This is a genomic window from Paraburkholderia sp. BGA-UO-ETr-F12, from assembly GCF_059567945.1.
Genome location: NZ_JCAQOZ010000064.1, coordinates 172,039 through 228,982, shown reverse-complemented (window position 1 = coordinate 228,982; position 56,944 = coordinate 172,039). Strand labels below are relative to the sequence as shown.

The following is a 56,944-nucleotide window of genomic DNA, read 5'->3' as shown; positions in this document are numbered from 1 at the left end:
AGGCCGGCTGCGCCTTGTAGCTGTTGATCTCACCGATCTTGATGGTCTGCTGCGCGCTCGCGCCGACAGCCGCGAGCGATAGAACCGTTGAAACCGTGAGGCGAGAGATCCATCCTGCGCGCGTGGTCATGCGTTTCTCCGTTATCAAAAGGATTGCGGGAATGCGGTCTTTTTATCAAGCGTTGAAGCGTTTCGTGATTCGTTCAACGGTTCGCCCGGTAATTCCTTCAGCGAGCCGTGCTGCAAGTTCTGTTGCACACCGGCGGGGCAATGCGTTCGGCGACTTCACTCTGCCCGCGGCGCCGCGCGGATTCTGGCGACGCTTGCCGCGACGTCCTGCCATGCCGGTTTGCCGCCGGCGAATTGCTGACGCAGGTAGGACACGAGTTCGGCGACCTGCGCGTCGTTGAAACTATCACGGTAAGCCGGCATCGTACCGAGTTCGGGACGCGCAGGCGAGCCGATACCATCGAGAATCACGCGAATCAGATTATCAGGCGTCGCGCTGTGCAGATTCGTGTTAAGCGCCAGCGACGGATGCGCACCAAACAATTGCGGCCCGCTACCGGTGTGATGACAGGCTGCACACGCGCCATCGAACAGGCGTGCACCAGGACCGGTTGCGGTACCCGTTATCGTACTGGCCTGCTCATATTGACGCGCCATGGCTGCCGGATCCGCGTTGGCCTCGAGAGGATTCAACGAGGCCAGATACGTGGCCATCGCGCGAATATCGCTATCGGGCAAGGCCGCCAGATCGTTGACGACGGGCGCCATCGGCCCGGCCGCGACGCCATGCAAGGGCGCGTGACCGTAGCGCAGATAGCTGAACAGTTCGTCTTCGCTCCAGGGTACGGGCGCATTGGAAAGCGTCGACAGCGCGGGCGCTTCCCATCCGTCCGCCATGCCGCCGCCCATGAACGCGGCGCCGGTTTTCTCGGCGCCGAATGCGTTGCGCGGCGTATGGCATGCGCTGCAATGGCCGAGACCGTTCACCAGGTACGCTCCGCGATTCCATTGCGCGCTTCGAGTCGCATCGGCGGGCAAGGGGTTGCGTCCAAGAAAAAGCCCGTTCCATACGGCCATCAGCGGACGCACGCTGAACGGATACGCCAGCTTCGTTTCCGGCGGGCGCGAGCGCACCGGCGTCTGTGCCATCAGGTAAGCGTAAAGCGCCTTGAGGTCGTCGTCGGAAGTGTTTTTGAACGACGTGTAGGGGAACGCGGGATACAGACGATGCCCGTCGCGGCTGATACCTTGCCGCATCGCCCGCACGAACGCGTCGAGCGACCATGTACCGATGCCCGTTAGTCCGTCGGGCGTGATGTTGGTGCTATACACGGTGCCGAATGGCGTATCGAGCGGTTTGCCACCCGCGTTCGGCACGCCATTGTGGGCAGTATGGCAAACCGCGCAGTTACCCAGCGACGCGAGCAGCTTGCCGCGCGCCACCAGTTCGGGCGCGAACGCGCTCGCGAGCGGCGGCGCAATCGGCGCAATGGCTGCCGGCGACATGGCCAGTACGCCCAGCCAGCCGACCGCGCCCGCGGCGAGCGTGCCGAGAAAGCCGAATCGCCAGCGCTTCCTGCTGCGTGCAGTGGCTTCCTGCGCTTGCGCATCGGCGAGCGCGGCGCGAATCGTTTCAGGCGTGAACGGCGGCCTGCGAAAACGCACCCCTGTCGCGTCATATAACGCGTTGGCGATCGCTGCGGCACCGGGCAGCGAAGCCGATTCGCCGGTGCCCATCGGCGGCTCGCCGTGACGCGGCATCATCACCACGTCGATTACCGGCACTTCACGGAAAGTCAGAATCGGGTACGCGCCCCACTCCTGACTTGTCACCGCATTCTCGCCGAACGTCACGCGTTCTTTCAGCGCGCGGCTGGTTGCCTGGATCACGTTGCCGTGAATCTGATGGCGCACGCCATCCGGATTCACCATCGTGCCGGTGTCCTGCCCGACCACTACGCGCGTCACCGCAAGCTCGCCGCTCCTGCGGTTCACTTCGACGTCGGCAACCCACGCGGACCACGCCGCGCCGAAGCCGGGGAATTTGCTGTGCACGTAGCGGGCGTATGCAAAACCTCTGCCGCGTACAACGTCGCCCTGTTCCTGAGCCTCGTCCTTAAACGCGGCGGGACGAGGTTGCCAGCCGGCTTTCTCGGCCACCGCCTTGACGAGATCCATCGCACGCGGATCAGTGAGATGTTTCAGCCGAAACTCAACGGGGTCCGCGCCCGCTTGCGCCGCGAGTTCGTCGATGAAAGACTCATGCGCGAACGTGTTCGGCAACGCGGACACGCCTCTTAGCCAGGACGCGCGCACGATCGGCGGCGTGTCGTCGCAAACGATGCGCATGGTCCGGTAGTCGTATGGCGGCACGGCCGTACGGTCGCCCATTTCGAAGACCTGCGGCTGCGCGGAGAGGGTTCCGGTAAGCAACAGCGCCAACGTGGGGGCGTCGTTCGATGGATAGCGCGTTGCGAAATCGTAGCCGGCGAGTTCGCCTTGCGCGCCTAAAGCGCCGCGCACGTCCATCAATTGCGCTGCACCCTTGGGCTCCCAGGCATGCTCGTCTTCGCGCGAGAGTTGCACACGCACGGGACTGCCGGTTGCGCGCGAGAGCAGCGCAGCATCGGCGGCGACGTCGTCCGCGCAATTGCGGCCATAGCACCCGGCCGCTTCCATGCGCACGATTTCGATGTGCGCTTCGTCCAGCGCCATCAGCAGAGCGAGGTCGGCGCGCAACGAATGGGGATTCTGCGTACCCGACCAGACCTTCAGTGTCCCTTCCCGGTAGTCGGCCACCGCGCACGACGGTCCAATCGACGCGTGCATCTGAAACGGCCATACGTAAGTGCGTTCCAGCGTCCGGGCCGGGTCTTGCGCAAGCGCTGCGTCGATGTCGCCTTCGATCACCAGATCGCGCCGGCTGGCCGGATTGGCTCTTAGCGCGGCCTCCACTTCCTCGCTGGTTTCGAGCGGCGGCAAACCTTCTACTGTTTTCCACCGTACATCCAACCGCTTCACCGCCTGCTGCGCGATCTCTTCGCGCTCAGCGACAATACCCACGAAATCGCGGATCACCACTACCTTGACGATGCCGGGCAAGTCACGAAGGGAATGTTCATCGACATGCAACAGGCTATTGCCGATGAACTCGCCCTGCGCGATTCCCGCGTAAGGCGGTCGTACGACACGGCCGTGCAGCATGCCCGGCACGCGCACGTCATGCACGAAGCTCAGTTCTCCCGTGGCCTTCGCGGGAATATCGACACGCGGCGAGCTCTTGCCTACGATCCTGTACGTGTCGGGTGATTTCAAAGGCGCGTCGGTGGCGAGTGTCAGTTCAATACGCCGGCCGGCGATCAGTTCGCCGTAGCTCAGACCTTTGATGGTGTCGTCGTCACATTGAAAGATCACGCCGTCGCGCACATCGAGTTGCGTCGCATCGACCTTCAAACGCGCGGCCGCTTCCGCCAGCAGGAATTGCCGGGCTTGCGCGGCTGCATGCCGTAACGGCACGGCCGATATCTGGATCGTCGCGCTCGCGATCGTCGGACCCTGATTCGGCGCCTCGTTCGTATGACCCAGCACGATCGATACGCGCGTCAACGGCACATCCAGTTCTTCCGCGACGATCTGCGCGAGCGCTGTGCCGATGCCGGTGCCGAGATCGACGTGACCGTTGAACGCAACCACACTGCCGTCGTCGCGCACGACAAGAAACATGTCGGCTTGCGTCGGTACGAACGTGGAGCGCGACCCCGGCTGCCCAATCGCCGCGCGCACCGGCGGTTGCGGCGGCCGCGTGACGAGCAGCACACTCTGCGCGTCGTAGAGGTGCTGCCGCGACGGCGGCGCGGCCCGCCGATCGACGCTGAAATCCGGCCCGGTCATGCCTGCGCTCCCTGATCCGGCACCGCTTGCACGGCAAGCAATTCCGCTGCGCGCTGAACCGCGCGCACGATCTCGACATGCGTGCCGCAGCGGCAGAGATTGCGCGACAATTCCCGCCGAATCGTTTCGACACCCGGATGCGGATCGCGATCGAGCAACGCTTTGGCGGTCATGATCATGCCGTTCAGGCAATAGCCGCACTGTGCGGCCTGTTCCTCGATAAATGCCTGCTGCACCGGATGCAGCGCGGTACGCGTACCCAATCCTTCGAGCGTGGTGATCTCGCGCCCCAGCGCAACCTTCGCGGTCGTCACGCACGAGCGCGTCGGCATGCCATCGAGCAATACCGTGCACGCGCCGCATTCGCCGAGACCACATCCGAATTTCGGACCGTTCAATGCGAGGTCGTTGCGCAGCAGATAAAGCAGCGGCGTATCGGCAGCGGCGCTGACCAGATGGGTCGCGCCGTTGACGTGCAGCGCAAGAGACGCCGGACGGTTCATGGGAGTACCGGCCACGCCGTGCGGAAGGCGCTCAAAGCACCACCGGCACTTCGGTTGCCGGTGGCGTATTGCGGCTGCGCCTGCAGCGGATCAGCCCGTCGATCATCACCATGCCGACGCCGGGAATATCGCCCAGTTGCACGCTTTCCAGCAGCGTATCGGCCGCCGTGTGCTGTGCGCGATCCATGAAGACCAGATCGGCGGGACGCCCCACTTCGATCAATCCCTGACGCAGATTGCGTTGCCGCGCGGTGTTGCCGGTCGCAAAACAGAAAGCGATTTCAGCCGGGACATCCGCGAGACTCGAGATCAGCGCGATCATCCGCAGAATGCCGAGCGGTTGCACGCCGGAACCCGCCGGGCTATCCGTGCCGAGAATAATCCGGTGCGGACACTTCAATTCGATCGCATGGCGCGCGGTGAGCAGGGCGATCCGTTCATTACCATTGTGAACGATCTCCAGCGCGCGGCTCGATTGCTCGCACAGATCGCATACGTGCCGATAGGACAGCGAGGTATGGCCGCCGTTGATGTGGCCGATCACGTCCGCGTCGGCAGCGAGCACCACGTCCCGGTCGATCAGGCCCGAGCCGGGAATCGACGGGCCGCCCGTGTGAATCGTGCTTTGAATGCCGTACTTGCGGGCCCACGCCACCATCTGTGCGGCTTCCTCGCCGCCCTTCACACTGCCGAGACCGACTTCACCGAGCAGCTTCACGCCCGCTTCCGAAAGCTCCTTGAAGTCCTCTTCGACCATCCCCTTCTCGATCACCGGCGCGCCCGCCATGACCTTCACGCCGCCACCGACACCCGCGCCGCGCATCCCTTCGAACGAACGCTGCGCGGTAATCGCGAGCGCCTTGACGCCGAGTACGTCTTTCGGACGCCCAGGCAAGTGCACTTCGCCGGCGGAGATCATGGTCGTCACGCCACCGTTCAGATTCGACTCGATCCAGCCCATCTGATTCTGCCGCGGCGTCCAGTCGCCGAACACCGGATGCACGTGCGAGTCGATCAGGCCAGGCGCGACCGCGGTGCCTTTGCAGTCGACCGTGGTTCGCGCGCCCTCGAGGTCACAATCTTTCTCCCGACCGATCGCGACGATCACGCCGTCGTCGATCACCAGCGTGTTCGCATCGAGAATCGGTTTGTCGATGTCGCCGGATAACAGCAGACCGATGTTCGTTACGGCGACCTTGCCCGACAAGCCTGTCAACGTCTCTGCTGCCATCTGCCTCTCCTTTCGCAACGACTGCCCGGCGCCGCATGCGCGCATACCCTCTGCACGCCGCCTTGCGCCGATGGAATCACACGCTCAGATAAGCGCGCCTCACTGTTTCGTTCTTTGCGAGTTCGCCGATCGTGCCGCTAAAGCGGATCTGCCCTTTTTCGAGGACGTACGCGCGGTCGCTGACCAGCTCGGCGAAGTGCAGATTCTGTTCGGACAACAGAATCGATAGCCCTTCGCGCTTGAGTTCGAGAATCATGTTTGCCATCTGCTCGACGATCACGGGAGCAACGCCCTCGGACGGTTCGTCGAGCAGCACAAGGTACGGGTTGCCCATCAGCGTGCGCGAGACGGTCAGCATCTGCTGCTCGCCGCCGCTCATCTGGCCGCCGGGGCGTCTGGGCATTTCGCCCAGATTGGGGAACAGGCGGAACAGTTTTTCCGGCGTCCATTGCGGCGCGCCTTCGCGCGGCGGTTGACGGCCCGTATCGAGATTTTCCATCACAGTCAGATCGGCGAACACGCGCCGGTCTTCGGGCACGAATCCCATGCCCATGCGAGCGATCCGGTAAGGCGGCAACGCCGTGATGTTCTGTCCGCGAAAACGCACTTCGCCCTGGCGGCGCGGCAATAGTCCCATCACCGCTTTCATCGTGGTCGATTTGCCGGCGCCGTTGCGGCCCATCAGCGCGACCACTTCGCCACGGCCCACTTCGAGACCGACGTCGAACAGAATATGCGCACGGCCATAGAACGCATTGAGGCCGGAGACCTTCAGCATCGGCTCGCTCATTGCAGCGCTCCTTGTCCCGGATGGCCGCCTGCCGCTTCATGCAGCGGCGCGCGTGGCTGGAAGGTCTTGCCGGTGCCGAAATAGACTTCCTGAACGCGTGCGTCGTTGCGGATCGTTTCGCCGTCACCCTCGGCAATCAGCTTGCCGCGCGCGAGCACGATCATGCGATCGGCGTAAGCGAATACAACGTCCATGCTATGTTCGGTAAAGAGCACGCCGATCTTGTACTCCGTGACAAGACGCCTCGTCAGCGCCATCAGTTCGTTGCGCTCCCTGGGCGCCATGCCGGCGGTGGGCTCGTCCATCAGAAGCAACTTCGGCCGATTGGCCAGCGCGATCGCCAGTTCAACGCGTTTGACATCCCCGTAAGCGAGCACACCGCAGGCGCGGTTCGCGTCGGCGCCCATGCCGACCTGTTCGAGCAGCGTCATGGCTTCATCGGCATAGCGCGAGCCCACGGGTTTCCACAGGCCGAAGGTTTTGCGTTCGCGCGAGACGAGGGCCATCTGCACGTTTTCGAGCACGGTCATCGAATTGAAGGTCGCGGCAATCTGAAACGTGCGGCCGACGCCCAACCGCCAGATATCGCGTGGTCGCATGCCGGCCAGTTCGCGATCTTCAAGACGAATCGAACCGGACGACGGTTGCAGTTGCCCGTTGACCATGTTGAAGCAGGTCGACTTGCCCGCACCGTTCGGGCCCAGCAGCGCAAGCAACTGGCCGGCTTCAAGATCGAAGGACACGTCGTCGACCGCTTTCAGGCCGCCGAACGACTTGGAGAGGCCGGATACGCGCAGCAGGCTCATAGCCCCTCCTTGATCGCCGTACCTTGTGACGCCGCCGAAGCCCGCTCTTCCGCCTTATCCACCGTATCGTCGCCGAACCGCTCGCGAATGAAACCGACGATCCCCTGCGGAAACGCGATCACCAGCAGCAGGATCGCGAAACCCAGCAACGCCTGCCAATAGTCGGTCTGCCGCGCGACGGTGTCCTGTAGCCAGGTGAACACCGCCGCGCCGACGATGGGACCGGTCAAGGTCTGCAAGCCGCCGAGCAGCACCATCACGAGGCCATCCACGGAGCGGCTCACGCTGATCACCTCGGGCGAAATCGTCCCTTTGGAAAAGGCATACAACGATCCGGCAAGCCCGCAAAACAGCGACGCGACAACGAACGCCGCCCACTGCACACGTTTCACGTCGATGCCGATGGCTTCGGCGCGCAACACCGAATCGCGCGACGCCCGCATCGCGTAGCCGAGCGGCGAGAACAGCATCTTGCGCAGCAGCCACACCCCCACCACGGCGCAGGCGAGCGTCAGATAATAAAAAGCGACCGGGGACGACAACCAGTTCGACGGCCACAGGCCGAGAATGCCGTTGCTGCCGCCGGTTACATCGTCCCACTGGAACACCACGGACCAGACGATCTGCGCGAACGCGAGCGTCAGCATCGCGAGGTACACGCCGGAGAGCCGCACGCAAAACCAGCCGAATACCAGCGCGCCCGCCACGGCGAGCAAGGGGCCGAGCAGCAACGCGGCTTCCATCGGCAGATTCAGAACCTTGAGAAACAGCGCGGCGCCATAAGCACCCAGGCCGAAATACGCGGCGTGGCCAAACGAATGCATGCCGCCGGGACCCATGATGAAATGCAGACTCGTGGCGAACAGCACGGCGATCAGGATTTCAACCAGCAGCACAGGCATATAGGGAAACGCGTTGGCCGCAAGCGGTGCGAGCACCAGCACCAGCAAGGCGATGGCCGCCAGCCACTTCAGGCGCTTGCCGGCGGGCCTCAGGGGCGCTTCGGGCGCCGCCATGCCACGCACCGCCGCGCTCGCCTTCCCGAGTAAGCCCCAAGGCCGCACCACCAGCACCACCGCCATCACGACGAATTCCGCAACCAGCGTAAAACGGCTCAACGACAGATCGATACCGAACACCGATACATGGCCGATGCCGATGCAGAGCGCCTTGATCTCGGCGATCAGCAACGCCGCGATAAACGCGCCCGGAATTGACCCCATGCCGCCGACCACCACCACGACAAACGCATTGCCGATGGTCTCCAGATCGAGCGACAGATTCGCCGACATCCGCGGCCCTTGCAGCGCGCCGCCCAGGCCGGCGAGAAACGCGCCGACAAAAAACACGCCGGTAAACAACCATGCCTGATTGATGCCGAGCGCACCGAGCATCTCGCGATCCTGGGTCGCGGCGCGCACGAGCGTGCCCCAACGGGTGCGCGTCAACGCGTACCAGAGCAGCAGCAACACCACGGGTCCGATCGCGATCAGCGCGATATCGTAGGTCGGCAGCGGATGGCCGAGAAACTCGACCGCGCCGGCCAGATGCGGCGCACGCGGTCCAAACAGGTCTTCCGGGCCCCATAGCCACAACGCGGCGTCGCGAAAGATCAGCACCAGCGCGAAGGTCGCCAGCAGGTGAAACAACTCGGGCGCCTGGTAGATGCGCCGCAGCACGATCATTTCGACCAGCGCGCCGAGCACCGCCACCACCAGCGCGGCAGCCAGCACCGACAGCCAGAAGCCGCCCGTGGTATGGCCGAAACGGCTCGCGATGCTATACGCGACGTAAATGCCGAACATATAGAACGAGCCGTGCGCGAAGTTGACGATGCGCGTCACGCCGAAGATCAGCGACAAACCGGCGGCGACGAGAAACAGCGTCGACGCATCGGCGAGCCCGTTGACCATCTGTACCAGCAGATTCGAAAGCATCGCGACCCTTGAAATAGCTCAGCGCAAACCGTCTTCGCCCTTGATCTCACTCACCTGCAAGCCGCCGATGCGCGGCAGCGGCCGGCCCGAGGCGGTCACTGCAACGGCCACCACGATTTCATTCGCGCGCGGCGCATCCGACACACGTGCCTCGATCGCATCGAAATGGCTGCGTACGAAGGCGGCGTCCTTATGGCCCAGCGGCACGTCGATCGCGGTGCCGAGCGTACCCATTTTCTTCGCCGACGGCACCAGCGCCGCGCCTTTTTCAACCGCGACGCGCAGCGGGGCGCCAAGCTTGGGGTGCAGGATCGCCGCCGCGTGCTCGAGTTCACCCGCTTCGCCGACGATCGCGGCCTTGCCGTAGCTTTGCGCGTCGCCCGGTTTGATGCCGAGCGCTTCGACACACCTGTTGCCGAGCAAGGCTCCCAGTTCCTCGCCGGCTTCGATCAGCGCGTCCAGTTTCGCCTCGTAACGGCCCGCGTAAGGATTATCGATCACCGCGATCGCGACTGCACGGCGTGCCGGTGGTTCGACGGCCTGCCCCATTTCAATGCGTGTTTCATCGACCTGCACGATCAGCTTGCGAAGCTTGATTGCCATTTCATTCTCCCGGTTTCGATGCGTGTTACGCCGCTCAGCGCAAGCCGTCCTTGCCCACAATCGCCTCTTTCGCGAGGCCGCCGACACGCGCATGCACGCGCTGGCCCGTGCTCATCACGAGGATATACACCAGTTCGTCCGCAGCCGGGGCACCAGGCACACGCACTTCGATCGCGTCGAAATGGCTGCGTACGTAGCTCGCGTTGACGTGCGTGAGCGGCACATCGAGCGCGGTGGAAGGCGCACCGACTTTCTTGGTGGACGGCACGATGGCGTTGGTCGGCACGCCGTTTTTTTCCAGCAGTTCGCGCATCGCATAGCCGCCGGGCACATGCCACAGCGCGCCATGCTCGAGTTCGCCCCGCGAGCCGACGATTGCGCCTTTGCCGTAGCTTTCGATCGACGCATGCGGCACCGCCATCGCCGCCAGCAGCCGTTGCGCCATGTCGAAGCCGATTGGCTTGAGCGCTTCCATGGCGTGCTCGATTCTGGCCTCGTAGCGGCCGGCGAACGGATTCGTCATTACCGCGGCAATCGCGCCGCGCCGCAACGGCTGCGCGGGTGCGGGGCCGAACTCGTGAAAAATGTCTTCGACGTGCGTCAGCACGCGGCGTATTTCGAACACGGAGCCTCCGTTGCTCATTTCAGGTTGCCTGTTGCACGTTGCTGACCCAGGCTGGTCGTCCCGGCGCGATTCCTGACCAACGTTTCCTGGTCGTGCAATCCCGCCACACGCGCCCGTCCTTGCAGGAACAATGCGGCGCCTTCGATCAGACCTTGTTCCTGCAAACGCCGCGCCGCCTCGACACCACGCGCCAGCGCGAAGTCGATCAACGGTTGCGGCAAGGACGGCACGTCGACGGTCACGAGCATGTCGCCCAGATCGCTATCGTCTTTCAACGAGGACGCCGGCCTGCGCACCACTCCGGGATGGTCCAGATTGACGGCATTAGCGATTATCGTCGCGGCGGCATCGGCAGTGGCGGCGTTGCGAGCCAGCACTGTAACGCTGTCGGCAATGCCCAGACTGAAACTGCGCCCACGCCAGCCGCTGGTCGCGACGCCGCGAATCGGCGTCGCGGCATCGAGCGTCAGGTTGGCGTCCAAAGCTTGAGCGCCCGGCAATTTCGCGCCGGAGAACGCCGCCAGATCGGCGAACACGCCCACGCGATACTGTTGGCCTTCCGTCAGGTAGAGCGCGATATCGCCGCCGTTGTTGATGAAGGCGCGTGCTATACCCTCACGCGCGAACGCCGTGATCAATTCATCCGCGACGCTGCCCGCAACGGCCGCCATCGGCGTAATGTAACGCGCGCGGTGAGGATGGCAGGCGCTCCACATGCGGCGCGCAACGGGACCTTTCAAAATGCAGTCGCTGTGCGCTGAATGGCCTGGAACAGGTTGCCGAAGCAGCCTCAGCTCGCCGACCAGTTCAGGCAACACGTCGACAAAGCGTGCCCAGCAGACCTCATAGGCGGCCTGCACCGCCGAAGGTTCGCCGTCCGCACTGAGGATCAGATCGATCGGCCCGTGCTGCCAATGCCAGCGGGCCGCATCGAGCTGGGTGCGGGTTGCGCCCGTTGCGCTTGTTGCGCCCGTTGCATTCATTGTGTTCATCGGATTCGTCGTGCCGTTCATGTTCGCGGTCAGCCCGGCATCGGCGGCATAGCGGGCGGCCACGGATTGTCCGGATGACGCGCCAATGTTCTGCGGGCAAGCGGCGCCCCCTCCGTATGGTCCGGCCCATTCGCGAGCACGCTTGCCAGCGAGCGCACCGCGTCGAGATGGCCGCCAAGATCGCGATACGCGTCGTACGTCATGGTGAATTCGATCGGTGCGACGATCGCGGGCGTCGGCACGGTGCCGAATGATCGGTCGGGCATACGCGAAACATCCACCATGACGGTGATGCCACCACCCGGCCACACATAGGCGGGCGCGCCGCCACAGGTGACGTTGACGAGCTTCTGTTTGATCGCGCGCGTCAGCAGGACCGGATTCTCCGTCGCGCCCGCTCTCAGGCTGCCGCCTGCGCCGCCGAGAAACAGCACCGTAGTAAGCGAGGGTTCGCAGTTCTCGCCGATCCGTTCGACCGTGCGACGCACGGCGTCCGGCATGGCCGCGATACGCGGCACGAGGTCCTGATCGAGCTCATACCATTGCGCGTGTTCGCCGGTGGTCGACACCATCAGCAAGCGCATACCCGGTTTTGCCACGGCGGGATCGAAACCTTCGACAATCGCCAGCGGGTCCTGAATGTCGGTGCCGCCCCAGCCGGTGCCGGGGTTCGCGACCTGAAAATAGCGGCCGGGAGTCGATTTGCGGCCGCGAATCTTCAGACCTGAACGCGTCATGCCCAGGCAGCGGCCCGCCTGGTGTTCGGTCAGCACGCCGGTGATGTGATCGTCGACCACCACCACTTCGTCGACGTGGCCGAACCACTGCTTGGCGAAGATGCCAATGGTGGCCGACCCACAGCCCACCCGCATACGCCGCTCCTCCACGCCGTCGACAATCGGCGCCGCGCCCGCGCGAATCGTGAGACTCGCACCGCCGTCGATGGTCAGCTCCACCGCTTCCTTATTGCCGAGCGCGAGCATCATGTCGCAGGTGACGCGGCCTTCTTTCTTGCTGCCGCCGGTCAGATGATGGACGCCACCCAGGCTCAGCATCTGCGAGCCGTACTCGGCGGTCGTCACATGCCCGACGATTTCGCCGTGGCAACGCACGTTCGATTGCTCCGGCCCGAGAAAGCGGTCGGTATCGATCTTCACCTTGAAACTGCAATAGCTGAAAATGCCCTCGGTGACGACGGTGATCATGTCGACGTCGTCGAGCTTCGAGGCAACAATGAACGGCGCGGGCTTGTAGTCGGGGTACGTGGAGGATGCGCCGATGCCGGTAACGAACAGCGCCTGTTCCGCGGCAGGATCGTGCACTTCGGACGATGCACCAAATTCGACCGTAGACTCCACGCTATTCGCGATCGCTTCGGGCGAACGCGCGGCGCGCGACAGAAACACGACAGGGTCGACGCGAATCAGCCGCCCATCCGCATTCGCATAACGATCGCACGCGCCGGTGCGGCCTTCCGATATCTGGCACAACACCGGGCAGGCATTGCATTCAATCTTGTTCGACGCCATTCGCTCGCTGCGCGGCATCGCTTTCTCGAGCACGGTCGGGCCTGGTGTCGAGGCGGTTTCGCCGTCGACGCGCTCCGCACCGAAATCGACCTTCGTATGTTCTGTCATGGTGGGGTTCCCATACGACGACATTACAATCGGTCCTGCCCGGCTGACGAATCTCCCCTATTCAAAGGGACTTTCGCGTGATCCGCATTTTTCCATGTTGCGGCCACTCACCGTTCGTGTAGTATCCGCTACACCAAACTTGTTTGAAATCTACTCGATCAAAATAGACTGCGCAATGAGTTTCCCGGTGAGCATGTGAATGCTGCGGCGCGGCATTGGCGTAGGAATCGCGCTTCAGATCTACGCCGAGCATCTGATCGTGCCGACCATTTCTTCACGCGCAATATGGGCTGTATGATGAGGACGCGCCGCGCTCAAGCTTATCCGAGCTTGCCTTAGCGGCTGCGGCGCAGGCCGTTCAACCCGACGCTAACAAAGAGATCCGAGACCGCCATGAGTCCCACTGCCGCCCGTAAGCCGGGCGCCATCGGTATCCGAGCGAAGCAGGCGCAAGATACCCGCGCCAAGATTCTCAAAGCGGCCATCAAGGTCTTCGCCAAGCAAGGCTTTGCAAGCGGCCGAATCGAAAGTATTTCGAAGGCCGCGCGTTCGCACGACCGGATGATCTATTACTACTTCGGCAGCAAGGAACAGTTGTTTATCGAAGTGCTGGAGACGATCTACACGCAGTTCAACGAAGCCGAAAGCAGGCTCGATCTCGATCTGGGCGATCCTGTGCATGGCCTCGAGCAGATGGTCGAATTCGTCTGGCAGTACTACCTCGATCATCCCGAGTTCGTCACGCTGCTATCGAGCGAGAATCTGCACCAGGGCAAGCACGCGAAGAAATCGTCGAAGCTGAAGGAGATTTCCGGCTATGCCATTTCGGTCGTGCAGAAGTTACTCGATGCGGGCCAGGCGCAAAACGTCTTTCGTGCCGACGTCAAAGCGCGTGACGTGTACCTGATGATCGCGTCGCTCGGTTATTTCTATAACGCCAATCAGTACACGCTGGGTGCGTTTCTCGGCGAGCCGCTGATGGACAAGGCCGCACTCGCGCATTGGCGCGAGGTCATCAAGGATACGGTGTTGCGCGCGGTGCGCTTGCAGGTGCCGGCCGACATCGCCGTGCTGAATACCAGCAGGATTGCCTGAAGCGCGCATTATGTGACGCGCGCTTCAGGACTTTGTTAAGGCTTTGCCGCTGCAGCGTCGTCTTCGCGGAACAGTTTATCGGCGAGGTGAAACGCCGAGTTGGCCGCCGGCACGCCGCAATAGATCGCGGTTTGCAGCAGTACTTCCTTGATCTGCTCGCGCGTCACGCCGTTATTTTTTGCGGCGCGCAGATGCAATGCGAGTTCTTCGCTGCGATTGAGCGCGACCATCATCGCGATGGTCAGCAAACTGCGCGTGTGACGCGGCAAACCTTCACGCGTCCAGATTTCGCCCCACGCATAGCGGGTAATCAGATTCTGGAACTCGTCGGTCAACTCCGTGCGATTCGCAAGCGACCGGTCGACGTGCGCGCTGCCCAGCACCGCGCGGCGCACGCCGAGTCCGGCTTCGTAGCGGTCTTCGTCGTTCATTTCTGCTCCGTCAGGAAGTCGAGCACGGTCTTCGTGAAGGTCTCGGCTCTCTCGATGTTGGAAATATGTGCGGCGTCCAGTTCGACATAACGCGCGCCCGGGAGCGCTTGTGCCAGCTCGCGGCCTTGTGCCGGGGTGGCGGCCAGATCGTGCGTGCCGCTGATCACCAGCGCGGGCACCTTGATGCCGGGGACTTCGGGCCGCAAGTCGGCGGCGTCGATGGCGTCGCAATTGGATGCGTAGCCTTCCTTGTCGGTGTGCACGAACACGTCGCGGATCATCGCAAGCACCACGGGTTCGCGTTCGATGTAGTCGGCGGTGAACCAGCGCGGCAAGACCGCGTCGGCCAGTGCGAGCATGCCTTCGGTGCGGGCCCTTGCGGCGCGCGGCACCCACACCTCCGGCGAACCAATGCGCGCCGCCGTGTTGCACAGCACGACCCGTTCGAGACGATTCCCGTGACGCGCGGCCAGCGCGACGCCGGTCAGGCCGCCCATCGACAGACCGCAGAAATTCGCGCGGGCGATCTTCAGCGAGTCCATCAGACCGAGCACATCGCCGGTCAGCTGGTCGATCGTGTAGGGACCTTTGGGCGCTTCCGAGTGACCATGGCCGCGCGTGTCGTAGCGCAGCACGCGAAAGTGTTTGGACAGCGCCGCGACCTGCGGCGTCCACATCGACAGATCGCTGCCGAGCGAATTCGACAACACGATCCACGGCGCGTGGCCGTGACGGTCCCCGTCGATTCGATAGTGAAGCTCGGTACCGTTGACTGCGGCGTAGGGCATGCCGGTTACTCCTTGGAAAGGGCGCGTTTGGCGCGCGCGTGATGAAGTGCCAGCGCGGCGTCCACATAAGCGTGCGCCTGGCCGACGTATTGAGCGGGATCGAGCAGTTGCTTCAGGCGCTCGATCGAAAGATGTTCGGTCACGGCGGCGTCCGCCGCGAGCACGTCGAAGAGTGTCTTGTGTTCGGCGATGGCCGCTTTCGAGGCGCGCTCGACCAGATGATGCGCATCGAGCCGGCCGATGCTGTCGCCGAGCGCGAGCATGACCGCTTCGCCGAGGATCAGGCCGTGCGTGACGTCGAGATTGGCGGCCAGACGCGGCACATTCACGTTGAGCCCCGCCGCGATCTGTGCGATGTTGGCGAGCGCGCCGCCCGCGAGGCGCGCGAGATCCGGCAGCGCGTCCCATTCGGCTTGCCAGCCGCCGAGCGCGCGCTCGTGCTCCTGCACCATGCCGGCGAACACCGTGGCCACCAGCCCCGGCGCGCGCGTCGCGGCCGTCAGCACAGCGGCGCAGCCAACCGGATTGCGTTTGTGCGGCATGGTCGACGAACCGCCCTTGCCGGCCGCGGCAGGTTCACCCAGTTCGTCGATCTCGGTTTGCATCTGCAAGGAGATATCGCGCGCGATTTTGCCGAGCGTGCCGATCAGCATGCCGAACAGCGATGCGGTTTCGGCGATGCGATCGCGCTGCGTGTGCCACGGCAAGGTGGGCACAGCCAGCTTGAGCTCCTGCGCCAGCGATTGCGTGACTTGTGGCGCCGCGTCGCGCAGGCTCGCCAGCGTGCCGGCCGCGCCGCCGAATTGCAGCACCAGCACGCGCGCGCGCAACGCATCGAGCCGCTCGTGATGACGCAGCAGTGCATCGAGCCACTGCGCGAATTTCAGACCGAGCGTGATCGGCAGCGCCTGCTGCAGCCAGGTGCGGCCGATCATCGGCGTCGCGCGGTGGGTGGCCGCGAGTTTCGCCAGCGCGTCGCAGGTGGTTTGCAGGCCGCTGTCGAGCAGATCGAAGGTGTCGCGCAATTGCAGCACCGTCGCCGTATCGATGATGTCCTGGCTCGTCGCGCCCCAATGGACGTACTTCGATGCCTCCGCGTCCGCCGCTTTGACGCGCGCGGTAAGTTGTTTGACGAGCGGAATCGCGAGATTGCCGCCGAGCGCCGCGTCGCGCGCAAGCGCGTTGGCGTCGAGTTGATCCGCATGGCAGGCGCCCTCGATCGCGGCTACGGCGCGGTAGGGAATCACGTTATGCGCGGCCGTGGCGCGCGCGAGCGCGGCTTCGACATCGAGCATCCGTTGCAGCGTGGCACGCGGCGACCAGATATCGTTCATCGGCTGGGTGCCGCAAAGAAGGCCGGTCAGACGGGCGCTGGAGTCGAGCATGATGGCGTCGATGAGGGAGTCGAAAGTAAGAGTTTCGCCGAAGCTGCATGGGCACGCCGCGAAGCGCATCCCTGCACGCTATCTAACGAGAGCGTACCGCACACGGCGTTGCGGCGCATCGTGCCCCGCACTTCGCCGCGACCGCGCGGTGGATGTGCGTCGTTGCCGCGTCTGTCCTATAGGGCGTACGGGCTCGCTATGTGCGATGCGCCGTGACATTACCCGAGCGGCGTGAGGTGCTGGAAGCGCGCCTCACGCGCACTTTGGCCCGCGACGGCGGCGGGACGCGGGGCGCGACGTGCGCGTTTCGCTGCGCTAGCGGCTTGGCCGCTTCGCCGCTTGGCGGTTTAGTGGCGCAAGGCGTGCAGTTATCCGCAAGCCTGCCCTGTGCCGCGATGCTCAGGCCGCGCGAGCCGCTTGCGTGCCGTCGATCAGCGGTACGCCCGTCAGTTTGTGCAGCGCATCGAAATCGATGTCCGAGAATATCTCGCGCACCACGAGCCCCTGATCGGTGACGTCGATCATTGCCAGGTCCGTATAGATGCGGTCGACGCAATTCACGCCTGTGACCGGATACGAACACTCCGCCGCGATTTTGCTTTCGCCCTGCTTGGTCAGGTGTTCCATCATCACGTAGACCTGTTTCGCGCCGATGGCCAGATCCATCGCGCCGCCGACTGCCGGGATCGCATCGGGCGCACCGGTATGCCAGTTCGCCAGGTCGCCCTTCGCCGACACCTGGAACGCGCCGAGCACGCAGAAATCCAGATGGCCGCCGCGCATCATCGCGAACGAATCCGCGTGATGGAAAAAGGCGCCGCCCGTGAGCAGCGTGACGTGCTGCTTGCCGGCGTTGATCAGTTCGTCGTCTTCCTCGCCCTTTGCGGGCGCCGGGCCCATGCCGAGCAGGCCGTTTTCGCTGTGCAGGAAGATTTCCTTGCCGGCGTCGAGGTGATTGGCCACTAGCGTGGGCACGCCGATGCCGAGGTTGACGTAAGCGCCTTCAGGAATATCCTGGGCAACGCGCTTGGCCATTTCATCGCGGGTCAGTTTTTTCATGTCGTTCTCCTCAGGCGGCGGTCGCGGATGCAAGTTCGGCTTGATGCACCGCTTGCGGCACTTCGATCACACGTTGCACGAAGATGCCTGGCGTGATGATGTTTTCCGGATCGAGTTCACCGAGCGGAACCACTTTCGACACCTGCGCGATGGCCGTTTTCGCCGCGCTCGCCATGATCGGGCCGAAGTTTCGCGCGGTCTTGCGATAGACCAGATTACCCCAGCGGTCGCCCTTGAACGCCTTGATCAGCGCAAAGTCCGCATGTAGCGGCGACTCCAGCACGTAGTGCTTGCCGTCGATCAGACGGGTTTCTTTGCCTTCCGCGAGCTTGGTGCCGTAGCCGGTGGGCGTGAAGAACCCGCCGATCCCCGCGCCTGCTGCGCGAATGCGTTCCGCGAGGTTGCCTTGCGGCACCAGTTCGAGTTCGATTTCGCCGGCGCGGTAGAGCGCGTCGAATACATACGAATCGGTTTGACGCGGGAACGAGCAGATGATCTTGCGCACGCGTTTGGCTTTGAGCAGCGCGGCGAGGCCGATATCGCCATTACCGGCGTTGTTGTTGACGATGGTGAGTTCGCGGGCGCCCTGTTCGATGAGTGCGTCGATCAGTTCGGACGGCATACCGGCCGTGCCGAAGCCGCCGATCATGACGGTCGCGCCGTCGTGGACATCGGCTACCGCCGACTGAAGTGACTCGAAAATCTTGTTGATCATGTCGAAGTTCCTTTGGGGGCGCTGCGGGCCGCTGGGCGTTTGCTTTTTGCCTTGGCAGGCAAGGGCTTGGGCAGGACGGTCTCCGGGCCTGTGCTGGCGGCTGCTCGCCGGGTAAGGATGCGGGCTGGCGCCTTTGGTTTGTTCGTTGTCGATTTGTTCTATATGCGAACATGGATTCGATTAGCGAACGTTGAGGCGATTATGGTCGCCGTTTGGGCGAGTTGTCAAGGTTGGGGATTGCCCTTAATCATAGGAGGTGGGGGTGGGCCTGCTCGGCGGTTTTGTTGTTGATCTGGATTTTTGGGCGGTGCCCCGCTTGGTTCGTGGTTTGTTCTGCTGTTGGTCTTTTGGCCTTTCCTTGTTTTGTTCGTGGTCTATTAGTGTTGCCCCTGTGCGGGGCGGCACCTACTTTTCTTTGCCTGCCGCAAAGAAAAGTAGGCAAAAGAAAGCGGCTCAAACCGCCAATTCTTAAGCGGGTCCCCCGCACAGCCGCGGTAGTGGTGCATCTGGAATCCGTGTTCCCGCGCACTCCGCGTTAGCGACAAGGCGCTCATCAGCTCCCACTCCGCACTGCGTGCGTCGCGGACGGGGCTGCTTGGGAAACCAGTGGCTTCGCTTCGCGCAGCGGGGGCCGTCGGCTGCGCCTCGGCGAGATGCCTCCGCTCTGATTGGTCAACCCCACTTCAATGAAATGGCGTGCGTCGCATTCGCGGTGCAATCGCGACCGCTGCCGCGGTTGTGCTTACAGCAGAAGCAGCGGTGATTCAGGGCGCGGGGGCAAACGCGGGAGCGAAACGGCATCGAGGGCGCAGCGAGGCAACAGCGAATCAGGGAACGGGACAACTGGGAGAATGAAACCGCAACCCGGTGGCAGCGACGCAACGACGAGTCAGGGAACGGAGCAAACCGCGGAAGCGAAAATCCGGAGGGCGGTTTTATGAACAGGGTATCGGCGCGCGCAGCGCCGCCGGAGGTATGACTGCCTTGTCACTGAGGCGGAGTGTGCGAGGCGACAGATTCCAGATGCACCACTACCGTGGCTGCGCGGGGGACCCGCTTATGAGCTTGCGGGGTGAAGCCGCTTTCTTTGCTTATCTTTCTTTGCGGCGGCAAAGAAAGTAAGTGCCGCCCCGCACAGGGGCAACACTAATAGACCACTAACAAAACAAGGAAAGGCCAAAAGACCAACAGCAGAACAGACCACGAACCCAGCGGGGCAACGCCCAAAAATCCAGATCAACAGCAAACCCACCAAGCAGGCCCCACCCTCTATCCAGAATCCAGATTATTAAGCTACCCTTTATCCAACGAGGAAATACCCCAAAACACCCGCCGCAGGCAAAAAACCCCCCAATGCCCGACACAACCCTGGATCTAAACCTGATCCCCTACCTCGTAGCAATGGAAGACACCCGCAACGTAAGCCGCGCAGCGGACCAGCTCGGTGTCAGCCAACCCCGCGTAAGCACCGCGCTAGGCCGCCTGCGAGAATACTTCGACGACCCGCTCTTCGTGCGAACGTCAAAAGGCATGGAACCCACGCCGCGCGCGCTCGCCATCCTCCCCGCCGCTCGCGACGCGCTGCTGCGGATCGAAAAAGGCATGCTCGACGTACAAGACTTCGATCCTGCCACCAGCACCCATACGTTCTCCATCGCGCTCTCCGACGTCGGCGAAATCGTCTTCCTGCCGCGGCTGCTGCAACTCTTCGCCGAACGCGCGCCGCAAGCGAATCTGCGCTCCGTGTCGCTGCCGCCCTCGCACGTGGAACGCGGGCTCGAATCGGGTGACGTCGACCTCGCCGTAGGCTATTTCCCCGACCTGTCAGGCAACAACTTCTTCCAGCAACGGCTTTTCACCCACCGGTTCATCTGCCTGATGCGTACAGGGCACCCGCTTTCGAAAGCGCCGCTCACGCTGCCTCAGTACGTGGCGTCAGGCCACGCCGTAGTGCGCGCCGAAGGACGCAGCCAGGAAGTCCTCGAACACTACCTGGAAAAGAAACGCATCAAGCGCCGCGCAGTGCTCGAAACGCCTCACTTCATGAGTCTGCCGTTCATCCTCGCGCGCACCGATCTGCTCGCCACCGTGCCGCACGCCATCGGCTTCGCGTACGTGTCGGAGCATGCGTCGATCACGCTGGTCGAGCCGCCACTGCCGTTGCCGCGCTTCGATCTGCGGCAACACTGGCATCGCAAGTTTCATAACGACCCGCGCGCGAGCTGGCTGCGCGGCATCGTCGCCGAACTCTTCAACGACGCTATGGACGAGTGGCCAAAGTAAGTTCACGCCCCGTCAGCGAAAGGGGCATCGACACGATACGGCGCAAAACATGGAACAATGGCCGCTACTCATTGAACCCGCGCGCCCCGTCTAGCGTCGACGCGCGCCCCCGGAGGAGCGACGGATGGCCAGCAGCAAAGCAAAGAAAACCAAACCCGCAGCGGCAGTGGACCGCCCCAGCCGCGAAGAAGCTGAAGCAGCAGTACGCGTGCTATTGCGCTGGGCCGGCGACAATCCCGAGCGCGAAGGCCTGCTCGATACGCCGGCACGCGTGGTGCGCTCCTATGAGGAGTTCTACGCCGGCTATCAGGTCGACCCGCGCGAAATCCTGGCCCGCACCTTCTCCGAAGTGGACGGCTACGACGAAATGATCGTGCTGAAAGATATCCGCTTCGAAAGCTATTGCGAGCACCACATGGTGCCGATCATCGGGCGTGCACACGTTGCGTATCTGCCCGAGCATCGGGTGGTCGGCATCTCGAAGCTGGCGCGCCTCGTCGATGCCTTCGCCAAGCGTCTGCAGATCCAGGAAAAGATGACCGTGCAGATCGCCGATACGTTGAACGAAGTGCTGCAACCGGCGGGCGTCGGCGTCATTCTCGAAGCCGCGCATCAATGCATGTCCACGCGAGGGGTCCACAAAGCAGGTGTCACGATGGTCACCTCGCGCATGCTGGGCACCTTCCGCACCGATCCGTCGACGCGTCGCGAATTTCTGTCGATCGTGGGCAATCCGGGGGTGGTGGCGATCCCCAATACCTGAGCCACCTCAGGCCGTGCCGCGAGCCGTACGGCGCGCCGTGCGTATCTGGCCGAAGGTGGCCAGCAGCACGGCGCCAAGCACGCACGCGACACCCGCAAGCTGCGCCGCGCTGACCGGTTCCCGCAGCACGGCAGCGGCCAACGCCACCGCGCTCACCGGCACGAGCGCGGTCATCAGTCCGGCTTCGGCACCGCTGATGCGCGCAGCACCCGCATACCAGAGAACGAAACCGGCCACGGTCGGCACCAGCGCGTAATACAGCACCCCGGCCAGGGCGTCCGGACTGAACGGCACGCTCCAGGGCCGCTCGAAGAACGCCGGCACGAGCGCCACCGCGAAACCAATGCCGCACATCAACGCCGACAGCGGCAGCGGCGCGATCGGCGTGTGCAACTTGCGATTGAGCAGAATGAAGAGCGCCTCGCAAACGATCGCCGCAAACACCAGCGCATTGCCGACCAGCGAACGGGCTGCATGCGGCGCGGCGAAATCGTCGAGACGCACGGTACACACCAGCACGCCCAAGGTGGCAAGAACAATCGCGCCGATCAAGGCGGGCGCGGGGCGTTCGCCCAGCGCGAGCATGGCGATCATGCCGCACACGGCAGGCAAGGTGCCTGCAATCACGCCCGCATCGGCGGCCGAGGCGAGCTTCATCCCGCTGATGAGCAACACCGTATAACCGACACTGCCCGCCCCCGCCTGGGCAATCACGAGCACCGTATCGTGCCGGTCGAGACGGGGCCAGCGCACGCCCCGCCAGCGCATCACCAGCACAAATAGGGGAAACGCGATGGCAAACCGCAACGCGGTCGCGCTGAACGGCGGCAATCCGCTGGCGATCGATTTGCTGACGACAACCGTGCTGCCAACCCCGATCATCGCCAGCGCGCAAAACACATAGCCGACATAGCGTGAATTCATGCTGCTGTCCTGTTCCTGTATCTGAGCAGGCAGATTAAGGGCGGCCAACGCGTGCCGTCTTGAACGAAATTGCAGAGAAAGTACCCGCCAACAGTTCGGCGGCCCCGTCAGCTTGACGGAATACCGGCTCCAATCAGGCATGGATCTGGCTGGCAGTCAGGTAGGAGCAGCCGGTGCTTCGGCAACATCCATCGAGTATCCTGATCAAAATAGAACCCGCCACAACGGCGTGGTCAATCGAACACAACAGGAGTTCCGCAATTGGTAGCGTTTCCGTCGGCGGCGGTTTCAACCTGGGGCGGCGCAGTCGTCTTTCTCAACGTTCTGTTGACACGCCTCGGGCTGCCGATCCCCGCGGTTCCCATCCTGCTCTTCGCGGGCTCCGCGATTGCCGCCGGCACCTTGTCTTTCTGGCCGATCCTGCTGGCCGCGGTGCTCGGCGCGCTCATCGGCGACGGCACATGGTTCGCCGCGGGCCGCATCTACGGACGCAAGCTGATCGCCGCCTTGAGCCGAATCTCTCCGGTGGTCGATTCCAGGCTCGATTCGGCTCGCTCGCTATTCGAACGCTTCGGCGTGCCGCTCGTGTCGATCTCGAAGTTTGTCCCCGGACTGGGACTCATCACCCCGCCGCTCATGGGCACGACCGCCGTGGACAGTCGCATCTACGCCATGTGGGATCTCGTCGGCGCGTTGGCGTGGGCGACCTTCTGGCTACTTGGCGGCGCCGCGGCGGAACGGCAGTTGCATATGCTACTCGCCGTCGTCAGAGCGCGCGGCGGCACCGTGATCGACGTCCTGCTGGCCGCGGCATTGATGTATTTGCTGTACCGCCTGCAGCAACGGCGCCGTCTCGCGGATGCCGACTCCGCGAGCGCCTCGCAGGCACCCGCGGCCTCACGCGGATGGCGCCGCATCATGCCGCGCAAGATTCTGGATGCCCGCCCAGCCGCATCGGCAGGCGAAGCGCCGCGCCCGCTTCCCGGTGCGCTCGCGCTCGACCCGCACTCGCCTGAACAGGTCGACGGTGCGCTGCTCGCATATGACATGGTGATTTATTGCATCTGTCCGGACAGCGCAACCGCTGTGGAGATCACACGCCGCATGCGCCTGAACGGCTATACGCGGATTCGCGCCCTGAGGGGTGGCCTCGATGCCTGGCAAAGGCGCGGGTTTCCCGTCGAGCCATCAGAGTCGGTGGACGATGCGACTAAGGGCAGACGCGCACCCGCATCGCACGCCGAGGCAGGCGGCACGGTGACGCTACGCGGCTTCGCCCCCCGGCGCGGCAAAGGCGCCTGGACAGGTCCCTGAACGATCAGCGATCAACCAGCCCGACGCGCGAGCGCTGTCTCACACAACGCGTTGCCGTCACACGCCACGGTTCATCGCGACGGGTTTTGCGCCATCGAACTTCTCGCCGACACCGCTGAGCTGACCCGGTTACGCCCTGCCGCCTTGGCCGCGTATAGCTGCCTGTCGGCAGCGGCCAGCAGATCGAGCGCGTTCGCGCCGTCCGCCGGCACACAGGTCGCGCAACCGATGCTTACCGTGACAGCAATCACCTCACCGTCGTGATGCACGACTCGCAGACTCTGGACCTTGCTGCGAATCTGTTCCGCGACGTTGAGCGCGCCTTCGGCTGCGGTATCCGGCAGGATGACGGCGAACTCTTCTCCGCCGTAGCGCGCCACCAGATCGACCGGACGCAGCACCGTCGCGGAGATGCATTCGGCCACGGCGGTCAGCGCCTCGTCGCCGCTTGCGTGGCCGTAGACGTCGTTGAAATGCTTGAAATGATCGATGTCGATGAACAAGGCCGATAGCGACTGCCCCGAGCGCCGCGCGCGCCGCCATTCTTCATCGAGACGCTTGTCGAGCACACGGCGATTGCTCAGGCCGGTCAACGGGTCGGTCGCGGCCAGTCGCATCAGCGCCGCCTGCGCCCGGGATTTGTCGCGTAACGCGAAAGCAAGCAGCCACGAGACCATCACGAACACCGCGCCGAAAGCAAGCGTCAACACGCCGACAATCGTGCTGCGACGCCGCCACGGTGCGAGCACTTCATCCACGGACGGCGCAACCGCAGCAATCAGCGGCGTGCCCGGCACACGTGCGTAGGTGAACATCCGGCGCACGCCGTCCACCGCCGAGATGGCGATATACGAGCCCGAGTCATGCGCGGCCATCACCTGGAAGGTCGGCGACCTCGCTATGCTCGAGCCGATATCGCGCGAGGAAAACGGCTTGCGCGCGAGCAAGGTACCGTCGTCCATCACGATGAACACGGAGCCCAGTTCGCCGGTGTTGATCCGGTCCAGCAGATGCTGAAAATACTCGATGCGTATCGCCAGCAGCGCAACGCCGCCAAACCTGCCATCGGCTTCATTGATGCGCCGCGTGAGACCGATCGACAGCTTGCCGTCGCGCAGCCGCGAGCGGTACGGGTGCGACAGATAGAGCCCCGCGACCGGATTGCGTTGATGCACCAGAAAGTAGTCGCGGTCGCCCAGGCTCACCGAGGCGTCGATCTCGTCGTTCTGCGAGGCGAGCACCCGGCCGTCCGGGCCGAGTACATAGGCGCCGCCAAGGTAGGCCGCGGTGGTTGCGCGATCGAACAGCACGGCCCGCCGCAAGCCGGAAGGCAGGGTCCACGTGCCGGGATCGCGTGCCCCGTCCACCATTGCCTCCAGCGATAAATCGTAAATCTCGACATTTCGTTCGAGATCGGTGGAAATGATCGAGACGAGGTTTTGCGCCGTTTCGCGCGCATGATCGAGCGCGTCGGCGCGGCCGCTGCTCAGCGTCAGCAGCGTCAAACCGGCCATCGCCACGGCAACCAGCGTGCCGGCCACGCCCGCAAAAAACGGATGGTTGCCGACGTAGCGCGCCACCTCGGTCCCACCGGCGCGCGACATGAATCGCAACCGTCGCCGCCGCGAAAGCGTTGGATGTGCCACGTGCGCATCGCCTCCTTCGCAAAAGGTCAAGCCGGCGGATCAATCCCGACGCATAGCCAATCGGCTTACCCGGGCCGCCTCGCCTGGGCACGCGGCCGCCCGCCGCGCCGGATTACAGTTTGCGCAGCAGTCCCGCTGCCGCGCGCATCCGGCGTTTGCGCTCCTTCCTGAACCAGCGAAGCGCTGCGTCGGTGTCGCCGGATCCGGCTAGCAAGTCCACGTTGTCGCGCAACAGCATTTCGCTCGCGACAATATCGTTGAGCGCACCAAAACGCTTCTGAATCCGCTTCAACCGCTTCAGCACGCGTTTGTGGTTGCCGCTCAAAACCGGCTCGAAAAACTCGAGCAGATAGCGCACTTTTTTTCCGGCCTTTCTGACGTCGTGGAAGGCGGTGTAGTTGGAGCGCTTCGCGCGAGACGCGCGTTTTATGCGTTTTTTTAGCGAACGTTCAGAAGCAGCCACCCGTTGATCGACGAACGTTTGCAGCGGCACCCGCTCATGAGCCGTGTTCAATTCCTTGCTGGCGCTGCTTAGCGCGTCTTGCAACAGACGTTTGACATCCGCGTTTGAAAGCGTTTCGCGACTTGTCGCCAACGCGTCGCCGCGCACTGCCTGGAGTTGCGGCGACAACTCGGGCGCAACAGGCTCGTTGCCGGCAATCAACGCGATCAGAATGTCCCAGTCGCGCGTCTTGCCGGCTGCCGTAGCCAGATACTTGTACAGCGCCCGTTGGCGCGTATTCCCACCTTTTTCCAGCAAGGGTTCGAACGCCCACCACAACGAGCGCAGCCGCCGCAGCGACACGCGCAGTTTGTGCAGCGCTTCGGGCGACGCGTCTTCATGCACCTCACTGGCATGTTCGATCGCCGCATCGACAAGCGGCGCCGCGTACGACGCAAAGGCCGCTTGGGCAGATTGCTCTGCTTCGGCCGGCTCACGATCCGCAGCCTGCTTACCGACCTTGCGACTTGCTTGCATCACTGCACGTCCTTCAAAGGCCCATTTATGTCAGCCTAGCAAAAAAAGGTCCCGGTGGATATCCGCCGTCGCGTCACCTAAACTGCACGAGGATGTCCGGCAGAAAATGCACGTTGCATGAGCGGCTATCCGTAGTGCACCTCCTCGGACATCCTGAATCGCGCTATGCCATACGAGCTTGCACGCGGGCTTGGCGGGAGTTGAAACGGACTCGCCATTCCATGGCACACCGTGCATTTCATGCCTAGTTATTTTCGGACCACTTATCATTATTGCGCGCCGTGCAATCTGCAGCTTACCCCGCAGCGACGGCCTCCACACCCTTCTCGCGAATCCGGGCCCGCATAGCTGTCACGCTATCGTCATCATTGCGTCACACAGGCACCGCAGGATCGGCAGTTCCGCGATAACCTTTTTGGGGCATATGCCATGCCGGAACTCTCGTACCCGCAACCGGGCGCAGCAGAAGAAAAGGGGCGCAGTATTGGCCTCATCATTTTCCTCGTCGTGATTGCGATCGGTGCAGTGTATTGCGCCATGCACCTGGCAAGCGATCTACAACCGGTTCGTGAAAGCTCGGTATTGCCCTATTTCCTGCTCGGCGTTGCGCTCCTGATCGCGCTCGGCTTCGAATTCGTCAACGGCTTTCATGACACGGCCAACGCAGTCGCTACCGTGATCTACACCCATTCACTCGCGCCTAACCTTGCGGTGGTCTGGTCCGGCGCGTGGAATTTCCTCGGCGTGCTGACTTCAACAGGCGCGGTCGCATTCGGCATCCTGCAACTGCTGCCCGTCGAGCTGATTCTGCAGGTGGGCAGCAGCGCGGGCTTCGCGATGGTCTTCGCACTGCTGATCGCCGCAATCATCTGGAATCTGGGCACCTGGTATTTCGGACTGCCGTCGTCGAGCTCGCATACGCTGATCGGTTCGATCATCGGCGTAGGGCTGATGAATCAAATGATGCACGGCGCGAACGGCACAAGCGGCGTGGACTGGAATCAGGCGCTCGGTGTGGGCAAGTCCCTGCTGTTTTCGCCGCTGATCGGCTTCGTCGCTGCGGCCTTGCTGCTGTTGATCCTCAAGGCCGTCGTGCGGATTCCCGCGCTGTATGCGGAGCCAAAGGGGAAGAAGCCGCCGCCGTTCTGGATTCGCAGCCTGTTGATTCTGACCTGCACGGGCGTTTCGTTCGCGCACGGTTCGAACGACGGGCAGAAAGGCATGGGGCTCATCATGCTGATCCTGATCGGCACGGTGCCGACCGCTTATGCGCTGAACAAGGCCGTCACGCCGGCGGAAACGCAGACTTTCATCGCCGTGGCTCAACACGCCGCGGATATCCTCGGCAAGTACACGCAAGGCGTGGCGCCGTCCGCCAATCCGCGCGCCGACGTCGAAGCGTACGTGCGTACCCGTCAGTTGACGCCCGCCACCGTGCCGGCCTTGCAGCAACTCACCACGCTGATCGGCCAGCAGGTCGGTGCATCGGGATCGATGGCGGCCGTGCCGCAAGCTATCGTCGATAACGTGCGCAACAATATGTATGTCGCGTCCGAAGCGATTCGCCTGATGGATAAGAGCAAGCAGCCGGCCTTCTCGTCGGACGATGCCAAGGCGATCGACAACTTCAAGGCGCAAACCGATCACGCCACCAAGTTCATCCCGACGTGGGTCAAGGTCGCGGTCGCCATCGCCCTTGGTCTCGGCACGATGGTCGGCTGGAAGCGCATTGTCGTCACGGTCGGCGAAAAGATCGGCAAGCAGCATCTGACCTACGGCCAGGGTGCATCGGCTGAAGTGGTCGCGATGCTGACGATCGGCGCGGCCGACATGTACGGCTTGCCGGTCTCGACCACACACGTGTTGTCATCCGGCGTGGCCGGCACCATGGCGGCCAACGGCTCCGGCTTGCAATGGGGCACCGTGCGCAGCCTGATCCTCGCCTGGGTGCTGACGCTGCCGGTTTCCATCGCGCTGGCGGCCGGCCTGTACTGGCTGTTCAGGATGCTGTTCTGAATCGGCTGAAAGCGCCGGAACCGCTGTAGCCGGGGCAAGCCCGGTTGCAGCGAACGCAAAAAAAGCGCGGTTTTTGCCGCGCTTTTTTTATCCCACCTGACGGGCCGAAACCCGCAACCCGCAGCCCGCTCAATAAATCTCGGGCACGATCATCGACGGCGGCACCGGCTGGCGGCTGTACTCGTCGTGATAAACCCGCGCGGGCAATTCGACCATCGGATGCTCGATCTCGTGGTACGGCACCTGGCTCAGCAGATGGTGAATGCAGTTCAGGCGCGCGCGCTTCTTGTCGACCGCCTGCACGACCCACCATGGCGCTTCGGGAATGTGCGAGCGCTGCAGCATGACCTCCTTCGCCTGCGTATACGCTTCCCAGCGGCGCCGGCTTTCCAGATCCATCGGACTGAGTTTCCACTGCTTCAGCGGATCGTGGATGCGGTTCTGAAAGCGGATTTCCTGTTCTTCGTCGGTGATCGAGAACCAGTACTTGAGAATCTGCACGCCGCTGCGCGCCAGCATCTTTTCGAATTCCGGCACTGAGCGGAAAAACTCTTCGTACTCGTCGTCGGTGCAGAAATTCATTACGCGTTCAACGCCCGCGCGGTTGTACCAGCTGCGATCGAACAGCACCATTTCGCCGCCCGCCGGCAGATGCGACACGTAACGCTGGAAATACCATTGCGTGCGTTCGCGGTTGTTCGGCGCCGGCAAGGCCGCCACGCGGCACACGCGCGGATTGAGCCGCTGCGTGATGCGCTTGATCGCGCCGCCCTTGCCCGCTGCGTCGCGCCCTTCGAAAATCACCACCAGGCGATGGCCGGTCTGCACGATCCAGTCCTGCAGTTTGACGAGTTCGCCCTGCAGACGAAACAGCTCGCGGAAGTACACCTTGCGCGCCTCGCGATGTTCGGGCGAGAAGCCGTCCGCGCCGTCGATGATACGGTCGTCGACCTCCATTTCGAGCTCTTCGTCGTACGCGTCGATGAGGTCTTCCTCGAAACGGCGTTGCCGTTCTGCCATGACTTCGGCCTCGGGTCTCGGATCCAGCTCTTTCATTAGGACTCTCCTGGCAACGGAAATGGTTAGGCGCGCGGCGCATGCGTGTCGCGAACGGGTTCGATTATCGAAGCGCGAGGTGTCAGCCGTGTTACCGGTGCGGCGGCCACGCGTTGCTGCGATGGATTCGCCCGCGGCCTGCGCGACGGGTGGTGAGCCATGATAGCGACTTTTGCGCGGCTGCCCAGGTCCTAACGCAGCGGCTTCGCAAAGCTGAGTTCGTGGCCGTCGGGATCGGTAATGTGAAAATAGCGCTCACCCCATGGCGCATCGGACGGTTCGAGCGACGGCTTCAAACCCGCCGCCAGCGCCTTCCGGTAGAGCGCGTCGACATCCGAGACGTAGAGGATCACACGGCCCCACCAGTTCACCGGGGCACGGGTGTCGACAATCAGGTTCAGATACGAGCCGCCAAATGCGAACGACGTGAACGCTTCGTTCGAACCGCCGAATTTGATCGGAAAACCCAGCGCTTCGTAAAACAGTACCGCGCGCGGCATATTGTGAGTGGCGAGCGTGATGGCGCTCAGCGATTCGATCCGTGGGCCGGCCGGCTCCGCCGGGTCGGTTCGCACACTTGACGACGCAGAGGCTGCGGCTGACGTGGTAGGCGAGTTCATGGGCTACCTCCTTGTTCACATGGTAGCGCCGGACGGGCTTGGATGGCGCAGCGGACATTGAGGCTGGCATGAGGCTGGCATTGAGGCTGGCGTTGAAGCGGGCGTCGCCCGGCACGGGAAAGTGCCCCGGAGCCGGGCCTCGCCCCCGCCGCGTGGGCACTTGAAAACCCTTCCACCGCCCCGCATCTGGATTTCCGTTTATCCGGAGCATCGCCATGGGAAGCCGTCCACGCTTCATCGATGACCTGTCGCGCGCCGCATCCGACGCCCCCGGGCCAGATCCACTCAGCGTTTTGTCCGACGAAGCCCTGCTCGACGCCTATTCTCGCACCGTCATCGGCGCGCTGGAACGCGTTCAGCAGGCCGTCGCCTTCATATCCGTCGAACGCCGGCTGCCAGGCGCCCCCGCCGGGCGCGACAGTCGCGGCGGCACCGGCTCGGGCTTTCTGTTCACGCCCGACGGCTATCTGCTCACCAACAGCCACGTCGTGCATGGCGCCACCCACATCACGGTGACACTCGCCGACGGCGCGAAATTCGACGCCGATCTGGTCGGCGACGATCCCGGCAGCGATCTGGCCGTCCTGCGCATCGGCTCGCCGGAGCCGCTGCCGCACGTCGAACTCGGCGAATCGTCGAAGCTGCGAGCCGGTCAGATCGCAATCGCGGTCGGCAATCCGCTCGGGCTCGCGCAAACCGTGACCACCGGCGTAGTCTCGGCGCTTGGCCGCTCGCTGCGCTCGAATTCGGGCCGCATGATCTACGACGTGATCCAGACCGATGCCGCGCTCAATCCCGGCAATTCGGGCGGCCCGCTGATCAATTCCGCCGGCCAGGTGATCGGCGTGAACACCGCGATCATTCCCGGCGCGCAGTCGATCTGCTTCGCCACGGCGATCGATACGGCCAAGTGGGTCATCATGCAGATTTTCGCGCATGGCCGCGTGCGGCGCGCGTACATCGGCGTGGCCGGCACCACGAGGCCACTGTCGCGCCGTGTGCAGCGCTATTTCGGCCTGGACTCGGCAAGCGGCGTGCACGTCATGGAGATCGTCAAAGGCAGTCCGGCCGCGCTCGGCGGTCTACGCACCGACGACACGATCGTCGCGATCGATACGCTTGCGGTGCAAGACGTCGATAGCCTGCAACGCACGCTCGACGCGTCGCGTATCGACAAGCCCGTCAACGTGACCGTGTTGCGCGGCGCGCAGCGACTCGAATTGACCTTGACGCCGGTCGAACAAACAAGCTGATCGTGCCGTTGCAGAGCGGCTCAACAGAACCTCACGCGCGTTTGGCTCACGGATAAAAAAAGCCTCGCACTCAATCGGGTGCGAGGCCTTTTTTCTGCCTGCGGCGCATCCGCAAAGATGCGCCGCCCGGATGCTTTATTTAACGATTCAACTCAAGCGTTCACTGGATCACCCGCGTGACACCACGGCCACGCGGATCGGCTGCCGCTTCCGGCGTGTCGCCATTGACCTTGATCGCCTGAATGTCGCCGCTGAAATCCTGCCCCTTCAGCGTGTAGCCCTTCGCCTCGATCTGCTTGGCGAGTTCGCCGTCGATCGGCTTGTACGGCTCCCAGAAGATCGTGTTCGGCGGCAACAGTTGATGATGGAAACGCATCGCCGCAACCGCGTCCTGCAAGGGCATGTTGAAGTCGTAGATGTTGTTGATCACCTGGAAGATCGACGTGAAGATGCGCGAGCCGCCCGGCGTGCCGATCACGAGCGATACCTTGCCGTCCTTCGTGAGAATCGTTGGGGTCATCGACGACAGCGGGCGCTTCTTCGGTGCAATCGAATTCGCGTCGCTGCCCACCACGCCGAACATGTTCGGCACACCCGGCTTCGCGGAGAAGTCGTCCATTTCGTCGTTCAGCACGATACCCGTGCGATCCGCCACCACGCCCGAGCCGAAGTAGCCGTTGATGGTGTACGTGTTCGACACGGCATTACCCCACTTGTCGATCACCGAGAAGTGCGTGGTTTCCGCCTTCTCCGGCATCGACGTGCCGAGACCCGGCTGCACGCTCTTCGTATCCGAAGGCGTAGTCGGGTTCACCTCGGCTGCGCGTTTCGCGAGGTATGCGTCGTCGGTCAGTTGTGCGACCGGCACCTTGTAGAAATCCGGATCGCCGAGATACTGCGCGCGATCGGCGAACACGCGCTTCTCGATTTCGGCAATCAGGTGCACGTATTGCGCGGAATTAAGTGTGACGTCCTTGAAGTCGGGTGCGATGTCGGCCTTCATCTTCAGCAACTGCACGAGACCGATGCCACCCGAACTCGGAGGCGGCGCGGTAATCACGTGGTAGCCATTCCAGTCTGCCTGGATCGGCTGACGCCACACCGCCTTGTACTGCTGCAGATCGGCCTTCGTAATCAGACCGTGACCGCGCATGGAAGCCGCGATCAGATCCGCCGTCTTGCCCGAGTAGAAGTCTTTCGCACCCTGATCCGAAATACGCTGCAGCACGGCGGCGAGATCCGGTTGCTTGAAGTTCACGCCCTGCTTCAGGTTACCGAAGTAGGTGTCGAAGTTGGTCTTGCCGGCAAAGTCTTTCGCTGCGTCGTCGCGGCGTTGCTGCAACTGCTCGCTGACCACGAAGCCGTCGCGCGCGTAGTGAATCGCCGGTGCAAGCACCTGCTTCCATTTGAGCTTGCCGAAGCGGCGTTGCGCCTGCCACATACCGTCGACAGTGCCCGGCACACCGACCGCGCGATAGCCGAACAGGCTCATGTCCTTGATGACCTCGCCCTTGTCGTCGAGGTACATGTTCTTCGTTGCAGCCAGTGGCGCACGCTCGCGATAGTCGAGGAAGTACGGCTTGCCGTCGACATACAGCGTCATGAAACCGCCGCCGCCGATATTGCCCGCTTCCGGATACGTCACGGCAAGCGTGAAGGCAATCGCGACTGCCGCGTCGACGGCATTGCCGCCTTCCTTGAAGATCTGTTCCGCGGCGTCGGCGCTGTACTTGTCGGCGACCGCAATGGCTGAAGCGGTGAGAACTGCCGGCTGCGCTTTCTCGGGCGCCTTGGCAAAGGCTGGCGTGGCTTCGAGAAGGCCGCTTGAAACGGAGACGAGCGCGACGAGCGCAAGTCCGCTAACGGACGATTTGGCGTTGTGAAACAACTTCATTGGATCCCCTCCGAGACGACTTCTTCATCTGACGTGAACGAAAGCTGCCTTGCGCTTATAACATGCGGGTCCGGCATTTGCGAACCCGTGGCGCGCATGGCGTGCATGCTGCGGCACACAAAAACCGCGCGCGTGACGACGCCGATTATCGTGAGCCGCGACGGTTCGAATTAAGTCCGAACCCAGCTGCCGCGCCGCACCAAAAGAACCCGCGCAAGCGCGAACACTCACGCGGTGCCTCTGCTGCCGCGGGCAATTTCATCGCCGGCACCTGGCGGCAGGCGCGCGGTCACCGGAATCGACAGGAACGAGAACAGGCCGACCACGAGAAACGCCGGCCAGAAGTCGGAGAACACGATAGACGAATGACCCTGCACGTTATGCGAGATTTGCAGCACAATGCCGGCGATCGTCACCCCGAGCCCCAAGGAAATCTGCTGGATCACGCTCGCCACACTCGTCGCGCGGCCGACGTCGCGGCTTGAAATATCCGCGTACGCCAGGGTATTCAACGACGTGAATTGCAACGACGGGAAGAAGCCGCCAAACAGCACCACACACCAGATCAGCCAATGCGGCGTGCCGGGAAAGAACAGCCCGTAGACGGCAATGGCGAGGCCCGCGCAACCGGCGTTGAACATCAGCACCGTGCGGAAACCGAAGCGGCCGAGAATGCGCGACGCGGCCGCCTTCATGAAGATCGAGCCGAACGCTGACGCGCAGGTGATCGATCCGGACTTGAACGCTGTCATGCCCAGACCTTCCTGCAACGCGAGCGGCAACAGAAAAGGCACCGCACCGAGACCGATGCGAAACAGCGAGCCGCCCACCACGCTCGCGTGAAAGCTCGGAATGCGCAACAGCCGCAAATCGAGTACCGGCAATTCGACGCGGTTCGCGTACAGCACGTAAATCACCAGCAACACCACGCCAATCACGCACATGCCGATCGATGCGGTATTGGACACCAGTCCGCCGCCAACCAGCGAGAGCCCCAGCATAAATAGCGACGCCCCGCTCGCCGACAATACGAAACCGGTCCAGTCGAGCCGGCCGGGATGCGCTTCGCGCACGTTGGCGATGTGTTTGTTCGCGAGCCAGATCCCCAGCAAACCGATCGGAATGTTGATGAAGAAAATCAGGCGCCAGTGCAGATACGTCGTAATGAAGCCACCGAGCGGCGGCCCCACGACCGGCCCGAGCAGCGCGGGCACGGTCAGATAGTTGACCGCGCGGATGAAGTCCGACTTGGGCACCGAGCGGAAAATAATGATGCGCCCCACCGGCACCATCATCGCGCCGCCGACACCTTGCACGAAGCGCGCAACCACGAAGGTGCCAAGCGAAGTGGACGCCGCGCACATCAGCGAGCCGGCCATGAAGATGCCAATTGCCGTGCGAAACACGGTGCGCGAGCCGAAGCGGTCGGCAACCCAGCCGCAAATCGGAATGAAGACGCCGAGGCCGATGACATACGCCGTCACGGCGAGCTTGAGGGTGATGGGGTCCTGGCCGAGATCGCGCGCCAGAACTGGCAGCGACGTCACGATGACCGTGCCGTCCACGTTTTCCATGAACATCGCACATGCGACGATCAGCGGAACAATGAAAGTGCCTAAAGCGAGAGGCATTGGCATGACGGCGGGCTGCAAGGCCGCCGGTGTAAAGCGGCAATTATCGCACTGCAACGACAACAGATGTTGCTAAACAGTGTCCTTTGGCATTCGCTAATCGCGGCTTGCTATCCGGTACCGAATAGTTGAGCGCGCAACGACGCGGCACAGCCTACGAAAAACAGGAGTAAAAAAGGACAAAAACGCGATGCGATGATGAGCCGGAATATAGCCGGCTCATCATGCCATTCAGAAGCACTTCAAAAACAAATGCCGAAGCAGAACTCAGCGTGACGCGCTGACCAGCGGCTGCAACGACGGCAGAATTTCGGTGCTGGCGCGAGCGACGTCGTTCGGGAAGTCGATCTCGATCCACGGCGAGCCGGTCACGTCAGCCGTGTCGAATACCTGGCTGCGCTCGAGCAGCAGGTCGCGCACCGCTTCTTCGTGCGGCATGTTGGCCCGGCCGCTCTCGACGTAACCCGCGACGATCTGCGTGAAACGTTGCGCGGTTTCCTGGCGGAAACGGAAGAATCCCACCGATTCGCCGATGGTGTCGTACTCGAGATTGACGGCGAGCTGCTTGCGCAACTCGACCGGCACGCCGTCTTTCAGACACAGCTTGACGGGCTCGTCGCCCGCTTCAAAATCACGGTCGATCAACAAACGGTTGACCGTTTCGCCCGCCACCAGCGCGTTCAGAATGCGCTCGTCGTAAAGCACGTCGGCATCCATCAGCAGCACGTCGCCGCCGCGCGTGAGCGCCTCGGCCACCGTGTGCACCGTCAGCACGCTACCCAGGTCGTAACGCGGGTTCAGCACGGTTTCCACCTTATGCGGCCAGTTGATGCGCTCCAGTTCCGCCTGCACCGATTCCGGCTGGAAACCGAGCGCCAGCACGACCTCGGTCACGCCGGCGGTTTCAAGCATCTGCAGATGCCGTTCGAGCAGGCTCATGCCGTCGAACTGCAACAGGCACTTCGGGAACTGTGCCTGCGGCGGTTGCTGGAGACGCAGGCCTAGGCCCGCTGCGAGGATGATGGCACGCATGCGCAGTCCTTTGAAAAAATTCGGAGATTAATCGACAACCGGTACGCGCCCGGTGGCGCGCCGCCGTTGCCAGCTTCGTTCGCTGAAGTGCAACACCAGCAGTCCCGGCAAACCCAGCAGGATTTCACGTGCGCGCTTGGCGAGCGACAACGCCAGCGCCGCGTCCGGCGGCAGGCCCACCAGCGGCGCGAGCAGCAGATAGCCGCCTTCCTGCACGCCGAGCGAGCCCGGAATCATGAACGCCGCGCCGCGAATCGCTTGCCCGAGACTTTCGAGCAGCAGTGCGTCGACCCAGTCGACCGGATGACCGAGAAAGCGCAGCGCGAGCCACACCTCGACCGTGCCGACGATCCAGCCCACCAGGCTCAGCGCAAAGCTCGCCGCAACGCGGCCGCGCTCGCGGTAGATGCCCTGCACGGCGGCGTCGACGGCTTCGGCGCGCGTCATCAGCGACGACCAGTCGCGTTTGCCGAACACCTTGGAGACCACGCCCAGCAAACGGCCGAACAGACCGCGCCGCTGCGCGTAATAGAAGCCCGCGATCATCGCGCCCAGCACGCCGGTGGCAATGAGCGTGGCGGTTCGCAGATTGTGAAGCGCGCCGTGCGCGGCGTAAGCGCCGAACAGCAGCAGCCCGAGCAGCGCGAAAACGATTTGCGCGACTGCTTGCGCCGTCGTGCTGACGGTAATGGCGGCCGCCGCGTCGCGCATGCGCATGCCGCGCTGGGACAGTTGCCGCACCATCACCACGGGGCCGCCGATCTGGCCGGCCGGCAACAGGCTATTCACCGATTCGCCGATCCAGCGTGAGAACACCGCATCGCGCAGCGTAACGTCATGATGCACACCGTCGTGCCGGCGCCGGAACAGCACCGCGATCGCGCCGGCATCGAGTACCAGCGGCACGAGGTGGAACGCCGCGACCAGCACGAGCCCCCAGCCTGCCGCGGCCAGCGCCGAGGCAACGGAGCCGAAGCCCTGCCACGCGAGCAGGCCGACAAACAGCGCCGTCCCGATCGACAGCAGAATCAGGGCCGCGCGTGTCATGCGTGGCCCTTGCCGCGCTTCGTCATTTGACTGAAGACCTGACGGAAACCGAAGTACGCGATCGCGTCCTTCATATTGGAGATGAAACGGCGCCACGGCCGCATATTCGGATCGGTGACGTACTCGAAAGTCAGCGACACGCGCATTTCGTTTGCGCCAGCCGGCGTGATGCGATGCCGCAGCTTGTCGCCGTCGAAGAACACCAGGCCGCCCGGCGGAATCTGCACCGAGCCCGGCTGGTCCGGCACGTCCGGATTGCGTGTGTGCAATTCGTAGTCGAGCCGGCACGACGATTCGTCGATCACGCCGAGCAACAACGTGTAGCGGCGGCCGTCATAGTACGAGGTATCGTAGTGCCAGCCGATGTGGTCGCCGGCCCGCGTGTAGTAATACAGCGCATACGCGTGCGGATCGTCTTCAGGCGACACCTGCAGCTTGTCGCCGCTGAGTTGCTCGAGCCAGCCGATCAGTTCCTTCGACCGGTACAGCTCGGCGATGAACGGCGCGAGGCGGTCGATCGTATGGCGGCTCACGCTGCCGCCCTGTTTGTGACCCGGCAGATAGTTGCGGTTCACTTCGTCGAGCAGACCGCGCGCACTCTGCACGAGCTGGTCAGTGACTGCGGGCGCGAGGAAATCTTCCAGATACAGGAACGCGCCCTGCTCGGCGAAATCCCTGGAGAGCCGCTGCGTGTTGAAAGTCCGCGTACGGCTCGCCACCGCGCGATCGGCATTCGGCGCAGGCGTGGCCGGCGTAACCGGCGAGCGTTCAACTGAGATTGGCGCGATCACGTCGTCTTCGGCGTGCATACTCATTCACTGGCCCACATTTGACTGGTTTCAGGTTGCTTGGCAGGGACGGCCGCCAGCCGGGCAGTGCGGCGCGAAACGCGCCAGTAATCGACCACGACCCATGCAGCAAAGAGCGGCGCGCCAATCGACGCCACCACCACGAACGGCGTGACGACGCTCGTCAGCGTGACAATGGGCAGCAGATACAACACGTCTTCGGTTTCGAATCCGCCCACCGAAGCCTGTTTGGTGCCCGCCTTGCCCGCCATGTCCTCGATGCGCATACGCAGGAAGAAAATCAGGGCGACCGCAACGCCGGCCACGGCGCCGAGCCATCCCGGTGAAACTTTCAATGCGCCGACATACGTCGTACCGATTCCCATGCCGACGAACAGCATGACGGTCACGAGCGCGTCACAAGCCAGATCGTAAAAATGACCGATCCGGCTCGATTTTCCGCCGATGCGCGCGAGCTCGCCGTCGGTATGGTCGACGAAGTTCGACAGCACGATCAGAAAGGCGCCCGCATTGGCTGAGGCAAATCCGCCGCGAGCGAGGCACAGCGCGCCCGCCACGCCGATCAGCAGGCGCAGCGTGGTCAGATGGTTCGGCGTAACCCACGTGTTGACGAGCGGCGTGACAAGCCGGCGGGCGAGCCGCGCATCCCATGTCCTCGGGGCCGGAACGTTCGACGGAATTTTTGGTAGGGAATTCATAACCCGGAAATATATACGGGATCGCGAAAGCGTGCTTTATTCCTTAACGTTTTCTTAAGGCCTCGCGTGCCCCTCAAGTGCCGGCTGGTGGGCAAAGTATGCCGAATCACGTTAAAGTGCGAATCCAGTTGCGCCTGTCATGACGGATCACTTCGATGCGCAGCGTTTTTTGGGTCGCGGCATTTGGCCGCCACCCGTTGCGAACACACTACATCGAACGCAGGTCGTTATTCACGCTTATGAAATGCCTGTTTTTCTCAGCACTCCTCGCGCTGACCACCGCGGCGCTGCCGCTTACCAGTCACGCCGCCGCTCTCGACACACCGCTGACCTGCAATGAAAGCGGTCATCAGTTCATTGCCGATCTCGCCCAGCAACAACTGATAGACCCGAAGCCGACGCGAGTCGAAAGCAACTCCATCAATGCGTTTTCACCGACCCGGGGCGCCGACCTGACCGCCTACGGCTTTCACGTTTTCGCGGTGGTCGGCTACGAAAAAGACGACCCGATGTTTCGCGTCGGCGATGGCGAGCCGGTAGCCCGCTCGGCTTATGGCGTGGTGGTGTTCGGCAGCGAATCCAAAGTCCAGAACGCGCTCACCGAAGCCGGCAGCACGGCGATCGTGCACCGCGTGGCGCCGCTCATCACAGCGATTTTCTGCAAACGGAGTTGAGGCGGGCGGCGCGCTGCCGCCCGGCACCGCCACTCCCCTACAGCTTGATCCCCGCCGGATCCGCCGTCAGATACCCCACCGTCGCGCCAAAACGGTCCTTATAGTTCGCCCGCACGAGCGGATCGAGCGTCGATTGGACCTTGTCGTGCAACGGTGTTTCCCAATCGCCGACGTGCTGAAAGTTACTCATCACGTAAGTCCAGCCGTTGATTTCGTCGACCGCATGCAGGCCCGTCGACTCCGCCCCCGCCGGGCATGACAACACGCGCGCGAGCGTCTTCGTGTCGACGTTGTAAGCCCACAGGAAATTGTTGACGTGCATGCCGCTGTCTTCGCCGATAAACAGCGTGCGCAGTTTTTCGGAGAACTTCAGGTTATCCGGATTCGCGATGCGATCCGCGTTCGCCGTGTTGCCGAGCGCGTCGGCGGCCGGCAGATCCTCGCCGACCAGCGCCGCGGGCGCGGCCATATCGACCGGTACCCACTCGCTGTTGATCGCGCCGCCGCTGCGGTCGCGCTGGCCGCCCTTCATGTTCAACGCGTAGACCGCACCAGCGTTGATGGTCTTGTCAACCGCGACATCGGTCGACGCAGCATTACCGCGCACCATCGATTTCTCGATGCGCGACATCGCCGAGTACAGCACTTTGTCCTTGATATTGACCGTCGTGCCTTCGAGCTTCGTGAAGCCCATGCTGCCGCCTGCCAACGCGGCATAGCGGTGCGTTTCGAGGAAGGTCGCCGCCTTGGTCATGCCCGGCTTGACGCGCACCCAATTGAAGGTGCCGTTGTAGTTGATCTTCGTGTAAGTCGGATCGGCGGGATCCCTGGTCGCGATGTCCATGATGTCGCTCGCGCGCAACCGGTTGGCGAGCGCCTCGATTTCGTCGCTGCTCGCGTGGCCCAGATTGATCCATGAGAGCGTCGCCGCGCCCGCGCCGCTCGATGAGGTTTGCGTCCACTTCGCCACATACAACGTGCCGGCCGACAGATCGGCCTCGCGATCGGCGATGAACATGAACAGGCCGCCGTTGGTCGCGTCGTCGCCCATCAGCACGGTGCGCTTGTCCGGCATCACCTGAATCAGTTCGTGCGAGATGCGGCCAAGGCAGTAGTGCTTTTTGATCGTGCCGGTGCCGTCGGGATTCACGGTCACCTCCGGCAGATGGCCATAGTGATACGGGTTGGCCGTGGTTTCGTCGCCGAACAGACTGCGGCTGAAGCCCTTGAACTGGCTATTGGTCGCGATCGTGGAAGCGTCCGGCTCGTATTCCTCACTCGACAGATGCGTATTCCACGGCGACAGGCTCGCGCCGCACGTGATCCACAAGCCGTGGGCCTCCGAGGTATCCACGTTGGAATAACCCGCCAGAGTGAGCTTGCCGGTAGCCGGGTCCTGATCGAGCGTGAGCACGGCAATCGGCGAAGGCAACTGGCCGTACATCGACTTCAGGCTCTGATCGCGGGTGGTGTACTCGAACTGCACGACCGCAAATACCGCATTGCCCTTGAGTCCCTTGACCGTCGGCTTGTCGAGGCGGATCAGCGAGCTGCCGTCCGGACAGTCCGAATAGAACTGGCGCTCCTTACCGGAAACGGATTTATCGATGATCGGCTGATTGTTGATGTCGAAGTAGCCGCCGGCCAGGATCGTGCCGCCCTTGATGTTCGGCACCATGTCGCCGGTCACGAAGAACGGCTGGTAAGCGAGCTTGAACGAGCGGCTGCTGCCGTCGCTCAGTTGCACCGTGAGGGTGGAGCCGACCGTGGTTTTCGCCATCGCGGCGGGGTCCGCCAGCGTCGGCGCGGCCATGGCGCTGAAGGCCGCCGAGACGAAGTTTGCCACCGGCTTGACCGGCGTTGCCAGGTCGTCGCCGCCACCGCAGGCGCTCAGCATCGACGCCGTAGCGAGGCCGCCTAACGGCAGCATCGGCACGCCAGTGAGTATTTTCAGGGCCTTGCGGCGGGAAAGGTCGAGCTGCTCTGCCATGTTGTCGTGATCCAGGTTTTGGGTAGCGTGGGTGATTGCACAGCCGGCACGCACTCAGATCCAAAACCGCATGGTTCACGCTCGCGCCGCTATGACGCGAGGATTCTATAAAGTCAATGTGAAAGTATATTGACAGCTTTCAGTAATATTAAATTTAGCAGTTTGTCAGTAAACCGTGGTACGCCCGGCTCAGCCCGGGCGGCGAAATTCGTTCTCGACCCACGCAGCGGCGCTCGCCTTGCTGAGCTTGAAGTTCGGTGCGACCTGCACTTGCGCGAGCTGTTCGCCGAACGTGTCGAGCGCGGTCAGCAGCGCGTACGGTTCGTCTTCGTCGGGAACGATGTCGAGCGTGATGTCGAGTTCGTCGTTGCCGTCCGCGCTGGCCACGCGCACTTCTTTATGCAACTGGGCGCGCAGTTGCTGCTCGTGGCGGCGCAGCACCTCAGACGCGGTTTTCACCAGCGTGTTGAATGCCGAGGTGTCGAGCGGCTTCGGATCTTTCTTGTTGCGGCCCATCGTCCACGGACCGACGAGCGCCGGTTCCGCTTCGCCGTCTTTGATCATGGCGACGGCCCAGCCTTCATCGTCTTCGTTCTTGATGACGCGCGCGGTCCAGCCGTCGTCGCGCCACAGACGCGCTTCGTGCACGGTTTCCGGCTGCGCTTCGTCAAGCTGCTCGGGGATGGCTTCGTGGATTTCGGGCGCGCCTTCCGTCGTGGGGATAGCAGGGGTGTCGGACGATGGAAGGGGGGTATCGGTCATTACAGGTTTACTCACGTTCGCGGGGCGGAAACACATCTCAAGCCTGCGATTCTACCCGCCCCGCGCGCGCTCAATCCGCCCTCTGACGACTGGATAAGCCGGTGCGAGCCCGTCGTTACGCGAAATAGTGCATTTCGTTATGCATGGGAACTTATTAATTCATTATAAAAGTTTCAAAAAAAACGCGGCCCGAAAGCCGCGTATAAAAGATGAAAAAGACACCCCTGGTCAAGGGGTGAAGTGAATTGTAGAACCGTAATACGCCCGGATAGACCATCCGAATTGGAAGAGTGCGTTGCAGAAAACAGAATGAATCGGATTCGCCTAACGATTCGCCCAAAATCCTTACCGGATATGACGAAGCGCGAGCGTCGCGATCGAGCAACATCGATAATTTGACAATTAGTTACAGCACCGGGAAATCCGGATGTTTCTCCTTTATTTATCCGCACTTACGCAATTACAAATCGTCATTGCGAAATGGAAAAATCATTGTTGTGCCATACGCGCTTAAACATCTTAATAGCAGGAATACACTTCGCAGCGGATCGTCAGGCAGCCGGTGGAATCGGCTTACGCACTGGAATGCGATTCTCTACGCACTGTCCCGGAGTTATCTAAACATGAAAAAAACCCTCATCGCAGCAGGTCTCATGGGCGCGTTCGCCATCACGGCCCACGCACAGAGCAGCGTCACGTTGTACGGCACGCTCGACGCCGGCCTCGTCTACTCGAACAACCAGGGCGGCCACAGCAACTGGCAACAAGGCAGCGGTTCCGTATCGAACACCTACTTCGGTCTGCGCGGCAGCGAAGACCTTGGTGGCGGCCTGCATGCCATCTTCACGTTGGAGAACGGCTTCAATCTGAACAACGGCCAGGATACCGAGAGCAGCACGATGTTCAATCGTCAGGCTTTTGTCGGGCTGAAGAGCGATCAATACGGCGCGCTGACGCTCGGCCGCCAGTACGACTCCGTGGTCGATTACCTCGCGCCGCTGTCCGAAGCGGGCGCGGGCTTCGGCAACAATCTGGCCGCTCACCCGTTCGATAACGACAATCTGGACAACTCGTTCTCGATCAAGAACGCTGTGAAGTACACGAGCGCGAACTATGCCGGCCTCAAGTTCGGCGGTCTGTATGGCTTCAGCAATTCGGCTGGCCAGTTCTCGAACAACCGCGCGTGGAGCGCCGGCGCTTCGTACGACAACGGTCCGCTGAGTGTAGCGGCCGCCTATCTGCAACTGAACAACTCGGGCAGCTCGAACCTGAGCGGCGCCGTCTCGCAAGGCGACGGTACTGCCGCAGTCGCGGCGAACCTGCAGCGCACGTTCGGCGCCGGCATCAACTACACGTACGGGCCGGCAACGGCAGGCTTCGTGTACACGCACACGCAACTCGACGGCATCAGCGGCGTGGACGTCGGCGGTGTCACGCTGCCTGGCGTCGCGGGCACGAACCTGCATCTGGACAACTACGAGTTGAACGGCAAATACGCACTGACGCCGGCGCTCAGCCTCGCCGCGTCCTACACGTTCACCGATGGCAAGATGTCGGGGTCGAACGGCTCGGGCGATCCGAAGTGGCACACGGTGTCGCTGCAAGGCGACTACTCGCTGAGCAAGCGTACCGACGTGTACGTGGAAGGTGTGTACCAGCATGCATCGGGCGAACTCGGCAACTTCGGTGCGAACGTGGCGGCGATCAACACGCTGGCGCCGTCGTCGACCGGCAACCAGGTTGCCGCTGCTGTGGGCCTGCGTCACCGCTTCTAAATTGCTCTCGTTGCGTTGATAGCACGTGTAGAGCGGCGCACCTCTTCGCTCCACAACCGAAACCGCGCGTGACACGATTACGCGCGGTTTTTCCATGCGGCTTACGTTCTCACATTTCCACGTAGTCATGGTGACGGCGCAAGCACGCCGTGGGTATACTGAGGCCGGCTGCCTTCCTTGCCTCGACGCCGTTATGTCGCTACGTCGTAACGTCGCTGCGGTTGAACGGCGGTTTCGTCGCGAAGCATGACGCTGCGTTCAAGCGCGTCGCGTTTCGCCCGCGCCCCAAGTTCCCGAGTACGACCGGGGACGCCGACGACCGAACCATGAAAAGACTTCTCCTGCTTGCCCCCGCTGTTGCCGTCACTGCTTTTCTCGCTGCCTGTGGCTCTTCCAGCGGTCCCGCCCGCGATGCGTCCCAACCGATGATGTACGTGTCTTCGCAACGTGCCCCTGCCTATATCGCCGATTGCCTCGAAGACAAGCTGTCGCGTGTGCGAATGTCGCGCGTCGGCGGGGCGACCGAGATCGCGGTCGGTTCCGATTCGAACACCTCCTATTTCGTCACGCTGACGCCGTACAACGCCGGCTCGGTCATCAAGGTGATGCGTCCCGCGAATGCACCGGACGATCCGCCTGAACCGGAAATGCGCTTCGACATTGCGCGCTGTGCGACCTCCTGAGTTTTTGGTCGCACGATTGCGTGATTGAGCGGCGCCCTCCAAGCCACGCCGATACGTGATTTTTTATATCGCGTGTCGGCTATTTTTTTATCCGCTCATCTGCGAACATAGCCGCCCCCTGACTTTTATCCGACGCGCTGCGTCGTGAGGTTCGATGGCATCCAGCAAAGCACATCACGCGACCGGATTCGCGGCCGGTGTTATCGCGGCGGCGGTCGTCGCGCGCATCGGTGGCGGCGGCTCGTTTCATCTCGGCGTGCTGTTGAGTTTCATCGCCGGGGTGGCCGGGAGTACGGCGCCAGATTGGCTGGAAGTGGCATGGTGGTCACGCGCACGAAGACTGTGGATCACCCATCGTACGTTGACGCATTGGGGGGTGGGGTGGGTCGCGTTGCTCGTGGTTTCTTATCACTGGCTTGGGCGGTCTGGTTATGCTGCGCCCGCGTTTGGGTTTGCTTGCGGCGGCTTGATGCATCTGTTGGCCGATTGGCCTAATCCGCTGGGTGTGCCGTGGGTCGCCGGGCGGCACTCATTGAAGCTCTGGAATAGTGGGCACTGTGATTTGATTGTTGTTGCGGTTGCGTGGGTTGTTGCTTACTTTGTTGGGGAGCGTGTTTGGGGGCATGGGGTGCTCGGGGTTTCGGTTTTGCGGGGATGGGGGTGGCTTTGACTCGCGTCTTCTGGGTTTTTTTTTGGCCTTTCCTTGCTTTGGTAGTGGTCTATTAGCGTTGCCCCTGTGCGGGGCGGCGCCTACTTTTCTTTGCCTGCCGCAAAGAAAAGTAGGCAAAAGAAAGCGGCTCACACCGCCAGCTCATAAGTGGGTCCCCCGCGCAGCCACGGTAGTGGTGCATCTGGAATCTGTGTTCTCGCACATTCCGCCCCGGTGACAAGGGCGTCATACTTCCGGCGGCGCTGCGCACGCCGTGGCGGTTGTTCAACCACCCTCCTCTCCGCCCTCCTGTGCGTTATGCTCGCGTCGCCGATGCGTAGTTCGACGGTGTAATCCCCAGCAATCGGACGAACGCCCGCGTCATGTGGCTCTGGTCCGCAAATCCAGCTGCGGCCGCGGCTGCGGCCAGGTTTGCTCCGCCGGCGATCAGTTGTCGCGCAAGCATCACCCGGCGCTGCATCCGGTAGGCGTGCGGCGGAAGTCCCGTCTCCTGCGCGAAGCCGCGTAGTAACTGAAAACGACTCATACCACTGTCCGCCGCCAGATCGGCTAGCGTGAGCGGTGACGAAGGGTCGTCGTCGATGCGAGCCCTCGCTCGCGCAATCGGGCTCAATGACGGTAATAGTCGCGAACGTGCATTCGCGCTCGCGTGCGTTCGGATCAGATACCCAAGCAACTCGAGCATCGCCTCCTCCCGCACCAGATCGTCCGGCACGGTTTGCGCTTCCACCGCTACCGCGAACACGCGCTCGAACAAGCTCTTCAGCAACGGATCGTGTATCGCCGGTTGCGTCAGTTCGACCTCGTGCGACGCCGCACCGCTCAGCTCGACCGCAACATCGGACAGCATCGAAGGCTCGAAGTACAACATGCGCCATGCCCGGCCGCGTTCGTCAAGCGGGCTGCCGTCATGCACCTCCCCCGGATTCACCATGATCGCATCGCTCGCCCGCGCTTCAACCACGCCGCGCCCACTCGACGATCGATGCCCGCCAGCCACGATTACGCCAACGCCGAACCGGTCGTGCGAATGGCGCGGAAACGAATGCGCCGTTTCGGCTACCGTCGCCTCAACGCCGGCAATCGCACAACGAGGCATGTGAACGCGGCCGTGCGGCATGGTGCGCCTTGTCGAAATTAAGGAGCGTGCGGCGCGGCACGACACGCGCGAATGTGCGCAGCGATAACGCGCCGTGAGTTGCCAGTCGAATTGCAGCGCGCCACGCTACGCTGCAAAGCACAAGATGACAGGCAAGCCGCCCCGCTCATCGCCCACGCCCCTCGTCCGTGCGGTCGCTCTCACGAATCTTGCCCTGCGACACGCTGCTGCCCGGCGGCACACTATGCGTCAGCCACACGTTGCCGCCAATCACCGAACCGCGACCGATGGTCACGCGGCCGAGAATCGTCGCGCCGGCATAAATCACGACGTCGTCTTCAACGATCGGATGGCGCGCGTTGCCCTTGATCAGCGTGCCGTCAAGGTCGGCCGCGAAGCTTTTCGCGCCGAGCGTCACGGCCTGATAAACGCGCACGCGCTCGCCGATGATCGCGGTCTCACCGATCACAACGCCCGTGCCGTGGTCGATAAAGAAACTCGGCCCGATAGTCGCGCCCGGGTGAATGTCGATGCCCGTCGCGGAGTGCGCAATCTCGTTGATGAAGCGCGCGAGCAAGGGCACGCCGAGGCGATGCAGCGCGTGCGCAAGACGGTGATGCGTCATCGCCCATACGCCCGGGTAACACAGCAGAATTTCCGTGATGTGCTGGGCGGCCGGGTCGCCAGTGAAAGCGGCCTGAATATCGCTCACCAGCAATGCGCGAATCCCGGGCAACTGCGTGCCGAATTCCCGCGCGACCTCGTACGCACGCGCCTTCAGATCCGCATCGGGCGTCTCCCCGAACTCGGGCAGAAAGCGCAAGGCGCGCCGGATCTGTTCGGCAAGCAATCGCAACGTGCTTTCGAGTGTATGGCCAACGTAATAGTCGACCGTTTCGTCAGTCAGATCGGGAGCGCCGTAGTGCGTCGGAAACAGCGCCGCACGCAAGCCGGTGACAATGGCGACCACCGCATCGCGCGACGGCAGCTCGCGAATGCCGAGCGGATGCCGCGTGCGATGCAACTCCTCGCGCGAGGCGCGCAAGTCCGCAACGATCTGTTCGAGGCCCCAGTTGGGGGAAGGCACGTTAGGCATAAAAGGACGGCGCCGTACGCCAGGTACGGTTCAGAGTGATTGTCCCAAGAGATTACCGCGTTTTGCCGTGGCCCGCGCAACGCGGCGCGGCTGCCCGGCATGCCGGATGCTTCAGATGGTCACGCTGCTCGCGTCGATCCAGCGCACCGCCCAGTCGCGCGCATGGGCAATAGCGGCGACTTCGTCAGGAAAACGCAAGTCGGTGGGGAAAAAACGGTTGGCGACCAGTTCGCCGTCGCTCGAGCGGGAGATGACTACATAAGGTTGCCAAGTACCATCGCCCGCGCGCGCCGGCGCGCAGTTCAGCAAATAGCCGCGATGTGTGAATGCAGCATCGAAGTGCATGTGTCACCCGCCCTGACGGCCCCGTAAGATGTTCTGAGTAGCGCGTTTGCCCATTGTCGGCCATGTAAAAACAACCGGACGCATGTCGTCAACGCATGTCGTCAATTTAACCGCGCTTCACTTGTCGGAGTAAGATCATACTCTGTAGAAAATAGGCGTCCATTAAAAAAAACGAAAGGATTGCCGGACGCAATCGCGAGGCGAAATGCCCGCATACATCAGTGCACATAAGCGCGAGGCAAGCGCGGCACGCGCAGTACAAACTCACCGCACAACAAAATCGTGCGGAGCAGGAACGGGTTTTGCCGCACTTCAACCATGTCCTCTTCAACGGAGAATGCATGATGAACAGCGATATCAACCAGCCAGCAGGCGCCAGCCAACAACCGCGCACCAGCGGCCCTCGCACGACGGAGCTGCACAACGACCGCACCCACGACAGCACGGTCGACACCGACGGCAAGAACCTCGAAGCCGCCCGCATCGCGGGCCACAGCCCGATCTCGCCCGACGAAATCACGACGAGCAACGCCACCCTGATCAACAGCGTGCCGGAGGCGCACGACGGCATGGCCGGCTTCGACAGCCGGGTTGGCGGCAATCACCTGCTGCTGGCGCTCGAACCCGGCTGCACGGTCATCGACAAGGGCATGGTCGAGCCGCAAGGACCCGATTCAGCCGACGATCCGTTCGACGATCCGCACTCGATCCGCAGCCGTCGCGAACGCGGGCGCATTCACTACGCCCTTAATCATTTACGACCCACTCGCGTAATCGAATTACATCGGTCGAAATAAATATTGGAAGCACGGACGCTGCGGCCACGTCGAGCACTGCGCGTATTCGTTTGAATTGGCCCGTTTCCATCGATTACTCAGTCCATTCCAAAGCGCGCGCCGTTTGAATGACGGCGCGCGTCCCGTCACGGATTGGAAACTCCGGGTTGCAAGTCCTGCAAGCCGAACAGGCTATTTCCGCTCGCCGAACGCCGACACAATCGACGTCAGATTCACTACCCAACGGAGCAGCGAATGAAAAAGATCGTCGTGATCGGCGCCACGGGCACGGTCGGCCAGGCAGTGAGCGCAGCATTGAAAGCGCGCCATGAAGTCATCGAGGTGGGCGCGACGCGCGGCCAATATCGCGTCGACAGCACGGACCCGGCCAGCATCGAGCGCCTCTTTGGCGAGATCGGCAAGGTCGACGGCGTCGTCACCGCCACCGGCAAGCTGCATTTCGGCCCGCTGCCGGAGATGAGCGTCGAGCAATTCTGGGTTGGTCTGCGCGACAAGCTGATGGGTCAGATCAACGTCGTGCTGGGCGCCCAGCAGTACGTGAACGACGGCGGCTCGTTCACGCTGACGAGCGGCATTGTCGGCGACGAGCCGATTCGCGAAGGCGCGAATGCAACCACCGTGAATCTGGCCCTGGAAGGTTTCGTGCGGGGCGCCGCGATCGAGTTGCCGCGCGGCATCCGCATCAACGTGGTGAGCCCGACGGTACTGACCGAAGCGCTCGATGCGTATGCCCCCTACTTCCGCGGCTTCGAGCCGGTGAGCGCCGAACGTGCCGCGCAGGCCTATCTGCGCAGCGTGGAAGGCGCGCAAACGGGCCGGGTGTATCGCGTGGGGTATTGAACGCTCAGCAGGCTCGTTGAATCCCGGGCTCTGCGCCTGCGCGCGCTTGTGCTGCTTTGCGCGCCTCTGCACAGGGATTCAGCGCTTCTGCTCTTTCACGCGGGACACGATCTGCGTCGGGCTGACGAACTGCAGTGCAATCAGCACCCAGATCAGCGTGATCGCCATGTAGATCATCGCCATCGCATCGATCGACTGCGGGGCGCGCACACCGGTTGAAAATACCGCGTAGTACAACGCGACCACGAGCGTTTGCGTGGCCGGCCCCGCTGTAAAGAATGTCAGCTCGAACATGCCGATAGTGCGCACCAGAACGAGCAAGCCCGCGGCCAGCATGCCGGGTACCAGCAAGGGCAGCAGCACGTAGCGGAAATAGCGGAACGTGTTGGCGCCGAAAATGCGTGCCGCCGCTTCGAGATTGGGATCGATCTGCTCGATGAACGGGGTCATCACCAGGATCACGAACGGCAGCGCCGGCACCAGATTCGCGAGAATCACGCCGCCCAGCGTGCCCGCGAGACCGACTTTGTACATCACGGTCGCCATCGGAATGCCGTAGGTCACGGGTGGCACCATCAAAGGCAAAAGGAAAATCAGCATTGCCACGCGCTTGCCCGGAAACTGCACGCGGGCGAGCGCATACGCCGCGGGCACACCGAGCAGAACCGACAACACCACCACCGCCCCGACCACTTCGACCGTGACCCACAACACGCTCGCCAGTTGAAAATCGCTCCACGCCTGCGCGTACCAATGCAGCGTAAAACCTTGCGGCAACAAGGTGCCGAACCAGCGGGTCGCGACCGAGTTCACCGCGACCGTCGCAATCAGCAACACCACGTTGACGAGGAAAAACACCATCGCCCCCCACACCAGCACAAGCCAGATGCGGCCCGGCACACTGGCGCGCTGCTTCATGCGCTTGCCGGGTTGCTGTGCGCCGTCGTGGTTTTCGTTCGAGTCGGACGCGGACCACGCAGCATGCGCGGCGCGCTGATCGGCAGCCATCAGCCTTTGCCTCCCGTCGTCGGACCGCGGTAGAAGAAGCGGCGCGCGCCGAGCATGGCGGCAACCACCAGAAGCTGCACGAAGCCCATCACCATCGCGATTGTGGAAGCGAGGGAATAGTCGTAGCTTTCGAACGCCGCTTCGGCCGCGGCGATCGACATCACACGCGTGGGCCCCGCCGGCGCCCCCAGCAGCACCGCAGACGGAAACACCGAGAACGCCTGCACGAAAGACAAACACGCGGCCATCGTCAAACCTGGCACCAGCAGCGGCAGATAGATGCGGCGAAACTGCTGCCACGGACTCGCGCCGAGCGTGGCGGCAGCGCTCGCGAGCGTCGGATCGATGCCGGTCACGTATGACAGCGTCAGCAAAAACGCAAACGGAAAACCCGACACGATCAGCGAGATCAACACGCCCCAGAAGTTATGCGTCAAGCGCACTTCGTCGGTATAGAGATGCAGGCCTTGCAACGCCTGAGGAAACCAGCCGTTCGGGCCGAAGTACGTGAGCATGCCGTCGGCGATCAGCACGGTGCCGAGCGTGACGGGAATCACCAGCAGCGTCGTGATGAGCTTCTGATAAGGCGAATTGCGGCGCAGCGCGAACGCCACGGGAACCGACACGCCGACGTTGATCAGCGTAGCGGGCACAGCGAGCTTGAGCGTGACGAGAATGGTCGGCCACATCGACGTATCGGTGAAGAACGTCAGATAGTTGGCCCACAGGCCGCCGCCGTTCATCGGCTTGAACGACAGCATCAAGCCATACGCGAACGGATAGATGAACAAAGCGGCGATGAAAATCAGCGCCGGCGCAACCAGCCACGCTTTGGCGTCGCGCGGCGCAACGGATGCGCGTGGCGGTGACAGCGTGGGTGTGTTCATGCGGCCTCTCGGTCATAGACCAGCGTGCGCGACGGCGGCACGCGCAGACTGATGCGCTCGCCCTCTTCGAATTCGCCGGCAATGCGCGCCCACAAATCGCCGAACGCGGTCTTCACCCGCAGCAGGGAATCGTGGCCGCCGTATTCCACGGTGGTGACCAGCGCGTCGAACGCGTTTTCCGCGTCAGGTGCTGCACGCTCCATGTCCTCAGGGCGCAACGCGACGCTCACGCGCTTGCCGTTGAAACCGTCCATGGGCGTCCCAATCAGACGCACGCCGTTCGCACTCACCGCGACCCCATCGCCCTGCGTGCCTTCGAGCACGAATTCCGCCACGTTGCGATAACCCATGAACCGCGCGACGTGCAAGTTCCGTGGCCGCGCGTAGACCTCTTTCGGCGTGCCGATCTGCAGCACCACGCCCTCTTTCATCACGACGATACGATCAGCCATGGACAGCGCTTCGTCCTGATCGTGCGTCACGTAGAGCGTCGCTCGCTCGAGTTGGCTATGGATGCGGCGAATTTCCGCGCGCATTTCAATGCGCAGTTTCGTATCGAGATTCGACAGCGGCTCGTCCATCAGAATCAGCGGCGGTTCGATCACGATCGCCCGCGCAATCGCGACACGCTGCTGTTGACCGCCGGATAACTGTCCGGGCAGCTTGCGCTCATGCCCGACCAGTTGCACGAGCTGCAGCGCTTCACGCGCCCGGCGCATGGCGTCGCTCTTGCCGACACCGCGCATCTTCAGCCCGAAGCCGACGTTGTCGAGCACGCTCATATGGGGAAACAGCGCATAGTTCTGGAACACCATGCCGAAGCCGCGCTTTTCCGGCGGCAGCACGTCGATGCGTTTATCGTCGAGCCAGATGCCACCCCCGCTCAATGGCTGCAAACCGGCAATGCAATTGAGCGCCGTCGATTTACCGCAGCCCGAAGGTCCGAGCAGCGCGATGAATTCGCCACGCCGGATGTTCAGATCGAGATCCTGCAAAGCCGCGACCGCCTGCCCTTCCGCATTCGTGAAACTGCGGCTCACCGAATCGAGCCGCAACTGCTCAAAGTGATGCTTCATGGCGATTTCCTGATACGCGTGACGCTTGACGCACAAATCGCGGCGGCAGGCTGAGAGCGGATACGCGTGTTAATTCGCGGCCTACTTGGTCTTCTGCGCGCCGATATCGCTGTCCCACTTCTTGAAAGCCGCGACCATCGCGGTGGCGTTCAGCGGTAAAACATGCGGACGCTCGGCCAGCAGCTTCGCGTATTCCGGCCGGCCGTATTTCTTCAGCACATCCTGGCTGTGCGCGGGCGCCTGCTCGATGCTCACGCCCTTGATTGCCGGCCCCGGGTAGAAGTAACCGTCGTCATAGGTCATGGCCTGCTGCGCGGGCTCGAGCATGAAGTTCATCAGCTTGTAGAGCACGTCGAGCTTTTCCTTCGGCACGCCCTTTGGAATCACCATGTAGTGCGCGTCGTTCACCCACGTCATGTTGTCGAATGCCTGCACACGAAAATCCGCCGGCACGATGCCGAGCGCGCGCGGATTGATATCCCACCCGGTGACCGTCACGGTCATGTCGCGTGAGCCCTCACCGAGCTCTTTCATCACGGCCGAAGTACCGCCCGGATAGTAAGGAATGCAATCGTTCAACTGCTTGAGAAAGGCCCACGTCTTGTCCCAGCCGTGAACCGGATCTTGCGGATCCTTGTCGCCGAGCACGTAAGGCAAGCCCATCAGGAAGGTGCGGCCCGGACCGGAGTTCGCCGGCCGCGCGTAGATCAGCTTATCCGGATGCGCCTTGCACCATTGCAGGAGTTGCGCAGGCGTTCTGGGTGGATCGCTGACTTTGGCGGGGTTGTATTCGAGCAAGGGACCGGCCGGCATATACGCGACTTCGAGGCCATAGCCCTGTGCGAGATCCTGCATCTTGCGCGGACCGGGCGCGTATTTATCGAGCACGCCGGGAAAAGCCGCCGCATTGTCCGGCAGCAGTTTCATCCAGAGATTCTGCTCGATGCCGGCGGCCAGTGCGTCAGTGCCGGTCAGGACGAGATCGATGTCGGAACGCCCGGCAGCCTGCATCGCCTTGATCTTGCCGGGCAACTGCGGCGCGGGCGCGTTGGTGAACGTGAGGTTGGCGACGAGATTGGGATACTTCGCCTTGAAGGCCTCGAAACCCTTCTGGGTGAGTTGAAGATCGCCGGCCACATCGACGATATTGAGCGTTACCGGATCGGCCGCGTGAGCGGCGGGTGCAAACGCGGCGCTTGCCACGAGCGTTACGGACACCAGCCTGAGCGCCAACCTGCCTGAAACAGTCATTGCGTCTCCTCGCTTCCTGGTATGAAGTCCGCCGGCCCGATGCGCCCTTGGCGGTGTCTTTCTTCTACCAATGGAACATAGCGAAGCGTAACTGCCGATGTCAAGCAAATACTCACCACGGCACTTTGCCCGTCAATCAGCCCGTTTTGGCGAGGAATCCTTGTAGTTCAATGGGTTGCGCAGTTCGTCCAAGGGCAAACCCGAGGTCAGCACGCGGGCTGAATAGCGAGTTGTCAGGCAACATGCGCTACCGCAGCCAAACGCCTGGTGTATTCAGCCGCCCTGGACGCCCTGCGTATTCACGTAGAGCGAATACAAGCCGTGACTCGCCGCCATGAACAAGCGGTTGCGATGGCGCCCACCGAAGCACACGTTCGCGCAGCGCTCCGGCAACGCAATGTGGCCGATCGGCTCACCTTGCGGCGTGAAAACGCGCACCCCGTCGAGTTCGTCGGTGCCCATGCCCCAGCCGCACCAGAGATTGCCATGTGTATCGACGCGAAAGCCATCGGGTGTCCCTGCGCCCGCGTCGATCAACACGCGGTTGTTCGACAGCACGGCGCTATCGCCACTTATGTCGACATCAAAAGCACGAATCTTGCGCGGCTCGCCTCGCGATTCGACGATGTACAGCACCGATTCGTCCGGAGAAAACGCGAGACCGTTCGGGCCTAGCACGTCGTCGGCGACCACGGTCACTTCGCCGGATTGACCGTCGATGCGGTACACGCATGCAGGCAACTCCGACTCCTGCCGCTCTCCCTCATAGAAGCCGTCGATGCCGAAGGTCGGGTCGCTGAACCAGATCGAACCGTCCGACTTCACGACCACGTCATTCGGCGAGTTGAAGCGCTTGCCGCGATAACGCTCGGCGAGCACCGTAATCGACCCGTCATACTCGGTGCGCGTGACGCGCCGCGTCAGGTGCTCGCAACTGATAAGCCGGCCCTGGCGGTCGCGTGTATGGCCGTTAGCATTGTTCGACGACTGGCGAAACGTGGTCACGGCGCCGTTCGTTTCGTCCCAGCGCAGGATCCGGTCGTTGGGAATGTCGCTCCACAGCAGATAACGGCCGTCGCCGAACCAGACCGGCCCTTCCGACCAGCGTGTGCCTTGATACAGGCACTCGACAGAAGCGGACGCCACGATCAACGATTTAAAACGCGGGTCGAACAGGCGAATGGAGGGATCGGGATAGCGTCGGCTGGTGTCGGTCATGCTTGGGCTTTGGGTGATGAAGGTTGATGGGGGGCAGCAAGCCAACGCCGGCCAGCAGGACCCGCGCCGCACGACAGATCTTCGCATGATGCTCGGACAGCGTTGAACTGCATAGTAGCGCCTCGCAATGCTGTCAGACAACCTGTGCACAGGCGATGCCGCACAAGCCCGACCCGAGGCCGATAAGGCTAAGGGGAAGTTGCCAAAGCCGGCTAGGCGCTTTTGTATGACAATAGCGCATGGCCGGTACGAGTGAATGATGGCAGGCGAGGCGGGAATTGACGATCGGGAAAGCGGAGTCGTTTCGCCTGGAATCCGGATAAATGTCGTTCAGGGGTTTGACGGTAATGTTGCCAATCAGAAGCATCAAAACCTGCACTACGAGAAAATTACCCACTTTTTCGACCCGTGAATGTTAATCGGGTCAAAGAAATCCGTTATAAAGAGCGATTCGTTCGCTTCTTTGCAGAACCCGCGCTGGTGCTGTTTCTTTAGAAATCGCGCTCGGCTTGCGGAATAATTTTTAGTGATAGATTGTGAAGATAAAAACAGCCGGGCGGATCACCGCACCGCAATTAACCGCAACGGGATGTTTGCGAGTCTGAGAGAACACAAATTGTCGCTACATTTTATCGAGGAAATGGCGCCACTACTGAACGCCGCGGATGAAGCGGAATGGTTCGGTGCGATTGCGGGCCTTGCAGAAACGTGGGGCTTCGACAAGTTGTTGATCGCCATGTTGCCGCGTCCGACCATTCGCCTCGAAGATGCCTATGTGCGGAGCACCTACGCGCCAAAGTGGCGACGCACGTACGACGAACAGGGTCTCGTCCACATCGACCCGACAGTCTCGCATTGCGCAACGCGTGCCACGCCGCTGATCTGGTCGCCCGACATTTTCAGCACGGCACAACAACAGTCGATGTATGAGGAAGCCCGCTCGCACGGCCTGCGCGCCGGTGTCACTTTGCCGATTCATGGACCAAACCAGGAAGCCGGCATGATGTGCTTCGTCAACGACAGCAATCCGTCCGACGCATTCTGGCGCCATGTCAACGTTGCATTGCCAAATCTGGTGTTATTGCGCGATCTGGTGATCGATACCAGTCAGCGCCATTTGAATGCGCACACCCAGACCTTATTGCCCAAGCTCACGCCTCGCGAACGCGAATGCCTGAAATGGACCGCGCGTGGCAAATCCACCTGGGAGATATCCCATATCCTGAACTGTTCGGAAGCCGTGGTGAACTTCCACATGAAGAACATCAGGACGAAATTCGGTGTGAATTCAAGGCGCGCGGCGGCCGTAATCGCCGCGCAGATGGGGCTTATTGACCCGGGTTGAGCAAGGCGGCGGCGTCACGGCTGTACAAGACCCGTTCAGCCCGGCCCAGATCCGCGTCCGAAACCGTTTTGGTGAAATAGAGGCCCAGCAGGATCGACACGGGCGCCGGGATCTCCGCGCCCGATTCGAACCGGCTGCCACGCGATTGCGTCACGCCAAAGCGTGCCCAGAAGCGGCGCTGACTCTCTTTTTTCTTCTTGCGGTAGGCAATGATCAGAACCCGATCCACCACCGATGAAGGCTCCGCCGAGCGGCTTTGGACGGAGGGTTGCACCTGCCAGTGATTGTCGAGAAGTTCCATTTTTTCGGTCCGGTCGGTTGAGTGCTGAGGCTTGTCTCGAATTCTGCGTTATCCGATTAGCATCCACACCTATCCAGGTAGGTAGGTGGCAGAGCGATTCAAAATGCATAAGTTTTCTTGCGTATTGGGTACCCCAACACGTTCAGGAGAACGCCATGCAAACAGCGATTCGGATTGGAATGCGGCAGGAATTTGACAATGCGGACATCAATGAGATGTACCGCTTGCGGGCCCGGGTGTTCCATGGGCGGCTCGGATGGGACATCCCGACTATTGCGGGCATGGAGATCGACGGGTACGACGCCCTTGGGCCGCACTACATGCTGATTCAGGGCGACGACCGGCAGGTGCGGGGCTGTTGGCGTCTGATGCCAACCGAAGGGCCGAATATGCTGAAAGACACTTTCCCGCAGTTGCTGCATGGCGCGGACGCACCGGTCGGGCGGCATATCTGGGAACTCAGCCGGTTCGCAATCGAAACCAGCGGCGAGGAGCAGTCGTTCGGCTTTGCCGACCTGACCATGCAGGCGATTCACGAACTCGTGACATTCGCCGACCGGATGGGCATCACGCGTTACGTCACGGTGACCACCACGCCGATTGAGCGGCTGCTGCGTAAGACCGGTATCGATATCAGCCGGCTCGGATCACCTCTGCAGATCGGC

Annotated in this window: 52 protein-coding genes (2 of these 52 running past the window's edge); 14 read left to right on the top strand and 38 right to left on the bottom strand. The window is 62.5% G+C overall.

Annotation, left to right across the window (positions count from 1 at the left end):
- The 11 genes from AC57B6_RS32770 to AC57B6_RS32720 form a co-directional block, all read right to left on the bottom strand.
- Positions 1 to 130: the 5' end (the start) of an ABC transporter substrate-binding protein gene (locus tag AC57B6_RS32770; RefSeq protein WP_028200503.1), read on the bottom strand. The gene continues 1,079 nt to the left of window position 1, outside the view; 130 of the gene's 1,209 nt are visible here — the first part of the coding sequence; the start codon lies at positions 128 to 130; its stop codon lies beyond the left edge, outside the window.
- 155 nt (positions 131 to 285) lie between these two features.
- Complete coding sequence (locus AC57B6_RS32765) at positions 286 to 3,900, bottom strand: molybdopterin cofactor-binding domain-containing protein (RefSeq protein ID WP_496422878.1); 3,615 nt, start codon at positions 3,898 to 3,900, stop codon at positions 286 to 288.
- Positions 3,897 to 4,403 carry a (2Fe-2S)-binding protein gene (locus tag AC57B6_RS32760; RefSeq protein WP_496422877.1) on the bottom strand — a complete coding sequence of 169 codons (507 nt, stop codon included), beginning with the start codon at positions 4,401 to 4,403 and terminating at the stop codon, positions 3,897 to 3,899. The genes AC57B6_RS32765 and AC57B6_RS32760 overlap by 4 nt, the downstream gene beginning before the upstream one ends.
- A 31-nt stretch (positions 4,404 to 4,434) precedes the next feature.
- Positions 4,435 to 5,634, bottom strand: a complete 1,200-nt coding sequence (locus AC57B6_RS32755) for an amidohydrolase family protein (RefSeq protein WP_028200506.1) — start codon at positions 5,632 to 5,634, stop codon at positions 4,435 to 4,437.
- Between the two features lie 76 nt (positions 5,635 to 5,710).
- Complete coding sequence (locus AC57B6_RS32750) at positions 5,711 to 6,424, bottom strand: ABC transporter ATP-binding protein (RefSeq protein WP_028200507.1); 714 nt, start codon at positions 6,422 to 6,424, stop codon at positions 5,711 to 5,713.
- Positions 6,421 to 7,230 (bottom strand): ABC transporter ATP-binding protein, encoded by an 810-nt coding sequence (locus AC57B6_RS32745; protein ID WP_030103785.1) that lies wholly within the window; start codon positions 7,228 to 7,230, stop codon positions 6,421 to 6,423. Before AC57B6_RS32745 ends, AC57B6_RS32750 begins: the two co-directional genes overlap by 4 nt.
- A complete protein-coding gene (locus AC57B6_RS32740; RefSeq protein ID WP_030103786.1) occupies positions 7,227 to 9,167 on the bottom strand; it encodes an ABC transporter permease in 1,941 nt (646 codons plus the stop codon). Before AC57B6_RS32740 ends, AC57B6_RS32745 begins: the two co-directional genes overlap by 4 nt.
- 18 nt (positions 9,168 to 9,185) lie before the next feature.
- Positions 9,186 to 9,770, bottom strand: coding sequence for an amino acid synthesis family protein (locus tag AC57B6_RS32735; RefSeq protein WP_046572592.1), 585 nt, complete (start codon positions 9,768 to 9,770; stop codon positions 9,186 to 9,188).
- A 34-nt stretch (positions 9,771 to 9,804) separates the two neighbouring features.
- Positions 9,805 to 10,395: an amino acid synthesis family protein gene (locus AC57B6_RS32730; protein ID WP_030103788.1), complete on the bottom strand. Its 591-nt coding sequence runs from the start codon at positions 10,393 to 10,395 to the stop codon at positions 9,805 to 9,807.
- Between the two features lie 14 nt (positions 10,396 to 10,409).
- Positions 10,410 to 11,378 (bottom strand): UPF0280 family protein, encoded by a 969-nt coding sequence (locus AC57B6_RS32725; protein ID WP_496422886.1) that lies wholly within the window; start codon positions 11,376 to 11,378, stop codon positions 10,410 to 10,412.
- A 38-nt stretch (positions 11,379 to 11,416) separates the two neighbouring features.
- The gene (locus AC57B6_RS32720) at positions 11,417 to 13,024 is read right to left on the bottom strand and encodes a 6-hydroxynicotinate reductase (RefSeq protein ID WP_474634083.1); all 1,608 of its coding nucleotides are present in this window, start codon (positions 13,022 to 13,024) and stop codon (positions 11,417 to 11,419) included.
- A 393-nt stretch (positions 13,025 to 13,417) separates the two neighbouring features.
- Between AC57B6_RS32720 and AC57B6_RS32715 the strand changes: the two genes are divergently transcribed.
- Positions 13,418 to 14,119 carry a TetR family transcriptional regulator gene (locus AC57B6_RS32715; RefSeq protein WP_106357693.1) on the top strand — a complete coding sequence of 234 codons (702 nt, stop codon included), beginning with the start codon at positions 13,418 to 13,420 and terminating at the stop codon, positions 14,117 to 14,119.
- 35 nt (positions 14,120 to 14,154) lie between these two features.
- Here the strand turns inward: AC57B6_RS32715 and pcaC are convergent, their stop codons facing one another.
- From pcaC to AC57B6_RS32690, 5 genes are all read right to left on the bottom strand, one after another.
- Positions 14,155 to 14,550, bottom strand: a complete 396-nt coding sequence (gene pcaC, locus AC57B6_RS32710; protein ID WP_028200513.1) for a 4-carboxymuconolactone decarboxylase — start codon at positions 14,548 to 14,550, stop codon at positions 14,155 to 14,157.
- Positions 14,547 to 15,338, bottom strand: a complete 792-nt coding sequence (pcaD, locus tag AC57B6_RS32705) for a 3-oxoadipate enol-lactonase (protein WP_028200514.1) — start codon at positions 15,336 to 15,338, stop codon at positions 14,547 to 14,549. Before pcaD ends, pcaC begins: the two co-directional genes overlap by 4 nt.
- 5 nt (positions 15,339 to 15,343) lie before the next feature.
- Positions 15,344 to 16,723: a 3-carboxy-cis,cis-muconate cycloisomerase gene (locus AC57B6_RS32700; protein WP_030103792.1), complete on the bottom strand. Its 1,380-nt coding sequence runs from the start codon at positions 16,721 to 16,723 to the stop codon at positions 15,344 to 15,346.
- Positions 16,724 to 17,122: 399 nt separating this feature from the next.
- The gene (locus AC57B6_RS32695) at positions 17,123 to 17,782 is read right to left on the bottom strand and encodes a 3-oxoacid CoA-transferase subunit B (RefSeq protein ID WP_028200516.1); all 660 of its coding nucleotides are present in this window, start codon (positions 17,780 to 17,782) and stop codon (positions 17,123 to 17,125) included.
- A gap of 10 nt (positions 17,783 to 17,792) precedes the next feature.
- The gene (locus AC57B6_RS32690; protein ID WP_046572590.1) at positions 17,793 to 18,497 is read right to left on the bottom strand and encodes a 3-oxoacid CoA-transferase subunit A; all 705 of its coding nucleotides are present in this window, start codon (positions 18,495 to 18,497) and stop codon (positions 17,793 to 17,795) included.
- Positions 18,498 to 19,850: 1,353 nt separating this feature from the next.
- Between AC57B6_RS32690 and AC57B6_RS32685 the strand changes: the two genes are divergently transcribed.
- On the top strand, positions 19,851 to 20,780 hold the full coding sequence (locus AC57B6_RS32685; RefSeq protein ID WP_028200518.1) for a LysR family transcriptional regulator: 930 nt from the start codon (positions 19,851 to 19,853) through the stop codon (positions 20,778 to 20,780).
- Between the two features lie 124 nt (positions 20,781 to 20,904).
- Positions 20,905 to 21,543, top strand: coding sequence for a GTP cyclohydrolase I FolE (gene folE, locus AC57B6_RS32680; protein WP_028359580.1), 639 nt, complete (start codon positions 20,905 to 20,907; stop codon positions 21,541 to 21,543).
- A gap of 6 nt (positions 21,544 to 21,549) precedes the next feature.
- Here folE and AC57B6_RS32675 read toward each other — a convergent pair whose 3' ends face one another.
- On the bottom strand, positions 21,550 to 22,467 hold the full coding sequence (locus AC57B6_RS32675) for a DMT family transporter (protein ID WP_496422876.1): 918 nt from the start codon (positions 22,465 to 22,467) through the stop codon (positions 21,550 to 21,552).
- 261 nt (positions 22,468 to 22,728) lie between these two features.
- Between AC57B6_RS32675 and AC57B6_RS32670 the strand changes: the two genes are divergently transcribed.
- Positions 22,729 to 23,781: a VTT domain-containing protein gene (locus tag AC57B6_RS32670; protein ID WP_496422875.1), complete on the top strand. Its 1,053-nt coding sequence runs from the start codon at positions 22,729 to 22,731 to the stop codon at positions 23,779 to 23,781.
- Between the two features lie 71 nt (positions 23,782 to 23,852).
- Here the strand turns inward: AC57B6_RS32670 and AC57B6_RS32665 are convergent, their stop codons facing one another.
- Both AC57B6_RS32665 and AC57B6_RS32660 read right to left on the bottom strand, forming a co-directional pair.
- Entirely contained in the window at positions 23,853 to 25,427 is a 1,575-nt protein-coding gene (locus AC57B6_RS32665) for a diguanylate cyclase (protein ID WP_496422874.1), read from the bottom strand.
- Between the two features lie 112 nt (positions 25,428 to 25,539).
- Complete coding sequence (locus AC57B6_RS32660; RefSeq protein ID WP_281665085.1) at positions 25,540 to 26,406, bottom strand: CHAD domain-containing protein; 867 nt, start codon at positions 26,404 to 26,406, stop codon at positions 25,540 to 25,542.
- Between the two features lie 429 nt (positions 26,407 to 26,835).
- Between AC57B6_RS32660 and AC57B6_RS32655 the strand changes: the two genes are divergently transcribed.
- Positions 26,836 to 28,422 carry an inorganic phosphate transporter gene (locus AC57B6_RS32655; protein ID WP_496422873.1) on the top strand — a complete coding sequence of 529 codons (1,587 nt, stop codon included), beginning with the start codon at positions 26,836 to 26,838 and terminating at the stop codon, positions 28,420 to 28,422.
- A 129-nt stretch (positions 28,423 to 28,551) separates the two neighbouring features.
- On the opposite strand, the gene ppk2 is transcribed toward AC57B6_RS32655, so the two are convergent.
- Positions 28,552 to 29,478: a polyphosphate kinase 2 gene (gene ppk2 / locus AC57B6_RS32650; RefSeq protein WP_028200525.1), complete on the bottom strand. Its 927-nt coding sequence runs from the start codon at positions 29,476 to 29,478 to the stop codon at positions 28,552 to 28,554.
- A 191-nt stretch (positions 29,479 to 29,669) separates the two neighbouring features.
- Positions 29,670 to 30,098: a VOC family protein gene (locus AC57B6_RS32645; RefSeq protein WP_253044966.1), complete on the bottom strand. Its 429-nt coding sequence runs from the start codon at positions 30,096 to 30,098 to the stop codon at positions 29,670 to 29,672.
- Positions 30,099 to 30,313: 215 nt separating this feature from the next.
- Here AC57B6_RS32645 and AC57B6_RS32640 point away from each other — a divergent pair, with 215 nt between their 5' ends.
- A complete protein-coding gene (locus AC57B6_RS32640; RefSeq protein ID WP_030099899.1) occupies positions 30,314 to 31,351 on the top strand; it encodes a S1C family serine protease in 1,038 nt (345 codons plus the stop codon).
- A 160-nt stretch (positions 31,352 to 31,511) separates the two neighbouring features.
- On the opposite strand, the gene ggt is transcribed toward AC57B6_RS32640, so the two are convergent.
- The 6 genes from ggt to AC57B6_RS32610 all read right to left on the bottom strand — a co-directional run bounded on the left by ggt (position 31,512) and on the right by AC57B6_RS32610 (position 38,462).
- Positions 31,512 to 33,245, bottom strand: coding sequence for a gamma-glutamyltransferase (ggt, locus tag AC57B6_RS32635; RefSeq protein WP_046572582.1), 1,734 nt, complete (start codon positions 33,243 to 33,245; stop codon positions 31,512 to 31,514).
- Positions 33,246 to 33,472: 227 nt separating this feature from the next.
- A complete protein-coding gene (locus AC57B6_RS32630) occupies positions 33,473 to 34,876 on the bottom strand; it encodes an MFS transporter (protein ID WP_030099898.1) in 1,404 nt (467 codons plus the stop codon).
- Between the two features lie 267 nt (positions 34,877 to 35,143).
- Entirely contained in the window at positions 35,144 to 35,908 is a 765-nt protein-coding gene (locus AC57B6_RS32625; protein WP_028200530.1) for a phosphocholine cytidylyltransferase family protein, read from the bottom strand.
- 27 nt (positions 35,909 to 35,935) lie between these two features.
- On the bottom strand, positions 35,936 to 36,955 hold the full coding sequence (locus AC57B6_RS32620; RefSeq protein WP_496422872.1) for a flippase-like domain-containing protein: 1,020 nt from the start codon (positions 36,953 to 36,955) through the stop codon (positions 35,936 to 35,938).
- Positions 36,952 to 37,770, bottom strand: coding sequence for a HalD/BesD family halogenase (locus tag AC57B6_RS32615; protein WP_106354493.1), 819 nt, complete (start codon positions 37,768 to 37,770; stop codon positions 36,952 to 36,954). The genes AC57B6_RS32620 and AC57B6_RS32615 overlap by 4 nt, the downstream gene beginning before the upstream one ends.
- Complete coding sequence (locus AC57B6_RS32610; protein WP_030099895.1) at positions 37,767 to 38,462, bottom strand: CDP-alcohol phosphatidyltransferase family protein; 696 nt, start codon at positions 38,460 to 38,462, stop codon at positions 37,767 to 37,769. The genes AC57B6_RS32615 and AC57B6_RS32610 overlap by 4 nt, the downstream gene beginning before the upstream one ends.
- A 239-nt stretch (positions 38,463 to 38,701) precedes the next feature.
- Between AC57B6_RS32610 and AC57B6_RS32605 the strand changes: the two genes are divergently transcribed.
- Positions 38,702 to 39,136: a hypothetical protein gene (locus tag AC57B6_RS32605; protein ID WP_030099894.1), complete on the top strand. Its 435-nt coding sequence runs from the start codon at positions 38,702 to 38,704 to the stop codon at positions 39,134 to 39,136.
- 37 nt (positions 39,137 to 39,173) lie between these two features.
- On the opposite strand, the gene AC57B6_RS32600 is transcribed toward AC57B6_RS32605, so the two are convergent.
- A complete protein-coding gene (locus tag AC57B6_RS32600) occupies positions 39,174 to 41,126 on the bottom strand; it encodes a PhoX family protein (RefSeq protein ID WP_496422871.1) in 1,953 nt (650 codons plus the stop codon).
- A gap of 189 nt (positions 41,127 to 41,315) precedes the next feature.
- Positions 41,316 to 41,888 carry a hypothetical protein gene (locus AC57B6_RS32595; RefSeq protein ID WP_028200536.1) on the bottom strand — a complete coding sequence of 191 codons (573 nt, stop codon included), beginning with the start codon at positions 41,886 to 41,888 and terminating at the stop codon, positions 41,316 to 41,318.
- A gap of 623 nt (positions 41,889 to 42,511) precedes the next feature.
- On the opposite strand from AC57B6_RS32595, the gene AC57B6_RS32590 reads away from it, so the two are divergent.
- From AC57B6_RS32590 to AC57B6_RS32580, 3 genes are all read left to right on the top strand, one after another.
- Positions 42,512 to 43,663: a porin gene (locus tag AC57B6_RS32590; protein WP_028200537.1), complete on the top strand. Its 1,152-nt coding sequence runs from the start codon at positions 42,512 to 42,514 to the stop codon at positions 43,661 to 43,663.
- A 326-nt stretch (positions 43,664 to 43,989) separates the two neighbouring features.
- The gene (locus AC57B6_RS32585; protein ID WP_028200538.1) at positions 43,990 to 44,346 is read left to right on the top strand and encodes a hypothetical protein; all 357 of its coding nucleotides are present in this window, start codon (positions 43,990 to 43,992) and stop codon (positions 44,344 to 44,346) included.
- 154 nt (positions 44,347 to 44,500) lie between these two features.
- Positions 44,501 to 45,016: a metal-dependent hydrolase gene (locus AC57B6_RS32580; RefSeq protein WP_496422870.1), complete on the top strand. Its 516-nt coding sequence runs from the start codon at positions 44,501 to 44,503 to the stop codon at positions 45,014 to 45,016.
- A 295-nt stretch (positions 45,017 to 45,311) separates the two neighbouring features.
- Here the strand turns inward: AC57B6_RS32580 and AC57B6_RS32575 are convergent, their stop codons facing one another.
- From AC57B6_RS32575 to AC57B6_RS32565, 3 genes are all read right to left on the bottom strand, one after another.
- Positions 45,312 to 46,115 (bottom strand): AraC family ligand binding domain-containing protein, encoded by an 804-nt coding sequence (locus tag AC57B6_RS32575; RefSeq protein ID WP_491562780.1) that lies wholly within the window; start codon positions 46,113 to 46,115, stop codon positions 45,312 to 45,314.
- A 166-nt stretch (positions 46,116 to 46,281) separates the two neighbouring features.
- Positions 46,282 to 47,211, bottom strand: a complete 930-nt coding sequence (gene epsC / locus AC57B6_RS32570; RefSeq protein WP_144195936.1) for a serine O-acetyltransferase EpsC — start codon at positions 47,209 to 47,211, stop codon at positions 46,282 to 46,284.
- Positions 47,212 to 47,322: 111 nt separating this feature from the next.
- Positions 47,323 to 47,556, bottom strand: a complete 234-nt coding sequence (locus AC57B6_RS32565) for a hypothetical protein (RefSeq protein WP_030099888.1) — start codon at positions 47,554 to 47,556, stop codon at positions 47,323 to 47,325.
- A gap of 344 nt (positions 47,557 to 47,900) precedes the next feature.
- On the opposite strand from AC57B6_RS32565, the gene AC57B6_RS32560 reads away from it, so the two are divergent.
- Both AC57B6_RS32560 and AC57B6_RS32555 read left to right on the top strand, forming a co-directional pair.
- Complete coding sequence (locus AC57B6_RS32560) at positions 47,901 to 48,353, top strand: DUF3005 domain-containing protein (protein ID WP_144195941.1); 453 nt, start codon at positions 47,901 to 47,903, stop codon at positions 48,351 to 48,353.
- 234 nt (positions 48,354 to 48,587) lie between these two features.
- Positions 48,588 to 49,193: a short chain dehydrogenase gene (locus AC57B6_RS32555; RefSeq protein ID WP_028194948.1), complete on the top strand. Its 606-nt coding sequence runs from the start codon at positions 48,588 to 48,590 to the stop codon at positions 49,191 to 49,193.
- A gap of 78 nt (positions 49,194 to 49,271) precedes the next feature.
- Here the strand turns inward: AC57B6_RS32555 and AC57B6_RS32550 are convergent, their stop codons facing one another.
- From AC57B6_RS32550 to AC57B6_RS32530, 5 genes are all read right to left on the bottom strand, one after another.
- Complete coding sequence (locus tag AC57B6_RS32550; protein WP_028194949.1) at positions 49,272 to 50,201, bottom strand: ABC transporter permease; 930 nt, start codon at positions 50,199 to 50,201, stop codon at positions 49,272 to 49,274.
- Positions 50,201 to 51,088: an ABC transporter permease gene (locus tag AC57B6_RS32545; protein WP_046572576.1), complete on the bottom strand. Its 888-nt coding sequence runs from the start codon at positions 51,086 to 51,088 to the stop codon at positions 50,201 to 50,203. The genes AC57B6_RS32550 and AC57B6_RS32545 overlap by 1 nt, the downstream gene beginning before the upstream one ends.
- Positions 51,085 to 52,164 (bottom strand): ABC transporter ATP-binding protein, encoded by a 1,080-nt coding sequence (locus AC57B6_RS32540; protein ID WP_406869449.1) that lies wholly within the window; start codon positions 52,162 to 52,164, stop codon positions 51,085 to 51,087. The genes AC57B6_RS32545 and AC57B6_RS32540 overlap by 4 nt, the downstream gene beginning before the upstream one ends.
- A gap of 81 nt (positions 52,165 to 52,245) precedes the next feature.
- Positions 52,246 to 53,415, bottom strand: coding sequence for an extracellular solute-binding protein (locus AC57B6_RS32535; protein WP_028194952.1), 1,170 nt, complete (start codon positions 53,413 to 53,415; stop codon positions 52,246 to 52,248).
- Between the two features lie 273 nt (positions 53,416 to 53,688).
- The gene (locus AC57B6_RS32530) at positions 53,689 to 54,633 is read right to left on the bottom strand and encodes an SMP-30/gluconolactonase/LRE family protein (protein WP_496422869.1); all 945 of its coding nucleotides are present in this window, start codon (positions 54,631 to 54,633) and stop codon (positions 53,689 to 53,691) included.
- A gap of 640 nt (positions 54,634 to 55,273) precedes the next feature.
- Between AC57B6_RS32530 and AC57B6_RS32525 the strand changes: the two genes are divergently transcribed.
- A complete protein-coding gene (locus tag AC57B6_RS32525; protein WP_028194954.1) occupies positions 55,274 to 55,978 on the top strand; it encodes a helix-turn-helix transcriptional regulator in 705 nt (234 codons plus the stop codon).
- Here the strand turns inward: AC57B6_RS32525 and AC57B6_RS32520 are convergent.
- Positions 55,962 to 56,279, bottom strand: coding sequence for a helix-turn-helix domain-containing protein (locus tag AC57B6_RS32520; protein WP_028194955.1), 318 nt, complete (start codon positions 56,277 to 56,279; stop codon positions 55,962 to 55,964). The genes AC57B6_RS32525 and AC57B6_RS32520 overlap by 17 nt on opposite strands.
- Before the next feature lie 155 nt (positions 56,280 to 56,434).
- On the opposite strand from AC57B6_RS32520, the gene AC57B6_RS32515 reads away from it, so the two are divergent.
- A protein-coding gene (locus AC57B6_RS32515; protein WP_028194956.1) for an acyl-homoserine-lactone synthase crosses the window boundary here: on the top strand, positions 56,435 to 56,944 show its 5' portion. Its footprint extends 84 nt past the window's final position; only the first 510 of its 594 coding nucleotides appear in the window; its start codon is at positions 56,435 to 56,437; its stop codon lies off the right edge, out of view.

Bases quoted from the DNA above. Each gene is read 5' to 3' on its own strand.
- AC57B6_RS32765 (WP_496422878.1), bottom strand. From the start codon at position 3,900: ATGACCGGGCCGGATTTCAGCGTCGATCGGCGGGCCGCGCCGCCGTCG.
- AC57B6_RS32760 (WP_496422877.1), bottom strand. From the start codon at position 4,403: ATGAACCGTCCGGCGTCTCTTGCGCTGCACGTCAACGGCGCGACCCAT.
- AC57B6_RS32755 (WP_028200506.1), bottom strand. From the start codon at position 5,634: ATGGCAGCAGAGACGTTGACAGGCTTGTCGGGCAAGGTCGCCGTAACG.
- AC57B6_RS32750 (WP_028200507.1), bottom strand. From the start codon at position 6,424: ATGAGCGAGCCGATGCTGAAGGTCTCCGGCCTCAATGCGTTCTATGGC.
- AC57B6_RS32745 (WP_030103785.1), bottom strand. From the start codon at position 7,230: ATGAGCCTGCTGCGCGTATCCGGCCTCTCCAAGTCGTTCGGCGGCCTG.
- AC57B6_RS32740 (WP_030103786.1), bottom strand. From the start codon at position 9,167: ATGCTTTCGAATCTGCTGGTACAGATGGTCAACGGGCTCGCCGATGCG.
- AC57B6_RS32735 (WP_046572592.1), bottom strand. From the start codon at position 9,770: ATGGCAATCAAGCTTCGCAAGCTGATCGTGCAGGTCGATGAAACACGC.
- AC57B6_RS32725 (WP_496422886.1), bottom strand. From the start codon at position 11,378: ATGAATGCAACGGGCGCAACAAGCGCAACGGGCGCAACCCGCACCCAG.
- AC57B6_RS32720 (WP_474634083.1), bottom strand. From the start codon at position 13,024: ATGACAGAACATACGAAGGTCGATTTCGGTGCGGAGCGCGTCGACGGC.
- AC57B6_RS32715 (WP_106357693.1), top strand. From the start codon at position 13,418: ATGAGTCCCACTGCCGCCCGTAAGCCGGGCGCCATCGGTATCCGAGCG.
- pcaC (WP_028200513.1), bottom strand. From the start codon at position 14,550: ATGAACGACGAAGACCGCTACGAAGCCGGACTCGGCGTGCGCCGCGCG.
- pcaD (WP_028200514.1), bottom strand. From the start codon at position 15,338: ATGCCCTACGCCGCAGTCAACGGTACCGAGCTTCACTATCGAATCGAC.
- AC57B6_RS32700 (WP_030103792.1), bottom strand. From the start codon at position 16,723: ATGCTCGACTCCAGCGCCCGTCTGACCGGCCTTCTTTGCGGCACCCAG.
- AC57B6_RS32695 (WP_028200516.1), bottom strand. From the start codon at position 17,782: ATGAAAAAACTGACCCGCGATGAAATGGCCAAGCGCGTTGCCCAGGAT.
- AC57B6_RS32690 (WP_046572590.1), bottom strand. From the start codon at position 18,497: ATGATCAACAAGATTTTCGAGTCACTTCAGTCGGCGGTAGCCGATGTC.
- AC57B6_RS32685 (WP_028200518.1), top strand. From the start codon at position 19,851: ATGCCCGACACAACCCTGGATCTAAACCTGATCCCCTACCTCGTAGCA.
- folE (WP_028359580.1), top strand. From the start codon at position 20,905: ATGGCCAGCAGCAAAGCAAAGAAAACCAAACCCGCAGCGGCAGTGGAC.
- AC57B6_RS32675 (WP_496422876.1), bottom strand. From the start codon at position 22,467: ATGAATTCACGCTATGTCGGCTATGTGTTTTGCGCGCTGGCGATGATC.
- AC57B6_RS32660 (WP_281665085.1), bottom strand. From the start codon at position 26,406: ATGCAAGCAAGTCGCAAGGTCGGTAAGCAGGCTGCGGATCGTGAGCCG.
- AC57B6_RS32655 (WP_496422873.1), top strand. From the start codon at position 26,836: ATGCCGGAACTCTCGTACCCGCAACCGGGCGCAGCAGAAGAAAAGGGG.
- ppk2 (WP_028200525.1), bottom strand. From the start codon at position 29,478: ATGAAAGAGCTGGATCCGAGACCCGAGGCCGAAGTCATGGCAGAACGG.
- AC57B6_RS32645 (WP_253044966.1), bottom strand. From the start codon at position 30,098: ATGAACTCGCCTACCACGTCAGCCGCAGCCTCTGCGTCGTCAAGTGTG.
- AC57B6_RS32640 (WP_030099899.1), top strand. From the start codon at position 30,314: ATGGGAAGCCGTCCACGCTTCATCGATGACCTGTCGCGCGCCGCATCC.
- ggt (WP_046572582.1), bottom strand. From the start codon at position 33,245: ATGAAGTTGTTTCACAACGCCAAATCGTCCGTTAGCGGACTTGCGCTC.
- AC57B6_RS32630 (WP_030099898.1), bottom strand. From the start codon at position 34,876: ATGCCTCTCGCTTTAGGCACTTTCATTGTTCCGCTGATCGTCGCATGT.
- AC57B6_RS32625 (WP_028200530.1), bottom strand. From the start codon at position 35,908: ATGCGTGCCATCATCCTCGCAGCGGGCCTAGGCCTGCGTCTCCAGCAA.
- AC57B6_RS32620 (WP_496422872.1), bottom strand. From the start codon at position 36,955: ATGACACGCGCGGCCCTGATTCTGCTGTCGATCGGGACGGCGCTGTTT.
- AC57B6_RS32615 (WP_106354493.1), bottom strand. From the start codon at position 37,770: ATGAGTATGCACGCCGAAGACGACGTGATCGCGCCAATCTCAGTTGAA.
- AC57B6_RS32610 (WP_030099895.1), bottom strand. From the start codon at position 38,462: ATGAATTCCCTACCAAAAATTCCGTCGAACGTTCCGGCCCCGAGGACA.
- AC57B6_RS32605 (WP_030099894.1), top strand. From the start codon at position 38,702: ATGAAATGCCTGTTTTTCTCAGCACTCCTCGCGCTGACCACCGCGGCG.
- AC57B6_RS32600 (WP_496422871.1), bottom strand. From the start codon at position 41,126: ATGGCAGAGCAGCTCGACCTTTCCCGCCGCAAGGCCCTGAAAATACTC.
- AC57B6_RS32595 (WP_028200536.1), bottom strand. From the start codon at position 41,888: ATGACCGATACCCCCCTTCCATCGTCCGACACCCCTGCTATCCCCACG.
- AC57B6_RS32590 (WP_028200537.1), top strand. From the start codon at position 42,512: ATGAAAAAAACCCTCATCGCAGCAGGTCTCATGGGCGCGTTCGCCATC.
- AC57B6_RS32585 (WP_028200538.1), top strand. From the start codon at position 43,990: ATGAAAAGACTTCTCCTGCTTGCCCCCGCTGTTGCCGTCACTGCTTTT.
- AC57B6_RS32580 (WP_496422870.1), top strand. From the start codon at position 44,501: ATGGCATCCAGCAAAGCACATCACGCGACCGGATTCGCGGCCGGTGTT.
- AC57B6_RS32575 (WP_491562780.1), bottom strand. From the start codon at position 46,115: ATGCCTCGTTGTGCGATTGCCGGCGTTGAGGCGACGGTAGCCGAAACG.
- epsC (WP_144195936.1), bottom strand. From the start codon at position 47,211: ATGCCTAACGTGCCTTCCCCCAACTGGGGCCTCGAACAGATCGTTGCG.
- AC57B6_RS32565 (WP_030099888.1), bottom strand. From the start codon at position 47,556: ATGCACTTCGATGCTGCATTCACACATCGCGGCTATTTGCTGAACTGC.
- AC57B6_RS32560 (WP_144195941.1), top strand. From the start codon at position 47,901: ATGAACAGCGATATCAACCAGCCAGCAGGCGCCAGCCAACAACCGCGC.
- AC57B6_RS32555 (WP_028194948.1), top strand. From the start codon at position 48,588: ATGAAAAAGATCGTCGTGATCGGCGCCACGGGCACGGTCGGCCAGGCA.
- AC57B6_RS32550 (WP_028194949.1), bottom strand. From the start codon at position 50,201: ATGGCTGCCGATCAGCGCGCCGCGCATGCTGCGTGGTCCGCGTCCGAC.
- AC57B6_RS32545 (WP_046572576.1), bottom strand. From the start codon at position 51,088: ATGAACACACCCACGCTGTCACCGCCACGCGCATCCGTTGCGCCGCGC.
- AC57B6_RS32540 (WP_406869449.1), bottom strand. From the start codon at position 52,164: ATGAAGCATCACTTTGAGCAGTTGCGGCTCGATTCGGTGAGCCGCAGT.
- AC57B6_RS32535 (WP_028194952.1), bottom strand. From the start codon at position 53,415: ATGACTGTTTCAGGCAGGTTGGCGCTCAGGCTGGTGTCCGTAACGCTC.
- AC57B6_RS32530 (WP_496422869.1), bottom strand. From the start codon at position 54,633: ATGACCGACACCAGCCGACGCTATCCCGATCCCTCCATTCGCCTGTTC.
- AC57B6_RS32525 (WP_028194954.1), top strand. From the start codon at position 55,274: ATGGCGCCACTACTGAACGCCGCGGATGAAGCGGAATGGTTCGGTGCG.
- AC57B6_RS32520 (WP_028194955.1), bottom strand. From the start codon at position 56,279: ATGGAACTTCTCGACAATCACTGGCAGGTGCAACCCTCCGTCCAAAGC.